This is a genomic window from Candidatus Omnitrophota bacterium, assembly GCA_021735655.1.
Lineage (GTDB): Bacteria > Omnitrophota > Gorgyraeia > Duberdicusellales > 4484-171 > JAHKAJ01.
In genome coordinates, this window is sequence record JAIPGM010000012.1 from 1 (window position 1) to 46,251 (window position 46,251).

Genomic DNA, 46,251 nt, shown 5'->3' on the forward strand with positions numbered 1-46,251 from the left:
GGTATTTGAAGATTTTAGTAATTTTAAATTACAATCTGATAAAAAAGTTTACCATTTATCTCCAGCCTAATGTAGGGCTTGCGATAAATGGCTTGATATTTTGAGAGTAGAATATACTGGACAATTAACATAGGAGGAATTATGTGGAGTTTAATTTCAAAAACTGGTTCTTTGGTCTGGTTGATGGTGCCAATATTTTTGTGTTCTATTTTTTCTTTAGCGATAACATTAGAGCGGTTATTTTTTTATCTGAGCATTAGAATTAATGTTGTAGACATTGTTTCACAAATATTAGAGCTAGTGCGTAAAAATAAAATAACTGAGGCTATAGATATTTGCGAAAAGTCACCTTTTTATGTTACTAATATTTTGAAGTCTGGGCTCACTCATTATGAAGAGGCTAAAGGTGTTATTCGGGAGGCAATGGAGAACGCTTCTCTTTATGAAATACCCAAGTTGGAAAAAGGTTTGAATTTTTTAAGCACAATAGCACACGTTACACCATTGTTAGGCCTTTTGGGTACAGTGGTTGGCTTGGTGCAGTGTTTTTATGTAATTGAACAGAAAACTTCTAGCGTTGGTATGGTTAACCCTTCTGATCTAGCTAACGGAATCTGGATAGCTCTATTAACCACTGTGGCCGGATTATTGGTAGCGATCCCAAGTTATATTATGTATAACTATTTCATTCATAAGGTTAATTCAGCAACTTTGGAATCCGAGCGGGCCGCTACAGAACTTCTTGAAGTTCTTCCTCAAAGCAGGTATAGCGATGAAGTTTAAAAAACGCGCCCGTGTAGAGGCGGGGTTACGTCAAATTGATATAGTTCCCTTGATTGATTGTGTTTTTCTTCTGTTGATATTTTTCATGTTAACATCAAATTTTGTTGTGATTCCTGGAGTTAATGTGAACCTTCCTAAGGTTTTAACTTCCGAATCAGTCGACGGTAGAACTCTAACGATTACCATTTCTAGCGAGGATATTATTTATTTAAAAGATAAGCCCTATAGTCTTCGTGATGTTGAGGATTTCATTAAGGAGGAGAAAATTAGTTCTATTTTTATTAAAGCCGATCGAGACGCAAGTTTTGGGATATTCACAAAGATTTATGATATTTGCAAGAGGCTGAGTATAGTAAAGATTAGCTACGCAACTACCTATGATGACTAGATGATGCCTGCTTTACATCCTCGATTTTAACCTCACTCGGTTTTAAAATAATTACTATGTCAGTAAAAATTATATCTTTTGGGAAAAGACATTTTGTATCGTTGTTCGTATCTATTTCTCTTTTTTTGCATTTTATTTTTGTTTTTTGGTGTTCATTTTATATAGAAACCGCCCCTAGTCCCTCAGTTTATGCCTGGACGAATATTATTGGAAAGAAGGATTTATTTTTTGAGAAAAAGTTAATTCAATTTCCAGAAAAAGCCTTCTCTTCGGTGGATCCATTGCGTAGAGAGTATTTTTCAGCTTCTTTTTTAAACGAAGATTATTTCCAACGCAAACATAAAGAACAGATAGATATTTTGCCTTACGTTAGCAAAGTTTCCTTCGATGATGCTATTTTGAGTCAAAAGCGAAAGCAGTATGTCTACCTTTGGGAGAGGAACGCGGTTTTGTCTTCTTGGGAAGAGGAGGTCATTCCTTATCGAGTTTATGTTTCCAATCATGGACGGGTGATTTTTCTATATCCGGAAAAATTATCAGTTAATTCTTATGAAAATTTGAATTTTCAGGACTATATTCGGGAATCTACTCAATTTCTAGGGGATAAATTTTTCTGGACAAAATTAGAGGCAGTAGTAAAATAAATGAGTATTGGACTTGCGTTTTTTGCCGGGATATTACTTAGCGGCTCAGTGGTTGTAGCTTTTCTTTTGGAGTATTTTAACAACCGCAAGTTTGCTAAAATGCGAAAAAATACTAACCTCAAGCGGCAAAAATGCGAGGTCTGTGCAGAGGTTTATTTTGTTTCAATATTGTCTGAGTTTTGGCGTTGTCCACGTTGTGATAGTATAAATAAAGAAAAATGATTACTGAAATAGGAATTATAGCTGGTGAGATTTGGCATTTTCTAGATAAACATGGAATGGTTAGTCTTCATAAACTAATCGTTGGTATTGAAAAGCCAAAAGAATTAGTTTTAATGAGCTTGGGCTGGTTGGCCCGCGAAGGCCATGTTTTGGTAGAATTTAAAGACCCTGACTACGTAATCTCTTTGCGGGAAGAGAATAAATCCAGCAAAGCGGAGTAGTTTCTAATATTTTAAGTAGTTATCCCGCCATTTTTTACCCATTTATTTTTTAAAAGTAGTTTTGGTGCCAAATCGGTGGGGCCGTAGTTCAGTTGGGAGAACGCCTCGTTCGCAACGAGGAGGTCGGCGGTTCGACTCCGCTCGGCTCCATGGAAATAAACAATAAGTTAGGGAAATATGTCAAAGATAAGAATGTATATTGAGCCTGGTCAAATTGAAGAGTTTATTCAGTTGAAGAATAGGGATGCTGTCCATAAGTTAAAAGATGTCCTGAGGCTTAAAGAATCAGATTGTCTTTGTTTTTTTGACGGCCGCGGGAAGGAGTATGTTTATCATATTGAGGAATTGTCCAAGAAGTCAATCTTGCTGAAACAAGAAAAGTTGTTACGATCGGAGCCTCATCCGACCAAACAAGTAACCTTAGCTTTTCCTCTTGAGCGAGAGGAAAGGGTAGATTTTATTTTGCAGAAGTGTACTGAGCTGGGAGCCTTAAGGTTTATTCCCTTTGTTTGTCAGCGGAGCATCCAGAGAAAGCCATCAGCTAATAAACTGGCTAGATGGAAGAAAATAATTAACGAAGCTACTCGGCAGTCACAACGTTTATGGATTCCGAAGATAGAAGAAACTTTAGATTTTTTGGATCTAGCTAAAGTCAAGTCGGATTTAAAGCTGGTTGGAAATATTTCCGGTAAAACTATAAGTAGAAAGTTTGATAAAAAGATTAAAGATGTTTTAATAGCTATCGGTCCAGTCGGAGATTTTTCAGATCAAGAGTATCAAGAATTTAAGAGTCAAGGTTTTAGTTCGGTTAAACTTTCGGCGAACCTCTTGCGTACCGAAACCGCTGCTATGTTTTCGGTAGGGTTATTAAATAATTTTCTAGATGAAGGTTAAATTTTTTACTCTAGGTTGCAAGGTTAATCAGTATGAAACTCAAGGTTTAAAAGAGAAACTGTTTGAATTTGGATTTAGTGAAACCGACAAAAAAGCGGACCTTTATGTGATTAATACTTGCACGGTTACTCATCGGGCAGATTCAAAATCCCGCCAGGCAATTAAACAGGCCAAAAAAGAAAATCCTTTGGCAAAAATAGCGGTTTGCGGTTGTTTGCCGCAACTTAATCGAGCGGTAATAGAAAAAATAGGTGCTGATTATATCGTTTCTCAAGGCGATAAGCATCTTTTGCCGGAAATTATTAGCGGAGATTTATCTGGCCAGAAGTTAAAAACAGACAGTAATGATATATGGTCATTGAAGATAACTCATTTCAATAATCAACGTGCTTTTGTTAAAATTCAAGATGGTTGTAGTAATTTTTGCAGTTTTTGTAAAATACCTCATTTAAGGGGGCCATCGCGCAGCCGAGCGAAAAATCAAGTTATTGCCGAATGTTTAAGGATTTCCAAATTGCACAAGGAAATCGTTCTTTGCGGGGTTAATCTAAGTCTTTGGGGTCGTGATTTTAATCCAGCCACATCTTTAGCTGATTTGGTTGAAGAAATCTTAACGATTCCATCTTTGGGTAGGCTTCGTTTGAGTTCGCTTGAGTCGAAGTTTATCGATGAAAAGCTAATTTCACTTTTTAATAATCGAAAACTTTGTTCGCATGTGCATTTACCTTTTCAATACGGGGACGATCGAATACTTACTGAAATGAATAAAAAAGAAACCGTGGCCTTATATGAAGATAAAGTTTTTCAGCTAAGAGCGATAAAACCGCAAATTGGCTTAAGTTGCGATATTATAGTTGGCTTCCCGGGGGAAGACCAAGAGAGATTTGAAAATACAGTAGCATTTTTAAAGCGTCTTGAGCCGATGCGAATGCATATATTTAGTTTTTCACCCCGCGAGGGGACTAAATTTTCTAAACTAAGTTTAACCAATCAGAAAGAGACTAAGCTTCGGTTTGACGCCTTAAGAAAACTTGCTGATCAGTTTTCCTTTAAATATGCGCAGAAGTTTTTAGGAGAAGAGCTTGAAGTGGTTATCGAAGAAAAGAGTCGAGGTTTTGCTTGCGGATATACTGAAAATTATATTAAGGTTTATATAAAAGATGAAGTTTCTTTGGGGGATATTATTCGAGTGAGAATAGAGGAAATCAAAAATAATAAGGTTTTTGCCCATGCGTCTTAATCTTTATATTGCTAAATCCGGTATAGCTAGCCGGAGATCTGCCGATCAGTTAGTCTCCTCGGGCAAAGTCACAATAAATGATTGTCGAGTTGATAAACCATTTATTAAAGTCAGAGACAATGATCAAGTCAGGGTTTCTGGTGAGTTAATAAAATTAAAAGAGTATAGTTATCTTCTATTTAACAAACCTAAAGGTGTAACAACGACGCTTAGCGATAGGTTTGCTAACAAGACGGTAGTTGATTTTATTCCTAAAAAGTATCACGGGTTGTATCCAGTCGGCAGATTGGACAAGAATTCTCACGGCTTGCTTATCCTTACCAATGATGGCGATTTTTGCTATAAGCTAACTCATCCGAAATTTTCAGTAGAGAAAGAATATCTTATCAAGTTAAGAGGAGCATTAAAATTCCCTGATCGACAAAAAGCAAAGCAGGGTGTTAGAGACGCAGGCGATCTATTAAAAGTTAAGAAAATAATGATGCTAAGTAGAGATAAGGAAAATACTCTTTGTAAGGTTATAATCTCTGAAGGCAAGAAAAGGCATTTGAGAAGGTTATTTAAACAGTTGGGTTACCGGGTGCTAGATTTAAAGAGAGTAAGAGTGGGTGGCTTAGTTATCGGTAGTTTAAAGACAGGCAAATATAGAATATTGGCCGAAGCTGAGCTAGAAAAGGCATTGGCTGGGTGAGAAATAGCTTGAAAATTAACCTTAAGATGTTAGGATAAGTACCTATGACAGTTCCAATAACAGCAGTAATAATTAGTAAAAATGAGGCTGAGCGAATAAAGGATTGTCTTGAGTCAGTGGCTAGTTGGGCTCAGGAAATAATTTTAGTTGACGATGAAAGTAGTGACCAAACTCGTCAGATCGCCGCAAACTATACCGATAAGATACTGGTTCGTAAAATGGAGGTTGAAGGCAAACATCGTAATTGGGCTTATGCTCAGAGCTCAAATGATTGGGTTTTAAGTTTAGATGCTGACGAGCGTTTAACCCCCGAGCTTAAGGCTGAGATTGAGGTAGTTTTTGATCAGCTTACCGATGAGGTTGCTTTTACTATTCCTAGAAAGAACTTTCTTGGTGATTATTGGTTGCGTTGGGCCGGTCAGTACCCTTCAGCCCAGCTAAAACTTTTTAAAAAGAGTAAGTTTAAATGGGAGGAGGTTGAAGTCCATCCAAGAGCTTTTTTAAAAGGTAAAACTACGCCGCTTAAAGAACCACTTCTGCACTATACTTATCGTGATTTTGGGGATTTTTTAAAAAAATTAAATAACCAAACTACACTTGAGGCAAAAAAATGGTTTGATGTTTATAAAGCTGACCCTAAGAAAGCAAATTACAAAATGAACTTAACCCATGCTTTGTGGCGTTACAACGATCGTTTTTTTCGTGCTTATTTGAGAAAAAAGGGTTGGCGAGATGGTTTTAGGGGATTTATGGTTTCTTTTTTTGCAGCCTTGTATCAGATAATTTCTTATGCTAAATATTGGGAAATAAAGAATCGGTTTAATCAAAATAAATGAAACCAATAGTCTTTATTGATCGCGATGGCGTAATCAATGAATACCCCGGTCATGGAAATTACGTAACCAGCAAGCAGGAGTTTAGATTCATTCCCGGAAGCCTTGAAGCGATTCGTAAGTTTAGCGAAGAAGGATTTAAGCTTTACGTGGTTTCTAATCAAGCCGGAGTTGCTAAAGGTTTGTATGCTCAGAAGGACTTAGATGAAATAAATGCAAAAATACTGCAGTCAGTCGAAAAAATTGGCGGGAATATTTCTGGTATTTATTATTGTACCCATCTTCCTGGCGATGATTGTGATTGCCGGAAACCTAAAACCGGTCTTTTAAAGAAAGCCCAGGAAGATAGCTTTATGATTTGCGATAAGTCAATATTTATTGGCGATTCATTTATGGACATGGAAGCTGCCCGCAATTTTGGAGCAAAATCAGTTTTGGTCCTTTCCGGAAGAGAGAAAATAGCTAATCGTGATAATTGGAAATTTGAACCGGATTATGTATTTGATAATCTTCTTTTGGCCGCACATTATTTAATTTCTCATTATGCCTAAAACTATAGTTATTTATGCCAGCTTTGGACATGGCCATAAAATGGCTGCTCAAGCTTTAGGCAAGGTGCTTGATGCTCCGGTTTGCGATTTATTAAGTTTCTGCTCACCTTTTATTGGCAAGATTTATTCCGGATTGTATAGTTTTATAAGCCATCATTTCCGCCACCTTTGGCAGGTTACCTTTTTTTTAACTAAAACAAAGTTTATTTCTTATCTGGTTAATTTGCTGCATAGGGCTTTATTTGCATCTTTATTTAAGTATTTGCATCGTGAGGCACCGGATGTGATCATTACTACGCATTTTTTCCCGGCCGATTTGGCTGCCTATATCAAGCATGAAATAGAGTTTAAATTGATATCGGTAATTACTGATAGCAGAGTCCATCCGTTATGGGTTAATTCTGATATAGATTATTATTTTGCTACTTTTGAGATAACCAAGAGTGACCTAATTTCTTTAGGTGTTGAGGCAGATAAAATTGTTAGCGGTTTTGTGCCACTACGTGAAGGCTTCAGAAGTAATCTTTCGCACCAGGAGCTTTATAAACAGTTCAATTTAGATCCGCTACCGACGGTTCTTTTTGTTTCGTCTTCAATGGGGGTATTTCCGTTTCTTAAGAAATCGCTAGATATTTTATTAAAAGACTTTAATGTTTTCGTAATTTATGGCAGTAATCAAAAACTGCGTCGTTATCTCGAGGGAGCTAACTCTGAACGGTTACGTTTTTTTCCTTTTTATGAGAAGATATGGGAACTTATATTTTTGAGTTCAGTTATTATCACCAAGCCCGGAGGCATGACTATTTTTGAAAGTGTTCATTGCAGAAAACCCTTTATTTTTACTCACTATATACCTGGTCAAGAAAAAGAAAATATGGATGTGCTGATTGAAGCTGGGGTCGCTAAGTTTGTTAAGAACCGTCGAGATTTCTTGAGTGTTGTTTGTTCACTGAGCAAAAAACATGAACAATTTCAAAATAGTTATCCTTTTGAGCTTAAAGATGTCCAGCCAGTATTAAGCGATTTAATTCAAAATTGCCTCTCTAAAGACAAAATTTAAGTAATGAAAAGCATAGCTAAGGTAGCTCTACCGATCTTCTTAGATAAGGAGTTTGACTATTCCTTTTCGTCTAAGCTTGACCTTAAAAGAGGTGTGCGGGTTTTAGTTGATTTTAGGGGAAGAAAGCGTATAGGCTTAGTTGTCGGGTTAGCTGATGAATCGAGGGTGAAAAAGTTAAAAGACGTAGTTGACCTTTTTGATCGACGCCCCTTATTGAGAGAAGACCACTTTACTTTTGCTGAAAAATTAAGTCAATTTTATCCTTATCCTTTTGAGGAATTTTTGTTCATGATGATCCCGGCTTATTTAAAAAAACCACAAAGAACTGATTTAGATTATTTTCAATCAGCAGCGACAAAAGATGACTCGGTTTCAAAAGTATTTATTAAGTCGGCGAAAATCACAGATCGTTATCAACGTTGGCGAGGTTTGGTGCGGAAGGCATTGGGGCAAGGTTCAGTTATGATTTGTTTTCCGCAAATGACCTATCTTCTCGAAGCAGAGAAATTAATTGCCAAGGATTTTCCTGGTCAGATTAAAGTTTTACATAGCAAAAAAAGTGAAAAAGACTTTTTTAATACTTGGCAAAAAAGTCGGCGTAAAAGTTTGATTTTAGGAACTCGGATGGCTCTCTTTTATTATCCGATTGATTTAAAACTTATTGTTATTGAGGAAGAGGATAGTCGACATTATTTTCAGGAAGAGAAACCTTTTTATGACCTTCGCGAGGCGGCAGATTTACTTTCAGAGAGTTTAGGGGTTAATTTAGTTTTAGCTGGAAGTTACCCGTCTCTGGCAACTTATAAGTCTATTGTTGATGGGAAAACGAAATTGGGTGAGCTAGAAGAGAACCCTAAAGATATATCTGTGGTAGATTTGGGTGGTTTTTCTAGAAAGAAAGTGGTTGGTCCGGTTTTGATTGAATTACTTTCTAAGGTAACTAAAGCCAATAAAAGGTCGGTTGTGCTTTGGAATAAGAAGGGTTTTGGCCAAATTGTAGCTTGCTCAACTTGTGGATACATATATAAATGTATTCATTGTTCAGGTTTTTTACAGTTTTCTTTATCTACTCAAGAGGGAAGGTGTCCTTATTGTCATCGTCAAGTAAGTTTACCTAGTCTATGTAGTCATTGCCAGAAAGGATATTTGAAATCTTCAGGTCTAGGGATTGAAGGTATAGCTTCCTTGCTTAAGCGTGTATTTCCCGAGGTAAAGATAGATAATTGGCAAAAGCACTATCGCGACTCTAAGATTACCCTTTCTACCTCTGAAATTTTAAGTTCTCTCTATAGCTCGGAGGTTTTTGACTCAGGGTTTATGCTGGATACGGATTCTTTGTTGAGTCGGCCGGACTATCGGGCAACTTTTGATACTTTCCTTTATATTAAGAAGCTCAGTAACTTTTTCTGTAAGTCGATGCATGTCTTTACGCGTAATCGACAATACTATTTATTTGATTATCTTAATTATGACTGGAGGCAGTTTTACGATAAAGAGCTAAACTTGCGTAAGAAAATGGGGCTGCCGCCTTTTAAGCTTTTAGCAAAAATTACCCTGCGGGATAAAAATGAGAACTTACTTTTAAAACAGGCTGAAGGCTTGTATAATAGATTTCAGAAAAGCTTTCAGGAAGTCTATGGTCCTTCTAAGGCTCAGCCTTTCAAATTACGTGATAAATTTCGCTATCAGATTATAGTGCGTACAGAGAGGAATCTGAGGAACCGTTGCTTAGTTAAGGAGATAATAGCTCTGCTACCTAGAACTAAGGTGCAGTTGGCGGCTGAACTGTATTAGTTTTTAGTAACAACAGATTTAAACTATGAATTTAATCTATTTTGGGAGTTCGGAATTTTCAAGAGTGGTGTTAGAAGGTCTTTGCCGGATGGGTTTTGCGCCTTCTTTGGTTGTCACTAAGCCGGACAAGCCTAAGGGTAGAGGGTTACAGCTTACGGCTACTGAGGTAAGCGTTTTAGCGGAAAGCAAAAAAATTTCGGTAGTTAAACCGAATTCACTAAAAGAGAAAAGTTTTATTGAAAAGCTCAGAGCCGAATCCGTTGATTTTTTTGTTGTGGTTGATTATGGCAAAATCATTCCTTTAGAAGTACTTTCTTTGCCGAATGAGTTTACTTTAGGATTGCATCCCTCGTTGCTTCCGCGATATCGCGGCCCAGCACCGATTGAGTATGCCTTGCTTAACGGTGACCAAACAACTGGGTTAACTATTTTTAAAGTAAACGAAAAGGTTGATTCCGGAGACATTATTTTGCAGAAGCAAGTCGTAATCGACTCTAATGATGATTACCATTCGCTTAGTCGCAAACTTTCAAACGAAGGTTTTCAATTTATAGTCGAAGGGTTATCTAAAATAAAAGATGGTAGCTATAAGTTAGTTAAACAGGCTGAAGCCAGAGCTTCTTTTACTTTTAAATTTAAAAAGATCGATGGTCAGATTAATTGGCAGAAGCGAGCGGTTGATATAAATAATCTTGTTCGGGCCATCAGCGGCTGGCCTTCGGCTTATACTTACCACAATGGTTTATTGCTTAAAGTCATAAAGTCTGACGTTATTAAGGTAACGGATGAAATTGGTCCGCCGGGTGGGATTGTAAAAATAGAACCGAAAGGAATTTATGTAACTACTGGTGAAGATATTCTAAGAATTTCTCGCATCCAGCCTCAAGGTAAAAAAGTTATGGATGCTTGGTCCTTTGTTTGTGGTCATCACCTTAAGGTGGGAATGAGTTTCTAAGAATGCAAAAGCGCAATCATATATTTTTTTCTGGTATGGTCCAGGGCGTTGGCTTTCGTTTCGGGGCTTTAAGTTTAGCTAAAAAGTACAATATCAAAGGTTGGGTTAAAAACCTTAATGACGGTCGAGTAGAGATAATTGCTGAAGGAAAAAACCGCGATTTAGATTCTTTTGTGAGTGATTTAGGTATTGAGTTTGAAGGAAGAGTCACTAGTTGTGAAATCGTGGTTGAGGAAATCGCTTGTAGTTTTAAAGATTTTAGGATAATATTTTAGAGAGTTTTTGTAAAAAACAAAGTGAGGTTTTTTTATGAGGTATGCAATTTTTGCTGATGTTCATAGCAATATTGAAGCATTCCAGGTAGTCATCGAGGCCTACTATCAAGAGAATGTTGATCGTTATCTTTTTCTCGGTGACATAATAGGTTACGGAGGAGACCCCCGGGAATGTTTAGATGTCCTTAAAGATTTGAAAGCGATAACTGTTGCCGGAAATCATGATTGGGCGGCAGTTGGTAAATTTCCGCTCAATAATTTAAATCTTCATGCACGAACGGCGATTAATTGGACAAAAACCAAACTCACTAAAGCCGATGTAAGTTATTTGAGTGGTTTTCATTTGACCATTGAAGAGAAAGATTTCGTGTGTGTCCATGGAAGTTTGAGGTCGCCCCATGAGTTTAAATACATTCTAGACATAGACGATGCGGTTACGGTTTTCCAGCTTTTTAAAAAGAAAGTGTGTTTCTTGGGTCATTCACACCGTCCGGGAATTTATTGTTTGGATAAAGATAATGTGTCGTATATTGAGCCAGGAGAAGTTACTTTTAAGCCGGATAATCGCTATATAGTTAATGTTGGTAGTGTAGGTCAACCCCGCGACGGAGATCCTAGAGCTTCATTTTGCGTGTACGATGACGAGGATCAAAGAGTAGAAATTTTTCGGGTTGGTTACGATGTAGCTAAGGCAGCCTCTAGCATTGTTAATCAGAATCTCCCATCTAATTTAGCTAATCGACTATATGACGGGAGGTAATATTAATTATATTGAATGAGTAATAATCAGATAAAAAGTCGCATCAAGCAATTGCGGCAATTAATTAGAGAAGCCGACCATCGTTATTATTTGCTTAGCGATCCGGAAATTTCTGATAAGGAGTACGATCAGCTTTTAACCGAGCTTAAAAATTTAGAGGATCAATACCCGCAGCTAGTTACTAAAAATTCTCCCACCCAACGTGTTTCCAGTGATTTAGTTGAAAACTTTCCTACTGTAAAGCATAAGGTTAAGATGTTGTCTTTGGACAATACTTATTCTATCGAGGAGCTAAAGGGGTGGGAAAGCAAAATAAAACGGATACTTAAGCGAGAGGTTGACTTAGGTTATCTGGTTGAGCCTAAGATTGACGGGGTGAGCTGCTCTTTAGTCTATGAAAAGGGAGTTTTGGTCCTTGGTTCCACTCGTGGCAATGGGGAGATGGGGGAAGATGTTACTGCTAATGTCAGAACAATTCATTCGATTCCGCTTACCTTGCGCGATGGATATCCCCAAAGTATTGAAGTTCGCGGCGAGATATATATGGAAAAGACTGATTTTCAAAAGGTTAATAAAGAAAGGGTTGCTCAAAACCAAGCTCTTTTTGCTAACCCTCGTAATGCAACCAGCGGGTCACTTAAGTTGTTAGATCCTGCTGTGGTTTCTAGAAGAAAACTAAAGTGTTTAATTCATTCTTTTGGTTGGGCTAAAGGTGTAAGTTTTAAAACTCATCAGGATTTTTTTGATAAGGTAAATCAATGGGGTTTTCCGGTCGATGATCGAAGCGTTCACTGTGAGAATTTAGAAAAGGTCATAGAGTATTGCTTGAAGCAAGAATCCGAGCGTAATAGTTTTCCTTACGAAATCGATGGAATGGTAATTAAGGTGAATAGTCTTAATTTACAGAAGGAACTAGGAGTAACACTTAAATCGCCGCGTTGGGCTGTAGCTTATAAATTTCCGGCACACCAAGTAACTACTAAGATTGAGGGAATTGAATTTGGAGTCGGCAGGACCGGTACGATTACTCCGGTTGCGATATTAGAACCAGTTAAATGTGGCGGTGTTGTTATTTCTAGGGCCACTCTCCATAACTTTGATGAAATAGAACGGTTGGGCGTCAAAAACGGTGATACGGTTTTGTTGGAACGAGCTGGGGAGGTTATTCCGAAAATAATAAAAGTCATCATTTCTAAACGCAAGGGGGTAGAGAGGAAGATAAATATTCCTTCTCGCTGTCCGGCTTGTAAAGCTAAAGTAGCTAAAGAGAAGGAGAGTGAAGTTTCTTGGTATTGCTTTAATATCGATTGTCCAGCTCAACTGAAACGATCACTTAGACACTTTGCTCATCGCGGGGCAATGGACATTGCGGGGTTCGGCGAAAGTTTGGTAAACGAACTGGTTGATCGTAAGGTTGTAAAAAGTATCGTCGATATCTACAGTTTGAATAGAGAAGATTTAATGAAGCTACCGTTGTTTAAAGAAAAAAAAGTAACCAATATAATTAATGCAATTGCCCTTAGCAAAAAACAAAGTTTTTCGCGGTTTTTGTATGGATTGGGAATTCGTCATGTTGGGGAAAAAGCAGCATCGCTTTTAGCTGGTCAATATAGGAGCATTGATCAGCTTGCCGGAATAAAAAAAGAAGACTTAGAGAAAATACCAGAGATCGGCCCAGTGATGGCTTCTTCGATCGTAGAATTTTTTTCAGCCTCAAAAACAAAAAAGATGCTTGAGGCCTTTAATGCGGCCGGACTTAATTTAAATCAAAAATTGCCGATAGTCAAATCGAGTAAAATCAAAGCAATGACCTTTGTTTTTACTGGAGAGTTGAAAAGTTTAAGTCGCAATCAGGCTAAGGAGCTTCTGGAAACACTTGGAGCTAAATGGTCTTCCTCGGTGAGTAAGGGTACTGATTATTTGGTGGCTGGCAGGAATCCGGGCTCAAAATACGCCAAGGCTAAGGAGATGGGCGTAAGGATTGTTTCAGAAAACGACTTTTTGAAGCTAATTGGCAAATAGATGGGTAACCTTTTTTAGCCAAATTTGGACCCTAAAAACCCACCTGTAAAAAATATCATTTTTTTTCTTGACAAAAATTTCGTTTATAGTATCATCGTTAGGTCTATATTTTTATATATAATTTAATACTTTAAAAACAGGCTGATTTTAAGGCAGTATTCGCCGGCTTAATGCAAACATAACGCCCACGTAGCTCAGTCGGTAGAGCACTTCGTTGGTAACGAAGAGGTCACCGGTTCGATTCTGGTCGTGGGCTTAGTTAAACAATAAGATGATTCAAAAACCACAAAAGTGGGGCGGGAGGTTTTTAGACTTTTCGCTCCTTTATTATTATAACTATTTATGAGAGAGCTAATTGCGTTATCATGTACTGTGTGCAAACGAAAGACTTACTACTTGAGTAAGAACAAACGAAAGCACCCTGAAAAAATGACTCTTAAAAAATATTGTCGTTTCGATCGTAAACATACAGAACATAAAGAGGCTAAGCCATGATAGGCGAGTAGCTCAATTGGCTAGAGCACCGGTCTCCAAAACCGGGGGTTGCAGGTTCAACTCCTGCCTCGCCTGTGTTTAAGATTGTTTGAAGTTAGAAGATGATAAAGAAATTAAAACGGATACCTGTTTTTTTTAAGGAAGTAAAGGAAGAGCTAAAAAAAGTAAACTGGTCGACTCGCCAGGAGCTAGTTGCAGCTGCTTCAATTGTTGTGGTAGTTGCAATTTTGTTAACCGCTTATATCTTTACTATTGACTTAGGATTGTCACATTTAATCCAAATTATATTGAAATGAAGCAGTGGTATATTTTACATACACTTAGTGGAGCCGAAGATCAAGCTAAAGCTAACCTTGAAGCGCGGATTAAGGCCCACAGTTTTAACGAAGCTATTGATCAGGTAATTATTCCGAAGGAACAGATTACTGAAGTTAAGCTTGGTAAGAAACGTGTTCTCGAGCGGAAGTTCTTTCCAGGGTATATTCTTATTCATATGGATATGAATGATGATTCTTGGTTGTTTGTGCGTAAGACCCCGGGTATTACCGCTTTTATCGGTCCTCGTCGAAAACCCTCACCAATATCTCAAGAAGAAGTAGATCGAATTTTTGCAAAGGCTGAAGAAAGTAAGGCTAAACCAGCGCCAAAGGTAACCTTCGAGAAAGGGGAAAGCGTACGGGTAGTTGAAGGGCCATTTATCAATTTTAATGGTGTAGTCGAAGAGGTGCATCCTGATAAGGGAAAATTAAAGGTTAGTGCTTCAATTTTTGGAAGAACTACACCGGTTGAACTTGAATTTTGGCAAGTGGAGAAAATTTAAGATGGCTAAAAAGAAAAAGAAAAAACCAGTTGTCCAGATAAAATTACAAATTCCTGCTGGAGCAGCTACAGCTATGCCACCAGTTGGACCAGCTCTCGGTCAGCACGGTATAAATCCGGGAAAATTTTGCAAAGAATTTAACGATGCGACCAAACAAAAAGAAGGGGTGATTCTCCCAGTAATTATTAGTGTCTACGAAGACAAGTCTTATGATTTCATTACTAAGAGCCCACCGGTTTCTTTTTTGTTAAAGCGGGCGGCAAATCTTGCTAAAGCTAGCCAACAACCGGGGAAAGAAATTATTGGTGAAGTGACCAAAGCGCAAGTTTTGGAAATTGCTAAAGAAAAGATGGAAGATTTAAATACCGCTGACTTAGAAGCTGCTGCTCGAATTGTCGAAGGCACTGCTCGAAGCTGTGGGATAAAAGTGGTTTCTCAAATAAGTAAAAAGCCAGTTAACCCTGATAATTAAAATGAAAAGAAGCAAAAAATACTTGGAAGCAAAAAAGTTAGTTGAGGAAGGAAAGGCTTATTCTGTTGATGCAGCCATAGAGATTTTAAAGTCAATGCCGTCAGTAAAGTTTGATCAGACGGTTGAACTCAGCGGAAAACTTGGTATTGATCCTAAGCAATCTGATCAAATGGTTAGAGGATCGGTAGTTTTGCCTCATGGTACTGGTAAAGAGATAAAAGTTTTAGTATTTTGTGAGCCAGAAAAAGAAAAGGATGCTAAAGATGCCGGTGCTGATTTTATTGGTTCTGAAGATATGATTGATAAAATTTTAAATGATGGCTGGACTGGATTCGATTGTTGCATATCCACTCCTTCAATGATGCGCTCAGTAAGTAAGTTAGGAAGATTTCTTGGTCCGCGTGGTCTTATGCCATCTCCGAAAACCGGCACGGTTACTGATAATGTGTCCTATGCGGTTAGCGAAGCAAAAAGAGGGAAGATTGACTTTCGAGTTGATAAATTAGGTTGTATTCATGTTGGGGTGGGGAAGGTTTCTTTTGACAAGAAGGCCTTGGTGGAGAATATTGATGCTTTTATCAAAGCTTTAGCTGCTTCTCGGCCGCAAAGCTTGAAGGGTGATTTTATAAAAAGTGTGCATGTTTCTGCAACAATGAGTCCTTCTTTGAGACTTACTATACAAGCAAAATTTTTAGGAGTAAGCGATGACTAAGGGAGTTAAAAAAGTAGGTCTAATAACTAGAGAAAGAATCGTTGAAGACTTGAAAGAAAAGATTAACGGATCTTCAGGTTGTTTTTTTATTGGTTTTAACAAGGTCGGAGCTTTTGGTTTTAATAAATTACGTAACGAGTTGGCTAAGGCCGGAGCCAAAATTTTTATAACTAAAAATTCATTATTCAAAAGGGCATTTAAGGATTTAGATTGGAAAGATTCTGATGATATCCTAGATAAAGAAACCGGAGCAGTTCTAGTTTATGATGACGATGTGGTAAAAACTTGTAAAATTATAGTTGATTTTGCTAAAGAAAGTGAAACCCTTCAAGTTAAGGGAGCCACAATACAAGAAAAGAAGATTGGACCGAAGGACGTGCAGGCTATGGCTAAGCTTCCTCCTCGTGAGACGCTTTTGGCTATGGCTGTTTCTGGTTTAGCGGCTCCGATAACCGGTTTTGCTACTTGTCTAAATCAGGTAATTTTAAAGTTTGTATGGGTTGTTGCTGAGATACGAAAAACAAAAGATCAAGCTGATAAAAAGTAGGAGGGCGTTATGGCAAAAGTAGAAGATATTTTGAAGATGGTTGAAGAGATGACAGTTCTCGAGCTTTCTGAGTTAGTTAAGGCTTGCGAAGATAAGTTCGGGGTTAGCGCTTCAGCTCCGGCAGTTGCAGTTGCTGCTGGTCCTGGTGCAGCCGCTGAGGAAGAGGAAGAGAAGACTTCTTTCAGCGTAGTTTTAACTTCAGTTGGTGGAAATAAAATTGCCGTAATTAAAGAAATTCGGGCAATTACTGATTTGGGGTTAAGAGAAGCTAAAGAGCTTGCTGATTCTGCTCCTAAGCCGGTTAAGGAAAACATTTCTAAGGAAGAGGCTGAGGAAGTTAAGAAAAAATTAGAAGCAGCCGGTGGGACGGTAGAGTTAAAATAATTAATTCGACTAAAGATTCTTGAAACCTTAGTTTCGAAATCTAAGTTTCATTGAGGAGGAATAAATTGAAAAAAGCAAAAAAGCTGTCGTTTGCTAAGATTAAGAAGAGTGCTTCGATGCCGCATTTCCTTGAGCATCAGAGGCGTTCTTTTAGTGAGTTCTTGCAATCAGATGTAGTGCTTGAAAAAAGAAAAGCTGTTGGTCTTCAAGAGATTCTTCAGGAAGTCTTTCCAATGGAAAGTCCGGATAAACAATATCGCCTTGAATATGTTTCTTATTCCTTGAGTCGACCACGATATGGCGTTGAAGAATGTAAACGACGCTCACAAACTTATGCTGCTTCATTGAGAGTCCGTTTGAGACTTATTGATCCTTCATCTTCAGTGAAAGAGCAGGAGATTTACTTGGGAGATATTCCATTAATGACCGAGACAGCTTCCTTTATAATTAATGGAGACGAAAGGGCGATCATCAGCCAGTTGCAGCGTTCACCTGGTGTATTTGTTGAGGAGGAGACTCATCCTACTGGAAAACGTATCTATTATTCTCGAGTTATTCCTTACCGTGGATATTGGCTCGAGTTCAGAACCGACATAAACGACACTATAACTGCCATAATTGATCGTCGAAAGACTTTTCCGGCCACTCAAATTTTAAGAATAATGGGGCTATCTTCAAATGATGATATCTATGCTAAATTTTCTGATAAACCTTATCCAGAAATAGTTAATACTGTTAAAAAAGATACAACCAACAATAAAGAAGAAGCTTATCTCGATTTTTATAAAAAGATGCGTCCTACTGAGCCAATAACTTTAGAAGCGGCCAAGGAAGTATTTAGAAGAATGTTTCTTGATGGACGTAGATACGATTTAGGAAAGGTTGGCCGTTACCTAATGAATAAGAAGTTGAAAATGGACATTTCGCTTAGTAAAAGAACTTTAGATTTGCCGACTATAGTTGAGATCATAAAGTCTTTATTGGCAGTTAAAGCTGGTAAAAGAGAAACTGACGACATTGATCATCTTTCAAATCGTCGTGTAAAGTTGATTGGCGAACTTCTTCAGCATCAAGTACGTGTGGGCCTCTTGCGTGTTGAGAGAACTTTTATGGAGCGTTATTCGCTGATAGCTTCTAATGATTTTTCGATCCAGCACCTTATAAACTCTCGTGCTTTTTCTACTCAAATTCAGGATTTCTTTGCTCGTTCACCGCTATCTCAGTTTATGGATCAGACAAATCCCTTAGCAGAAATAACTCACAAAAGGCGTCTTTCGGCAATGGGCCCCGGCGGTCTTTCTCGCGAGCGGGCTGGTTTTGAAGTTCGCGACGTTCACCCTACGCATTATGGAAAAATTTGTCCAATCGAAACGCCAGAAGGAGCAAATATTGGATTGCTTTCTTCCTTAACTACCTATTCACGAATTAATCCTTTAGGGTTTTTGACGACGCCTTATCGAAAAGTTGATGGAGGGGTAGTTAGTGAGAAGATTGATTACCTAATGAGCGATGAAGAAGAAAACAGGGTTATCGCTCAAGTATCAGCGAACATTGGCGATGATGGAAGAATCAAGGATAAAGAGATTTATTCTCGGTATCAAGGAAAATTCCCTAAGTTAAAACCGAGCAAAATTGAATATATGGATATTTCTCCTCAGCAGATTATTTCAGTCTCAGCATCACTGATACCATTCTTAGAACATGATGATGCTAATCGTGCGCTTATGGGTTCTAATATGCAGCGTCAAGCTGTGCCGCTCATGTTTCCTCAGGCACCACTAGTTGGTACTGATATCGAAGAAAAAGTAGCTCGTGATACTGGGGTTATGGTCGTAACTAAAGAGTCAGGAAAAGTTACAGCTGTTGATGCTGCTTCAGTTACCATAGGCGATTATATTTATAAGTTAAAAAAGTTCACTCGTTCCAATGCCGATACTTGCATTAACCAACGGCCTTTAGTTAGTAAGGGTGATGAAATACGTAAGGGCAGGATTTTAGCTGATGGTATGGCTACTCAAGGTGGAGAACTAGCTTTAGGCACCAACTTGTTGGTAGGGTTTTTGCCTTGGCGTGGTTATAACTTTGAGGATGCAATTATTATTAGTGAAAGATTAGTGAAGGATGACATTTTGACTTCTTTGCATATTGAACGTTTTGAAAGCGAAGCTCGAGAAACTAGGCTTGGCAATGAGGATATTACTCGAGATATACCTAATGTTGGCGAAGAAGCTTTAAGCAATCTTGATGAATCTGGGGTTGTAAGGATCGGTGCCGAAGTTATACCTGATGATATTTTAGTTGGCCGGGTTACTCCTAAAACTGAAAAAGAGCTTTCTCCGGAAGAACGTTTGCTTCGAGCTATTTTTGGTGAAAAAGCTGCTGACGTTAAAGACACTTCCTTGCGCGTTCCTCCGGGAATTTATGGGGTAGTTACTGATGTTGAGATATTTCAGCGTAAAGACCGGGGTCGAAAATCAAAAAAAGAAAAAACCGAAGAATTAAAACGGATAAAAGAAATTGAAAAATACTACGAAGAGGAAAAAAACCTTCTTGAACGAGAAAAGAGTCGACGTTTAAGTGCTATTTTAGGAAAAACTGAATCACGAATTGTTGTTTCTGACCTTGAGGATAGCGAGGAGGCCAGGGCTACTACAAGCATATATGATGAGCGGCTTAATGAGCTGGCTATTGAAAGAGAGTTAGAAATGGCTAAGATTAAAAAAGGTGATGAGCTTCCAGCCGGAGTTTTAAAGCGAGTAGTTGTTTTTGTGGCTATGAAGCGAAAAATTTCCGCCGGCGATAAGCTTAGCGGACGACACGGTAATAAGGGGGTAATTTCAAAAATTTTACCTGAAGAAGATATGCCTTTCTTAGAAGATGGAACTCCGCTAGATTTGCTTTTGAATCCTTTAGGGGTGCCTTCAAGAATGAATGTTGGTCAATTGCTCGAAATGCATTTGGGCTGGGCGGCAAAGAAAATGGGTGTGAGGATAGTTTCTCCGGTTTTTGACGGCGCCAAACAGGAAGAAGTTGAAGAGATTCTTAATAAAGCCGGATTGCCAGAGGGAGGTAAGATTACTGTTTATGATGGATATACCGGAAAACCCTTCGGGCAGAAAATTGGCTTAGGTTATATGTATATTATGAAATTAGTACATATGGTTGATGATAAAATTCATGCTCGAGCTATCGGGCCATATTCTCTTATTACTCAGCAACCTTTAGGTGGAAAAGCTCAATTTGGTGGTCAGCGTTTTGGAGAAATGGAAGTTTGGGCACTCGAGGCTTACGGAGCAGCCTTTACTCTTCAGGAGATGCTAACTGTAAAAAGTGATGACGTTGAAGGAAGAACTAGAATTTATGAAGCAATAGTTAGGGGCGAACAAAAGTTTCAACCTTCAGTACCTGAGTCTTTCAATGTTTTAGTGAAAGAATTGCAGGGGTTATGCTTAGACGTAAGAGCCGAGAAGGAAAGGGAGAGTAAATAATATGCTTGAAAACGTTGGTTTTTTCGATCATATAAGTATAAAGTTAGCTTCGCCTCAAGTAATAAAGAGTTGGTCTTCTGGTGAGATAAAGAAGGCAGAAACTCTAAACTATAGAACTTTAAAGCCTGAAAAGGATGGACTTTTCTGTGAAAGAATTTTTGGTCCGGCAAAAGATTGGGAATGTCATTGTGGAAAACTTAAAGGTATAAAATTTAAGGGCGCAAAGTGCGATCGTTGCGGAGTCGAGATTTTACATTCTTCAGTTCGTCGTCAGCGCATGGGAATTATTGATTTAGCTGCACCTTGTACACACATTTGGTTTTTTAAAGTACTTCCTTCAAGAATTGGTGCGCTTTTAGATTTGAGTATAAAGCAGCTCGAAAAGGTCATTTATTACGAAGAATATGTGGTTATTGATCCGGGGACAACTAATTTGAAAAAAATGCAACTTCTTAGCGAAGCTGACTATCGAAAGGCTCTCGATCAATATGGTAAGGAGTTTAAAGTTTCTATCGGTGGTGACGCTGTGAAGGAACTGCTTAAAGATATTGATTTAGCCAAACTTAGCAAAACAATCCGTAAAAGTATTGATAAGGGAAGGGTTGGGATTAATAAAAGGTTACTTAAGCGTCTAAAGATAGTCGAGGATTTACGTCGTTCAGGTAATGAACCGCATTGGTTAGTTTTAGATGTGCTGCCGGTTATCCCACCAGACCTACGTCCTTTGGTGCCTTTGGAAGGTGGTCGTTTTGCTTCTTCAGATCTTAACGATTTATACCGACGGGTAATTAACAGAAATAATCGTCTTAAGAAACTAATGTCTTTAGGCGCTCCTGATATAATTGTTAGAAATGAAAAACGGATGCTTCAGGAGGCTGTGGATGCGGTCATTGAAAATGGTCGTCATGGCCGTCCAGTTATGGGTCCACAAAATCGACCATTAAAGAGTCTTTCTGATATGCTTAAGGGGAAACAAGGTCGGTTTCGGCAGAATCTTTTAGGTAAACGAGTTGATTATTCTGGAAGAAGCGTTATCGTTGTTGGTCCGGAGTTAAAATTACACCAATGCGGTATTCCTAAGCAGATGGCCCTAGAGTTAGTTGAACCATTCATCATAAAAAAGTTACGTGAAAAAGGTTTTGTTCATACAATAAAAGGCGCCCGAAGAATGGTTGAGAGAGCTAGGGTTGAGGTTTGGGATATACTTGAAGGCGTTATTACTGGTCATCCGGTTTTGTTAAATCGCGCACCGACCTTGCATCGTTTAAGTGTCCAGGCTTTTTATCCGGTTTTAGTCGAAGGCAAGGCTATAAAATTGCATCCTTTAGTTTGTGCGGCTTTTAATGCCGACTTTGACGGAGACCAAATGGCAGTTCACTTGCCGCTATCTTTGGAAGCTCAGGCTGAAGCAAAAATTATAATGATTTCGGTTAATAATATTTTTTCTCCTTCCGATGGTCGTCCGGTTATTGCTCCTAGCCAAGATATGATTATTGGTTGTCGCTACCTAACTATGGACAAACTAAAATCTAAAGGAGAAGGGCTTATTTTTTCTGATAGTGAAGAAGTACTTACTGCTTATCAAGATGAAGAATTAGATCTTCATGCGAAGATCAAACTACGAATTAACGAAAATGGAGAGCGAAAACTTATCGAGACAACTACTGGAAGGGTTATCTTTAATCGAATTTTACCAATTGGATTTCGTTTTGTTAATGAACTGCTTAATAAGTTAAAGGTTTCTGAAATTATCAGTGAGTGTTATAAATCTTTTGGCCACAGTTCAGTAATAAAACTTCTTGATGATATAAAAGATTTAGGTTTTAATTATGCAACTTTAGGTGGTATAAGTATCGCCATCAATGATTTAGTGATACCGGAACAAAAACAGGGGTGTATTGACGAAGCGACGGCAGAGTTGGCAAAGGTAGAAGATCAATATCGAAAAGGAATTATTACTGAGCGTGAGCGACATAATAAGATTATTGATGTTTGGACTAGGACTACTGACCGAGTGTCTGAATATGTTTTTAAAAACATGGATGCAGATAATCCAGTTTTTATGATGGCTGATTCTGGAGCCCGTGGTTCAAAACTTCAGGTAAGGCAACTTGCCGGTATGCGTGGACTAATGGCTAAACCATCAGGTGAGATTATCGAAATACCAATTACCTCAAATTTTAAAGAAGGCTTAACTGTTCTAGAGTTTTTTATTTCTACTCACGGTGCACGAAAAGGTCTAGCCGATACAGCTTTAAAAACTGCTGATGCTGGATATTTAACTAGGCGCCTAGTAGATGTTGCTCAGGAAGTTATTATTATCGAAGAAGATTGTAATACTGTAAATGGCATTACAGTTGCTGAAATTGTTGAGGGTGAAGACGTGGTGGTTCCTTTGAGGGAACGAATTATCGGAAGAGTAGCTTCAGATAATATTGTCGATATCATTAGCGATGAGGCTATTGTTAAGGCTAGTGAAGTTATTACTGAGGAAAAAGCGTTAATGATTGAGCGTCTAGGTCTAGAGAAGATTAGAATAAGAAGTGTATTGACTTGTGAATCTGAACGCGGAGTGTGTGTTAAGTGCTATGGGTTAAATTTAGCTGCTCGAAAACCAGTAGAGATTGGTGAGGCAGTGGGAATTATTGCTGCTCAATCGATCGGTGAGCCGGGAACCCAGCTTACGATGAGAACGTTTCATATCGGTGGAACAGCCTCACGAGTTGCTGAACGCGCTTTTATCAAGGCGCGTGAAACGGGAATAGTAAGATACCATAACCTTAAGGTTGTTGCTAAAGGCAAGTACTTTGCCGTCCTTAACAGGAACGGAATGATCAGTATTAATGATGATATGGGTAGAGAGTTGCAACGAAATCCGGTTCCTCAGGGGGCTTCAATTGTTATTGCTGAAAATGGCTCAATAGAGAAAGATAAGATATTCGTGAGATGGGATCCATACTCGTCTCCGGTTTTAGCTGAAGTTGGCGGTAAAGTTAAGTATGAGGATGCAATTGATAAAATTACCATACAGGAAGAGTTAAATGCTACGACTGGAATAAAAGAGCGGGTAGTTGTAGAATTCAAAGGAGACTATCATCCTCAAATTTTAATCCTTTCTGAAAAGGAAGAAGTATTGGGAATATATCCTTTATCGACTGGGGCTCACATAATGATTGAGGAAGGTGGCGTAGTTGAGCCTGGAGATGTTATTGCAAAAACTCCACGTTTAGTTGCTAAAACTAGAGATATTACTGGTGGTTTGCCTAGGGTAGCTGAACTTTTTGAGGCTCGACGGCCTAAAGATCCAGCGGTTATTAGTGAAATTGATGGTTTTATTGAATTTGCTGAGATAGCTGGAGAAAGAAATGTTATTGTTCGCAGCCCTACTGGCATGAAGCGAGAATATGCAATTCCTGCCGGAACGCATCCAATAGTTTATCGTGGGGACCAAGTAGTTGCTGGACAACAGCTAACTGAAGGTCCGATAGTTTTACAGGATATTTTGCGAGTTTGCGGCGATAAGGTTTTGCAGGAACATTTAGTTAATGAGATACAAGAAATTTATCGACTTCAGGGGGTACGGATTAATGATAAGCATATTGAGGTAATTACTCGCGAAATGCTAAAGAAAGTAAGAATAATTGATTCCGGCGATAGTGAATTTTTACCCGGTGAAGCAGTTGACAAATGGGATTTTCGTAAAGAAAATGAGAAGATCATCAAAAAAGATGGTAAGCCGGCTACGGCTGCACCGCTTCTTTTAGGTATCACTAAAGCATCGTTAAGCACTAAGAGTTTTATCTCGGCAGCTAGCTTTCAAGAGACTACACGTATTTTAGCTGATGCAGCTACCGCCGGGAAAATTGATCGACTACAGGGATTAAAAGAGAACGTTATAGTGGGCCACCTTATACCGGCTGGAACCGGTTTAAAGAGGTACCGGGAAATTGGAGTAGAAAAATGCCAACCATAAGTCAGTTAATCAGAAAATCAAGAGTTTTAAAACGTAAAAAAGGTAAATCACCGGCTCTACGAGGGTGTCCTCAGCGACGAGGGGTTTGCGTTCAGGTGAGAACAATGACGCCGAAGAAACCCAATTCAGCCTTACGTAAAATCGCTAGAGTTCGTTTGACCAATGGTGAGGAAGTGACTGCTTATATTCCTGGAGAGGGGCATAATCTGCAGGAGCATTCGATAGCCCTGGTTCGAGGAGGAAGGGTTAAGGATCTTCCCGGGGTGCGCTATCATATAGTAAGAGGAACTCTTGACTGTCAGGGTGTACAAAATAGAAAGAGGTCACGTTCAAAGTACGGGGCTAAAAGACCTAAATGATAATTAGTGGTTCATTAGGAGGTTAAAGTTGAGAAGAAGACGAGCGCCAAAAAGAGACGTAAAAACAGATTCGAAATACAACTCAGAAGTAGTAGGTAGTTTTATAACTATTATTATGCGTGATGGTAAAAAGAGCACTGCTCAAAAAATTATCTACAATGCTTTTGATTTCATTGCTGATAAATTAAAGGAAGACCCTTTAAACATATTTTTTGCTGCCTTAGAAAATGCAAGACCGAGGATGCAAGTTAAACCGCGAAGAGTCGGCGGAGCTACTTATCAAGTTCCTTTAGAGGTACCTAAAGAAAAAGGAACTACTATTGCTCTTCGTTGGATGAAAGATTTTGCTCTTAAGAAAAAAGGGAAGCCGATGGAGATTAAATTGGCGGAAGAGATTATCGCTGCTTATAAGCGCGAGGGGTCAGCGGTAAAAAAGAAGGAAGACACACATAAGATGGCTGAGGCCAATAAAGCTTTCGCTCATTTTAGATATTAAGCTTTAAAAGATAAGGATTTAACTAACTTTGTTAACAACGAGTAAGATTCAAGTGAATAGCACAATAAAACTTATGAAGAAGAAAGGAAATTTGGAAAAAATACGCAATATTGGGTTTATCGCCCATATTGATGCCGGGAAAACTACTACTACCGAGAGGATACTTTACTATACCGGAAAGACTTATAAGCTGGGTGAGGTTCACGATGGCACAACGGTTACCGATTGGATGGACCAGGAACGTGAACGAGGCATTACTATTACTAGTGCGGCTACTTATTGTCAGTGGAAAGACCATCAAATAAATATTATCGATACTCCTGGGCATATTGATTTTACTGTTGAGGTTGAAAGATCGCTAAAGGTTTTAGACGGAGTTGCTGTTATTTTTTGTGGAGTTGGTGGAGTTGAACCGCAGTCAGAGACTGTTTGGCATCAGGCTGATCGTTATCATGTGCCGCGAATTGCTTTTATTAATAAAATGGATAGGGTTGGTGTAGATTTTTTCGGCGTACTTGATGATATGCGTAATAAGCTTCAGATTGCTATGGCTCCGGTTCAAATACCGATTTATAAAAATGATGATTTTACCGGGGTGGTAGATTTAATTCAGGGCAAGGCTGTATACAATCAGGGGGAATTGGGCGAAGAGATAGTCTTAGCTGATATTCCTGAAGAATTTAAAGAGTCTTCGATTAAGTACAGAGATAAGCTTATCGAAAAGCTAGCTGAGCTCGATGATGAATTTATGCATAAAGTAATTAATGGTGAACAAATAGCTCCTGAGTTGATAAAAAGCACTATAAGAAAATATGTAATTATTAATAAATTTGTTCCGATTCTTTGTGGTTCGTCGCTAAAGAATAAGGGAGTTCAGCAACTTTTAGATGCGGTTTGTGAATACTTACCTTCACCGATTGAGGCACCTCAGGTTCGTGGCTTAACTGTTAAGTCTAGCGAGGAGCAAATTATTGAACCAGACAGTTCGGGTCATTTTTGTGGGTTGTGTTTTAAGGTTTTTACCGATCCTTTTGTTGGTAAGCTGTTTTATGTCAGGATTTATTCCGGAAAGATAACGGCTTCAAGCATTATTTACAATGCGATTAAAGATGAGAAAGAAAAAATTTCTAAAATTATTCGGATGCACGCTAATAAACAGGAAGCAATTAATGAGGCTATGGCCGGCGATATCGTTTGTCTAACCGGTTTAAAAAACACTACTACCGGAGATACTCTTTGTGAAATTAGACATTCAGTTATTTTAGAGGCAATAAAGTTTCCTGAGCCAGTAGTTTCTTTAGCAATAGAACCTAAGACTAAGGCTGATCAAGAGAAGCTTTTTTCAGGTTTACAGAAATTGTCAGCCGAAGATCCGTCGTTTAAGGTTAGTTATAACCGAGAAACTGGACAGAATATAATTTCCGGAATGGGCCAGTTGCACTTAGAGATTATGGTCGATAGGTTAATTCGCGAGTTTAATGTAGTGGCTAAGATCGGTAAACCGCAGGTTGCTTATAAAGAAACGATTACTCGCAAGGTTGAAGCTGTTGGTAAGTTTATCCAACAGACCGGAGGACGTGGACAATACGGTCATGTAGTTATAATGTTAGAGCCGTTAGACAAAGGTAAGGGTATTATTTTCGAAACTAAGATAAAGTCCGGCGTAGTTCCCAAGGAGTATATTCCCTCGGTTAAAAAAGGTATTGAGGAGGCAACTGAGAGTGGAATATTGGGAGGTTACCCGGTGGTTGATGCAAAAATAACTTTAATTGATGGTTCTTATCATGATGTTGATTCATCAGAATTAGCTTTTAAGGTAGCTGGCGAGATTGCTCTTAAAGAGGCTTTAAGAAAGGCGCACCCAGTAATTTTAGAACCGGTAATGGATTTAGAGGTGATAGTCTCCGCTGAATATTCTAGCCAGGTTATTGGAGACTTGAATTCACGTCGGGCGAAGATTTCGGCCATCAAAGAGAAAAAGAATCTAAGAATGATCAGCGCTGATGTGCCGCTCTCAGAAGTTTTTAATTATGCTGATTCACTTCGCAGCTTGACACAAGGCAGAGCCTCTTATACAATAGAGCCTTCGTATTACGAGAAAGTTCCCGAGGAAGTATTGGTAAAAATATTAGGAGTATGATAGTTATATATAAGGAGGTGCAATATGGGTAAGGAAAAATTTGTAAGGACCAAGCCCCATCTCAACATTGGTACCATTGGTCACGTTGATCATGGAAAGACTACTCTCACAGCTGCGATAACTAGGGTTTTGTCAGCTAAGGGAAATGCTAAGGCGCTTAAGTTTGAAGACATTGATAAGGCGCCGGAAGAGAAAGAGCGCGGTGTAACGATTAACATTGCTCACGTTGAGTATGAAACTGAAAATCGTCACTATGCTCATATCGACTGTCCGGGTCACGCTGACTATATTAAGAATATGATTACTGGTGCAGCGCAGATGGATGGTGCAATTCTTGTAGTTGCTGCCACTGATGGACCGATGCCTCAAACTAGAGAGCATATACTTTTAGCGCGTCAGGTTAACGTGCCATCGCTAGTTGTGTTTATCAACAAAGTTGACGCTATGGAAGATCAGGAATTAGTTGATTTGGTAGAAGAAGAAGTAAGAGATTTACTTACTAAATATGAATTTCCTGGTAAAGATATCCCAGTAGTTCGTGGTTCTGCCTTAAAGGCATTGGAATGTGGTTGCGGCAAGGCCGATTGCACAGCTTGCAAACCAATTGAGGATTTAATGACAGCAGTTGATGCACATATCCCAGCACCAAAGCGCGATATTGATAAACCGTTCCTTATGGCCGTTGAAGACGTTTTCTCGATTTCCGGTCGAGGAACAGTAGTTACCGGAAGAATTGAGCGTGGAAAGGTTAAAGTTGGTGAAGAAGTTGAAATGGTTGGAATCCATGAAGAAATAAAGAAAACAGTAGTTACCGGCGTTGAAATGTTCAGAAAACTTCTTGATGAAGGTCAAGCTGGCGATAACGTAGGTCTACTTCTAAGAGGAGTTGATAAAGAAGGTGTAGAGCGAGGAATGGTTATGGCTAAAATTGGCTCAATCACTCCACATAAAAAGTTTATGACTAAAGTTTATGCCTTGAAAAAAGAAGAAGGTGGTAGACATACACCATTTTTCGCAGGTTACAGACCACAGTTCTATTTCCGTACCACTGATGTGACTGGAACTTGTAAATTGCCACAAGGCGTAGAAATGGTTATGCCTGGTGATAATGTAGAGTTGGAAGTAACTTTGATTCAGCCAGTGGCCGCAGAGAAAGAATTAAGATTTGCTATTCGTGAAGGTGGAAGAACGGTGGGTGCAGGAGTAATCACCGAAATTGTAGAGTAATTGTTGACTATAGGTAGAGGTTAAAACTATGCTTAAATTACGAATAAAGCTAAAGGCGTTCGATCATCGGATTCTAGATCAATCAGCACAGGACATTACCGAGGTGGCCTTGCGCACCGGAGCAAAGGTTAATGGACCGATACCTATCCCAACAAAGAAGAAAATTTACACTGTTAATCGTTCGACAAATACTGATAAAAAGTCGCGCGAACAATTTATGCTGGCGATTCATAAAAGGATTATTGACTTAGACAATCCAACCGCCAAGACCATAGATGCTCTACGAAAGTTAAACCTGCCTGCAGGGGTAAATGTAGAGATTAAGCAAGAAGTGTAATAGAGGCGCAATTCAGGAAGTATAGCTTTCCTAAATTGTATGTCTGAATTATACCTTAGAATATTATATCTGAGGTATGTAATTTGGTTAAGTTTATGATTAAAGAAATTTACGGTAAAAAAATTGGAATGACCCAAACTTTTGATACTGAAGGGAACTTGTCGGCAGTAACTCTTTTGGAAGTGGAGCCAGTTTGTCTTCTTGATGAGATAAACTACCCTACAAAAAACAGAGTTCGAATAGGTTGTTTTAAGCTGAATGGCAAGAAAGCATCTAAAGTAAAGAAGCCTGTAGCTGGCTATTTTAATAAAGTTGGAGCCGAAGCATATAAGTTGATAAGAGAAGTTGCTCCACAGGTTGGTGCTGATTTTTCTTTTCTTTCGGAGAAATCTGAAAATAAACAGCTTAATCAAGAGTCGGTAGTTAGCGTTGAACCTACTGAGGCTAAGTCAGAAGAATTGCCTAAGGAGTCGGTTGAATCAACAGAATCTAGCGAGCCTCAGGTTCAAGAAGTGTCTCAAGAAGCACCAAAAGATAAACGTCAGCTTGGGGTTGATTTATTCAAAGAGGGCGATATCGTTGATGTGCAGGCAAAAACTAAAGGAAAGGGGTTTTCCGGAGGAATGAAGCGCTGGGGATGGCGTGGCCAGCCACGAACTCACGGTTCAACTACGCATAGACGTGTTGGTTCGGTTGGAGCTTCAGCTTACCCTTCGCGAATAATAAAAGGTATACATATGCCTGGACACTTAGGTAATAAATTTAGGACAACAAAGAACCTAAAGGTTCTTAAAGTAGATAAGGATAAGAATATTATTTTTGTTTCTGGTTGTGTCCCTGGGGCTAGAGGCGCAGTAGTTCGTGTAAGGAAAATAGGATAATTTTATGAGTGCTAAAGCAACTCCTAAACCAAGAAAGAAGTCATTGAAGTCAGCTAAAAAGACTGTATCTAAGGAGACTAGAGAGTTAAATTTAGCAGTTTTAAATACTCAAGGTAAAAAGGTTGAGGAAGTCGATATTGATGCCACAGTTTTTGACGGCATTATTAATATGTCATTAATGCATCAAGCTGTAGTAATTTACTTGTCTAATCAAAGGAAAGGATTAGCGTGCACAAAAACTCGGGGCGATGTAAGAGGCGGTGGTAAAAAACCTTGGCGCCAAAAAGGAACTGGCCGGGCAAGGTTCGGTTCAAGTCGTAACCCAGTTTGGCGGGGCGGTGGAGTAGCCTTCGGACCAAAGCCACATTCGTATTATAAAGATTTACCTAAAAAAATGAAGACTTTAGCTTTTAAAAGTGCGCTCAATGCTAAATTAAGAGACAAAGAGTTAATATTGTTGGATGAGTTAAAACTCGAATCGCATAAGGCAAAAAAGTTTGCTGGGATAGTTGGTAAGCTTAAGCTAGACAAGGAAAAGGTATGTTTTGTAGTGAAAAATTTAGAGAATAATTTAAAGCTGGCAACTCGTAATATCGAAAAGGTTGAAATTGCTTCAGCTGCTAGTGTTCATACAATAGAAATTCTTGATTGTAGCAAGCTTGTTTTAACTAAGAGCGCCTTACGAACAATTGAAGAGAGGATTAAGAAATGCCTGGCTTAAAGGGAAGTTACTCAGTCATTAAGTCGCCGTTAATTACGGAAAAATCAAGCCGTGAGGTAGCCCTTAGGAAATATTGTTTTTGGGTTGATAAGAATGCCAACAAAATAGAGATAAAAAGAGCGGTAGAGCTAGTTTACAAAGTAAAGGTTGAAAAGGTCACATCAATGATAGTTAAGGGAAAAACGAAGAAGGTTAGGCATAATCAGCCAGGTAAGACTTCTTCTTGGAAAAAAGCTATAGTTACCTTGAGCCAAGGTTCGGAAATAAAGTTAACTTAAACTGTTATGGGAGTAAAAAAGTTTAGACCAGTAACCCCTTCTTTAAGATTTAAGGCTATTTCTAATTTTTCAGAAATAACCCGTAGTTCTTCGGAGAAGTCTCTAACTGTCAGTCTTAAAAAGACTGGCGGTCGTAACAATCGTGGGAGAATAACCTCTCGGCGGCGCGGTGGTGGCAGTAAGCGGAAATATCGACTGATTGACTATAAGCGTAATAAATTTAATGATTTCGGAGAAGTGATAAGTATTGAATATGATCCTAACCGTAGTGCCCGCATAGCTTTAATTGAATATTCTGACAAAGAACGTCGTTATATTATTTGGCCGGATAAACTAAAAGTTGGTGATAAAATTATGAGCTCTTTAGACGCCCAGGTAGACATTAAACCGGGCAATAGCATGAAATTAATTCATATTCCTATGGGGACCTTATTACATAATTTAGAGTTAACACCGGGTAAAGGTGGAGTATTAGTAAGAAGTGCCGGTAACTGGGCTCAGCTTATGGCTAAAGAGAAGGGGATGTCGCAGTTACGTATGCCTTCAGGAGAAATACGTTTTTTAAAAAGTGAATGTCGGGCTACAGTTGGCCAGGTTGGGTTAATTGAGCATTCTTCTTTCGTCCACGGAAAGGCTGGAAGAGTGCGCTGGCTGGGTCGACGTCCTAAAGTGCGTGGTGTAGCGATGAACCCAGTAGATCATCCACATGGAGGTGGAGAAGGAAAAGCTGGTCAAGGAAACCCGCATCCGGTTACTCCTTGGGGTAAACCGACTAAGGGCTATAAAACCAGGAACAAACGTAAATCAAGCAATAAGTATATTGTAAAACGTAGAGTAAATAAGAGGGTTAAATAATGAGTCGTTCATTAAAAAAAGGTCCTTACATTGAGCCAAAATTATTAAAAAAGGCGCATAACGTAAAGAAGTCTGGCGATCGAAAAGCGATAAAGACTTGGTCGCGCAGCTCAATGATTGTTCCGGAATTTGTCGGACTAACTTTTGCTGTTCATGATGGTCGAAAACATGTTCCGGTTTTCGTTACCGAGTCAATGGTTGGCCATCGTTTGGGTGAGTTTGCTCCTACCAGGACTTTTCGTTCTCATGGTGGGATAAAGGCTAAGAAGGCAATACAAAAGAAGTAAAAATGATAGCTAGAGCAGAAGCAAAGTATATACGTATTTCACCGACCAAAGTAAGACCGGTTAGCGTTCTTTTTAAAGGGAAGAATGCAAAGCTTGCTTTAGCCCAGCTTGAGCTGATCAATAAAAAGGCTGCTTTTCATCTAAAGAAAGTTTTGCATTCGGCAGTAGCTAATGCAAAAAATAAAGGTTATGCCGAAGATCAACTGTTTATATCAAAGGTTATTGCTAACTCTGGTCCGGCCTTAAAGCGTTATCGTGCGGCTTCATTCGGCAGAGCAACTTTAATTCGAAAACGCACATCGCATATTTTAGTTGAACTTGACAGTTTGGAAAAATTGATTAATAAAGTTGCGACCAAAACCAAAGCTAAGGCTAAGGCGAAGCCAAAAACAAAAGTAAAGAAAAGGGTAAAATAAGGTAAATTATGGGACAAAAAGTACATCCGTATATTTTAAGAATTGGTTTTGGGAAAGATTGGCTTTCTCGCTGGTTTTCTTTTAAAAAGAGTGAATATGCTGATTTTCTAGAAGAGGACCTTATAGTCCGTCGGAAAATCAAAGATGCCTATCCAGGCGGTTCAGTCTCTACTATTGTTATTGAAAGAGTTTCTCAGAGTGTAATTCGAATCAGGATAAAAACTTCTCGTCCCGGAGTAATTATTGGTCGACGTGGTCAGGATATCGAACGTCTTAAGAGAGATTTAAATCGACTTACCAAGAGAGAAATCATAATTGACGTTGAAGAGGTTAGAGAACCAGCTACCGAAGCACAGTTAATTGCTGAAGTAATTGGTTTCCAGCTTTTAAAAAGAGTAAATTTCCGTCGGGCAATGAAACGAGCAATACAGCAGGCAACTTCGCTTGGCGCTGAAGGGATAAAGATTCGTTGCTCAGGAAGGCTGGGTGGTGTAGAAATTGCGCGTAAAGAATCATATAAATATGGTAAAGTCCCGCTTCAAACTTTCAGGGCCGACATTGACTATGGATTTTATGTTGCTAGAACTACCTATGGAACAATTGGGATTAAGGTTTGGGTCTATAAGGGTGAGAAAAAACTGGGAAGCTACATGATTAAAGAGCCGGATCAAAGGGAAAATTAAGTTATGTTAATTCCAAAAAGAGTTAAATATCGGAAAACCCAGAGGGGAAGACGAAAAGGCATAGCAGTCGCTGGTTCGACAGTTGCTTTTGGCGAGTATGGAATAAAAACTCTTGAGTCAGTATGGCTTAAGAATACTCAGATAGAGACTGTTAGAATTATTCTTACTAGAAGATTACGTCGCGGCGGTAAGCTGTGGATAAGAGTATTTCCAGATCGACCGGTGACTAAAAAACCCGCTGAATCACGGCAAGGTAAAGGAAAAGGCGAGGTTGAGGGCTGGGTTGCATCAATACGTCGGGGGGCAGTAGTTTTTGAGTTAGGCGGTATCCCTGAAGACTACGCTCGGGAATCTTTCAAATTGGTAGCTTACAAGTTACCTTTTAAAACAATGTTTGTTACAAGGAAAAGATGAAGATAAAAGATTTACAGGGCCTATCAAACGAAGAACTTAAGGATAAGTTGAATGACTTAGATAAACAGCTTATGGAGCTACAGTTTAAACGTCGTAGCGGGGTAGAAAAGCCTCATCAGTTTAAACAGCTTAAAAAAGATATTGCCCGTATCCATACAATTGTTAATCAAAAAGGGAGGAAGTAGCTTTGAGTAAAGGTAAGGTTCTAGAGGGAGTGGTTACAGCTGATAAGAGCGATAAGACTATAACCGTAATGGTTAAAATTAAAGTTGCTCATAAAATGTATAAACGCGCTAAACTTTCGCGCAAAAAATATAAAGTTCACGACGAAAACAATCAAGCAAAGATTGGAAATCGGGTTAAAATCATTGAATCCCGACCAGTCTCTAAGCATAAACGATTTCGTCTTTTGGAGATTACTCAATGATTTACATGCGTAGCAAATTAGATGTGGCTGATAATAGTGGCGCTAAAAAGGTTGCCTTTATTAGCGTTATTGGTAAGAAAAATAAAGATCATGGCGACATTGGGGATGTAATTACTGCCAGCGTAAAGGAAGCGACCCCTAACGCGGCTATAAAAAAGGGCGAAGTGGTCCGAGCAGTAATAGTCAGAACGCATTTTCCGATTAAGCGAAAGGATGGTTTGGCTATTAAGTTTGATAAGAATGCTTGCGTAATTATTGATAAGCAAATGAATCCCCGAGCAACTAGGGTTTTTGGTCCAGTAGCTCGAGAGTTGAGGGGTAGGTTTAGTAAGATACTATCCTTGGCGCCGGAGGTAATATAAGTGAATTTAAAGATAAAAAAAGGCGATAAAGTAATAGTAATAGCCGGAAAAGATAAGGGTAAAACTGGTAAAGTGTTGAAGACTATCGCCATGAAGAATCGAGTTGTAGTTGAGGGTGTGAATATAATGAAAAAACACGCTAAGCGTCGATCAGAAAGCGATCAGGGTGGCTTACGCGATATTTCGGTACCGATAAATGCTTCGAACGTGTCGCTTGTTTGTTCGAGTTGTAACGTTGGCGTTCGCTTTTCGATGAAGAAATCAGACGACAAGACTAAGGTAAGAATTTGCAAGAAGTGCCAGAAACCAATTTAGGAAATAAGATGGAAGAAAATAAAGAAAAATACATACCGCGTTTCCTCAATAACTATCGTAATGAGATTATTGACCAAATGCGTCAAAAGTATAACTATAAAAATGTTTTAGCCGTACCTCGGTTGATTAAAATTGTAGTTAATATGGGGGTGGGGCAGGCAACTCAGGACGCTAAAATTATTGAGAAGTGTGCTGAGGAGCTAGGGGTAATTACCGGCCAGAAGCCTAAAATTTGCCGATCACGTAAGCCAATTTCTAATTTTAAACTGAAAGAGAATGTTCCGATTGGTTGCTGTGTAACTTTAAGACGAGCAATGATGTATGAATTTTTAGACCGTTTTATTACTGTAGCATCTCCGCGTATACGTGATTTTAGAGGATTTTCGGCGAACTCTTTCGACGGAAATGGTAACTACACTTTTGGTCTTACAGAACAGAATATTTTTCCGGAGATTAATCTTGATAAGATATCCAGGACTCAAGGCATGAATATCACAATACACACAAGTGCTTTGACTGATGACGAAGCAAGGGATCTGCTTAAATTATTTGGATTTCCTTTTAGGAGGTAATGTGGCTAGTTTATCTAAAATTGAAAAGTGGAAAAGAGAAAGAACAAAAGTAAAGTTTTCTACCCGTAGACATAATCGTTGTCGTCGCTGTGGGAGACCGCGTGGCTATTTGCGGGATTTTGAACTTTGCCGAATTTGTTTCAGGGAGTTAGCTTGGCAAGGTTTAATCCCAGGAGTAAAGAAGGCAAGTTGGTAAGTATAAAAAACGGAGCGAAGCAATGAGTAGAACCGATGTAATTAGTGATGCTTTTACAATAATTAGGAACGCTTCTCGAGCTAGGATGGAGGAAACTCATATCCCTTATTCAAATTCTTTAGCTAAGATTTGCGCAATTTTAAAAAATGAAGGCTATTTAGAAAACTTTAAAGAAGTTGACTTAGAAGGTTTTAAAAAGATTAAAGTCTATCTTAAATATCAAAATAAAAAAGGGATTATCGACCAGATCAAAAAAGTGTCTAAGCCGGGAAGAAGAATCTATGTGAAACAACAAGATATTCCTAGGGCTTTGGGCGGTTATGGAGTAACTATAGTTTCAACATCTAGTGGCATGCTTAGTGGTAAAGAGGCAAGAGAAAAAGGCCTTGGCGGAGAAGTTATCGGGATGGTCTGGTAGAATATTTTTTTGACGGAGTAAATTATGTCGAGAATAGGAAAAAATCCAATAGCAATACCAAAAGAAGTAAAAATTACTGTTAAGGATGGCCGTTGCTTAGTCGAAGCCGCAAAACATAAGTTAGAATTGAGTATACCTTTTGGGATTACTGTTGAGGTAAATGAAGGTTTTACTACAATTAAGCGAGTTAACGATTCAAAGCAGGTTAGGAGTTTGCATGGTACGATTCGAATGCTAGTTAGTAATATGGTTGATGGCGTGACCAAAGGCTTTAAGAAGGAGTTGGATATCGTCGGTGTTGGCTACAAGGCCCAGATAAAGGGTAAACAACTCGTTTTAAATGTCGGATTTTCTCATTCAGTCGATATGGAGATACCTGAAGGTTTGAAAGTATCTTGTGCTGGAAATAATAAGATTATTGTCGAAGGTATCGATAAGCAAAGGGTTGGAGAATTCACGGCTAAGGTGCGTAAGATTTACCCACCGGAACCTTACAAGGGGAAGGGAATTCGCTATAGCGGTGAAAAAGTAAGAAAGAAGTTAGGAAAAGCATTAGCTAAATAAACAGATGAAAAAAATAGGTAGAACTCACAGACATAAACGGATTACTAAAAAAATTAAAGGGGTTGAAGATAAGCCTCGTTTAGTAGTTTTTCGTAGCAAGAAGCATATCTATGCTCAAATTATTAACGATGAACAGCAAAGAGTGATTGCTGGATGTTCTACTTTGAGCAAGGCGTTTAAAGATAAAGGTGCTAAAACTAGTGATAAAGATGCAGCAAAAGAGATCGGCAAGTTGATAGCGGCTAAGGCTTTAGAGTCAGGGGTTAAAACTGTATCTTATGACCGTGGTGGCTATAAATATCATGGCAGAATAAAAAGCTTAGCTCAGGGAGCTCGAGAAGGAGGTTTGAAGTTTTGAACCAAAATTCGAATAATAAAGATCGGTCTACACCTGCCAAAAAATTTGGGTCTAGTTATCAGAAAAAGAAAGAACAACGTCCAAATAGGCAGCAAAAAGATCCTCGGGATACAGAAAATGCTTTTATTGAAAAAGTTCTTTTTATCAACAGGACCACTAAGGTTACTAAGGGTGGTAAAAACTTAGGATTTGCTGCCTTGGTGGTTGTAGGCGATGGAGTTAACTCGGCTGGTTTTGCCTTAGGTAAGGCTAATGAAGTTGCCGATGCTATACGTAAAGGTATTAGTCGAGCAAAAAAACTGGTTAGGCCGATTAAAAAACGGGGAACAACTATACCGCATCAAATTATTGGAAAGTTTGGTTCAATCCGAATTCTGTTAAAGCCAGCTACTGAAGGAACTGGGGTTATTGCTTCTTCTCCGGTGCGGGCAATTTGTGAATGTGCGGGGATAAAGAACATTTTAACTAAAAACTTAGGTAATTCAACTAATCAAATAAATGTAGTTAAGGCAACCTTCCAAGGGTTGGAAAGTTTAAAGGGTGAATATGAATCTATCAAATCTGAAACCAAAGACAAAGAAAAAGAAGCCTAGAAGGGTCGGTCGTGGTACCGGTTCAGGTTTAGGGAAAACTTCTGGCCGTGGACATAAGGGTGCCGGACAACGTAAAGGCAAAAAACTGCCTTACGCCGGTTTTTGTGGAGGTAATCTACCGATAGCACGTACTTTGCCTAAGCGAGGCTTTACTTCGGTCAGACCGAAGATTTATCAACTAGTTTCGTTAGGCGATATTCAGAATAAGATTAGTATTAAGGATGAAATTACACCGGAAATCTTTAAAAAATTTAATTTGATTAAGGATAAAGATAAGCCAGTCAAAGTATTGGCTAATTTAGACGGCGAATTTAAGAAAAAAGTAGTGGTTAAGGCTGATGCTTTCTCAGCTAAAGCTAAAGAAATTATTGAGTCTCAAGGAGGAACTGCTGAGTGTTTAAGTCGGTAGGTAATATATTTAGGATCGAAGAGCTGAGAAAAAAGATTTTTATTACTCTATCTTTGTTAATTGTTTATCGGGCCGGTTGTTTTATTCCTACTGCTGGGGTAAATACTGCAGCATTAAGCCAGTTCTTTGAAATGATTGCGAAAACTCAGGGTCAAACAATTCTAGGCATGGTCAACCTTTTCACCGGTGGCGCCTTAACTCGTTTGAGCATTTTCGCTTTAGGTATTATGCCTTACATTTCAGCTTCGATTATTATGCAGCTTTTAGTTAATATTGTTCCGGCTTTAGAGCGATTTGCCAAGGAAGGTAAAGCTGGCTATGAAAAGATAAATCAATACACGCGATATTTAACGTTTGTTCTTTGCGGTGTTCAAGGTTTGTTTCTGTCACTTTGGTTATCAAATCCAAATAATTTTAAGGGCATTCAAATCGTTCCGCATCCGGGAGTAATGTTTACTTTAACGACAATTATTACCCTTACTGCTGGGACAGTTTTTATCATGTGGTTGGGAGAACAAATTCAGGAACGAGGCATTGGCAACGGAATATCAATAATTATTACTGCTAGCATTATTTCACGTATTCCTTCTTCTTTGCGTCAACTTTGGATTCTTTATTCACCTTTTGATATCGCCAAGCGTCAAATTTCAACCCCAGTTATCATAGCTTTAATTGTTGTTTGGTTTTTAACAATTGCTGCAGTAGTCCTTTTTACCCAAGCTCAGCGGAGGATTCCGATTCAGTATGGGAAACGAATTGTTGGCCGCAAGGTCTATGGAGGAACTACACAGTATTTGCCGATCAAGGTAGACATGAGCGGAGTTATTGCTATCATTTTCGCCAGTAGCGTTTTAGCTTTTCCAGCTACAGTAAGTATGTTTTTGCCTAAGTCGATAAGATTTTTTGCTATTTTGCAAAGTATTTTTCAGCAGCGTGGTTTTTGGTATAATTTTATTTTTGTCGGTTTAATTATGTTTTTTATGTATTTTTATACTGCGATGGTGTTTAATCCTTTAGAGATATCTAACAATTTAAAACGTTACGGTGGCTTTATTCCTGGAATTAGACCGGGTACGCCGACTGCGCGGCACATTGACTTTGTAACAACTAGGATTATTTTTATCGGTGCTTTATATATTGCAACTATAGCTATATTTCCTAATATTATTATGTATGCCTTTAGGGTGCCGTCTTACGGATTAGCTTCTCTTTTTGGCGGAACTACCCTTTTGATTATGGTCGGAGTAGTGTTGGATACTATGAAACAGATAGAAGGTCAGTTGCTTATTCGTCACTATGATGGTTTTATTAAGGGTGGAAGCCTGAAGGGGAGAAAATGAATATAATTTTATTTGGTGCCCCTGGGTCAGGTAAAGGAACTCAAGCGATCGTAATGAGTGAGCAGTTGGGCTTAAGAAGAATATCTCTTGGTGATATTTTACGTAAAGAAGTTAAAGAGGATACGGATATTGGTCAAGAAGTTAAAAGCTATATGAATCAAGGGCAGTTAGTGCCTGATGAGTTGGTAGCCAGGGTTATTGAGAATCATATTGATTCTAAGGGGTTCATTCTTGATGGTTACCCGCGCAATGTAGCCCAGGCTAAGAAGTTAGAGGATATTTTAAAGAATCAAGGCTTAGCTATTGACCTTTTTGTTTATATGGACGTTAGTCGTGAAACTGTGGTTGATCGTCTTACCAAAAGAATAGTTTGCAAATCTTGTGGCGCAAATTATCATTTAAAAAATATGCCACCGAAAAAAGAAGGAATTTGTGATTCTTGTTCGAATGAGTTAGTTCAACGTAAGGATGACACTCCTGAAGTTATTTTGAAGCGTTGGGAAGTTTTCTTAAAAGAAAGTTCTAAATTAGTTAATTTTTATAAAAGTCGCGGCAATCTTTTTAAGGTTGATGCGAATTTTGATAAAGATTTGGTCTTTGAAAAGATAAAAGCCGAAGTTAAATGAGTGAGCTTTTGACTCCTGAAGAGTTTGCCTTAATGCGAAAGGCAGGCAAGGTGGCCTCAAGGGTGCTAAGGCGTTTGAAGCGTTTTATCAAAGATGGGATTACAACAAAAAGCATTGAAGAGTTCTTTGAGAAAGAGCTAGATAAGTATCCTGGTATGGAGCCCGCATTTAAGGGGTTTATGGGTTATCCGGCTTCGTTGTGCGTTTCGGTTAACGAGGAGATAATTCATGGTATCCCTTCGAAACGCCAGATTAAAGATGGTGACCTGGTTAGCGTAGATTTAGGGATAAAGTATCAGGGTTTGTTCGTTGATACGGCTTATACTTATATGGTTGGCAGAGTTTCACCTCAAGCTAAGAAGCTGGTGAGAGTAACCTTGAAGTCGCTTTACGCTGGAATAGGTTCGATAAGCTTAAGCGGTCGGCTTGGTGATGTAAGCTCAGCAGTACAGACTGAAGTCGAGCGAAATGGGTTTTCGGTGGTACGTAGATTTGTCGGACACGGAATAGGTAAATCTTTACATCTTCCGCCGGAAGTACCAAACTTTGGAAATAGAGGCGATGGGCCAAAATTAGTAGTTGGTTCAGCGATTGCAATCGAGCCGATGGTTTCAGCCGGATCTTATAAGGCGGACATCTTAGGCGATGGTTGGACTGCCAGAACAAGCGATGGATCAATGTCAGCTCATTTTGAACATACAGTGGCGATAACTAGTAAAGGACCTAGGGTGATTACCCGGTAAATATCTGTTAGCAGGCAGAAAATAATATGGCAAAAGAAGATTTAATTGAGGTTGAGGGAGAAATAGTCGAAACGTTACCTAACGCTATGTTTAGGGTTAAGATCGATAATGGACATGTTGCGTTGGCTCATGTTTCTGGTAAGATGCGAATGCATTTTATCCGAATTCTTCCTGGCGATCGCGTTAAGCTAGAGCTTTCTCCGTACGATTTGTCGCGGGGAAGAATAACTTATCGACATAAGTAGCGGTAAGAATAAGTATCGTTTTAATTATTAATTCGGAGAGTATATGAAAGTACGAGCGTCAGTAAAAAAAATTTGTGATAAGTGTAAGATAATAATGCGGAAAAGGGTGGTAAGGGTTATTTGTGAAAACCCTAAACACAAGCAAAGACAAGGTTAGGAGGAATAATGCCAAGAATTTTCGGTGTCGATATCCCAAAAAATAAAAAAATTAGAGTTTCTTTGTGCTATGTTTACGGTATTGGTCCGGTAAGAGCTTTAGAAATTCTGAACAATCTAAAAATAGATCCTGAAAGAAAGGCTTTAAGCTTAAGCGATGAAGAGATTTCGCAAATAGCTACTCACGTTCAAAATAATTATCGAATCGAGGGTGAACTTCGTCGGGAAATTTCTCAAAATATACGCAGATTAATTGATATTGGTTCTTATCGAGGTTCGCGTCACAAAAAAGGCTTGCCAGTGCGCGGGCAACGAACAAAATGTAATGCCCGTACTCGCAAAGGTCCTAGGCCACGAGTAGGTGGAATTAAAGGTAAGTGAGGATAATCTATGGCAAAAAAACGACGTAAAGAAAAGAAAAAACGACAACCGTTAACTTCAAGCATCGGAATAGCTCATATCATGGCAACTTTTAATAATACGATAGTTTCAATTACTGACATGAAAGGTAATGTTTTGGCTTGGTGTTCAGCCGGAAAGGTTGGGTTTAAGGGGGCAAAAAAATCTACACCTTATGCGGCCCAAATGGCTTCGTTGCAGGTTGCTCGTGAGGCAAGAGACATGGGGTTGAGAGAATTGGAAGTTTTAGTAAAGGGTCCTGGTCCAGGAAGGGAATCGGCCATACGGTCTTTGCAGGCGGCTGGCCTAAGTGTAAAAAGAATAAAGGATATTACTCCGACGCCACATAATGGTTGTCGGCCAAAGAAAAAACGAAGAGTTTAATAAAGAGAGGGAGATATGGGAAGATATTTAGAAGCAAAGTGTAAATTGTGCCGCAGGGCAGATATGAAATTATTTTTAAAGGGGACACGTTGCATTACCGAAAAATGTGCTTTCGCAAAGCGGCCAACGCCTCCGGGAGCTAGTCAAAATAGACGTCGTTCAAAACCTAGCTATTATGCTTTGCAGTTACGCGAAAAACAGAAGGTAAAACGGATGTATGGTATGCTTGAGAAGCAGTTTAAACGTTTTTTTTCCATAGCTAATAAATCTCGCGGAGCTACTGGCCGGGTTTTAATCCAGCTTCTTGAGCGACGGATAGATAATGTGATATACCGTTCGTTGTTTGCTTTTTCTCGTAATCAGGCGCGTCAGATAGTTAGGCATGGTTTTGTCTTTAGTGGTGGAAAACGAGTGGATATACCTTCTTATATAGTGAAAGAGGGTGAGCAGATAGAGATTAGAGCTAAGGACAGCATTAAGCAAGGTCTAGCTGAAAATTATGAACTTAATTCAAAGGATCGCAGTGTTGCTTCATGGATTGAAGTAAATAAAGACAATTATTCTATAAAAATTGTACGATTTCCTGAAAAGGAAGATTTGATTCTTTCAGTTGACGAGCAGTTAATCGTAGAGCTTTATTCTAAGTAAGATATAATTCGACTAAAAGGCTTTTAAAATTAAAGTTTCATTAAAGGGGGTAAAAAGATGGGGATAACCTGGCGGGATTTTCAGTTTCCTAAGCGTGTAACAGTTGAACAAGAAGATTATAGCTCGAATTATGGAAAGATTATCGCCGAACCTCTTGAAAGAGGCTATGGGGTGACCTTAGGTAATGTTTTACGTAGGGTTCTTCTTTCTTCAATAGAGGGTACTGCAGTGACTTCAGTAAAAATAGATGGGGTTTCGCATGAATTTTCAGCTGTTGAGGGGGTTCTCGAAGATATTCCGGAGATGATTCTTAATATTAAGAATTTAGTTTTACGGTCGTATTCCCGAGCACCTAAGAAAATATATATAAAGGCTGAAGGCGAGCAGATAATAACGGCTAAAGATGTGGTAACTAACGAGACTATTGAGGTTATTAACCCTGATTTACATATTGCTACGCTTACTTCTAAAAAGTCTAAGCTCAATATAGAGATGGAAGTTGGACGCGGCCGTGGTTTTGTTCCGGCTGAGATCAATAAACGTGAAGGAATGGCTATAGGGGTTATCCCGATTGATTCAATTTTCACCCCGGTTAAACGGGTTGCTTTTAAAGTTGAGAATACCCGTGTTGGCAAACGAACTGATTACGACAAACTTGTGCTAGAAATTTTTACTAATGCAAGTATTGAGCCTAAGGAAGCTTTGATCTATGCAGCCAAGGTTATGAGTAAACATCTTGAGTTGTTTTTTACTCTTGGTGAGCTTCCGGAGGATGATTTCGAAGAACTTACTCCTGAGGAATCTGCTCTTTATGAAAAACTTAAGATTCCGGTTTCTGAGCTTGAACTGAGCGTCCGTAGCGCCAATTGTCTTCGCGAAGCCAATATAAAGACTTTGTCAGAATTGGTTGAGAAGACAGAGCCAGAGATACTTTCTTATCGTAATTTCGGAAAGAAATCGCTTAATGAAGTCGGAGCATTGCTTAAAACAATGGGGATATCTTTTGGGATGAAAATTGATAAAGATAAATTAAATAATTCAAAATGAGGCATAGAAAGAAAAGCGAAAAACTATCTCGTTCTCGGGCTCAGAAAAAAGCTTTAGTCAAATCTCTTGTGAGGGCTGTGCTTATTGACGAAAGGATCAAGACGACTACTTCCCGAGCAAAATATTTACGTGGTGAAGTCGATAGGCTAATTACTAAAGGCAAAAACGACACCTTGTCTTCGCGGCGTTTAGTTTATCGAAAGCTTGGCGACCATAAATTAGTTAAGCGGCTTTTTGAAGTCATAGCTCCACGTTTTAAATCAATTAATGGAGGATACACTCGAACCGCCCATCTCATTTCGCGCAAAGGTGATGGGGCTAGCATGTCATTGTTGGAGTTGACCAAGCGCGAGGTTAAAAAGAAAGTTTTGAAAGGAAAGAAAGCTAAAGATAATGCTATTGACGTTGATAATCAAGAAGAGGCCTTAGCTTTAAAAAAACCGGAGAAGAAAAAAGGTATTATTTCCGGAGTGAAAAAGATTTTTAAAAAAGAGCGCGATCTATTAAAATAATCTTGCGGAGTCATTATTTAATATGATTAATCCTCATGTAACCGCATTAAATAAATCAGCCACCCTAAAAATAACCGCTTTAACTAAGAAACTGATCCGAGAAGGCAAAGATGTTGTGAATTTTGCCGCCGGAGAACCTGATTTTGACACTCCCGAATTCATTAAGGCCGCCGCCAAAAAAGCAATTGATGAAGGTTTTACCAAATATACTCCTTCTTGTGGTTTGCCGGCGCTCCGTGAAGCAATTGCAACTAAGTTATCGCAAGAGAACCAGATACCCACTAAGGCCGAGAATGTTATTGTAACTTCAGGCGCTAAGTATGCGCTGTATGTGGCCTTGACTACTCTTTTAACTAAGGATGACGAAGTCATTATCCCTTCACCGCATTGGGTTAGTTATCCGGAGATGGTTGAGCTTGCTGGAGCAACGACTAAATATTTACTTACTAATGAGGCCGATAATTTTAAAATCAATCCCGTTGATTTAGCCCGAAGCATTGGACCAAAAACAAAAGTTTTAATTCTTAACTACCCTAGTAATCCGACTGGTGCTACTTATACTCAAGGGGAACTGGAAGAAATTTATAAGGTTATTGAGGGTAATAACATTTTTGTCATTAGCGATGAGATATATGAGGTTTTGACCTATGATTCCCAAAAGCATAGTAGCTTTGCAGCTTGCTCTTCAGCTGCTAGTCGGACGATAACCGTTAATGGGTTTTCAAAGACTTTTTCAATGACTGGATGGCGTTTGGGTTATTTGGCCGGTCCAGTTGAAATAATTAATCAAGCTTCAAAAATAATTGATCACACCACTTCTTGTGCTTGCGCTATATCACAGAGGGCAGCCTTGGCAGCCCTCGGGAATAAAGAATGGCTGAAAGAGGTTAAGAAAATATTTCAGGAACGTAGGGATATTTTCTTGCATGGTCTTGAGCAGTTGCCTAAACTTAAACCAATTAAACCCGAGGGAACTTTTTATCTTTTTTGTGATATCCGTCCATCAGGTTTAGATTCCTTTGATTTTGCAACTCAACTTCTTGAGAAACATTTAGTTTCTTGCATTCCAGCCGATCCTTTTGGCAAACCCGGATTTTTGCGAATGAGCTTTGCAACTAGCAAAGAACAGATTAATAAGGGTCTTGAAAGAATTAAGAAGTTTTTATCAGAAATTTAGAAATTAATCATGACTAAGACAATAATTGAGAAAATTCTTTCTCAACATGCTGGGAAAAGCCTTCAGGCTCAAGATGTGGCTATTTGCAAGGTTGATTTTTGCTTTTCTCAGGACGGAACAACTTCCTTGGTCGTCGACAGCCTTAAAGCTTCTAAAGGAAAACTTTGCAATTCTAAAAAATATGCAATGTTTATTGATCACTCGAGTCCATCTCCTAGCTTAGGTGTGTCTCGAGTACATTCAGGTATGCGTAATTTTAGCAGACAAAATAACAATTTATTTTTTGATGTTGGTTGTGGAATTTCACATCAGCTAGTTATTGAAAAGGGGTTTGCTTATCCAGGAGCACTCATCCTAGGGGCTGATTCTCATACCTCAACTGCTGGAGCATTGGGTGCGGCTGCTTTTGGAGTTGGTTCTACTGATTTGGCAGTTGCCCTGACAACCGGGAAAAATTGGTTTAAAGTTCCTGAAACGATAAAGATAATTATTAAAGGAAAAATTCCCCAAGGAGTCTATGCTAAAGATATTATTCTGCATATTATTCATAAGCTAGGCGCTAATGGAGCAACTTATAAAGCTATTGAGTTTTCCGGTGAAGTTATCGATAAACTTTCAGTGGATGCGCGTTGTACAATCACCAATATGACTATTGAGTTCGGGGCAAAGTGTGGAATTATCGCTCCCGATAAAAAAACTAGTAAATATCTTGATGGCTTAGGTGTAAAAAAATATCCGGAAATTTATGCCGACAAAAAATGTCGGTATCAGAAAATAATTGAGTTTGATGTTTCAAAATTGTCTCCCTGTCTTGCGAAGCCGCATAGTGTTGATAATGGTGTGAGGGTGGAAGAATTAGAAGGTTTGAAGATTAACCAGGCTTTTCTGGGGACTTGTACTAATGGTCGATTGGAGGATTTAGAAATTGCTGCAGCGATTATTAAAGGCCACAAGGTCCACCGTGATCTAAAGTTTCTTGTAGCTCCAGCGTCACAAAAAGTATTTCTAAAGGCTTTAAAAAAGGGTATACTGAGAGTATTCATTGAGGCGGGAGCGATTATACTGCCTGTGGGGTGTGGCCCTTGCGTTGGTACACATCAGGGTGTTCCGGCTGACAATGAAGTTGTTGTTTCAACGGCTAATCGTAATTTTAAAGGACGAATGGGCAACCCAAAGAGTTTTATCTATTTAGCTTCTCCGGCGACAGTTGTTGCTTCGGCAATTTTGGGAAAAATTGCCGACCCAAGAAAATTTTTATAGTTTGAGTAAGCCCAGGTATTTTAGGTATCAGGGTAGTGTTATCAAAGGAGATGATACGATAATTGTTCAATGATAGTTGGTGAAAACTCTGGATTATCAGTAGAATAAATAGATAGTCACAGAGTAGATAGGTTATAGGTTGTATTGTTTTTCTGGGGCTTAATTGACCCCGTAAAGGAGAT

The 46,251-nt window shown here is 38.9% G+C and carries 61 protein-coding genes and 3 tRNA genes; all 64 read left to right on the top strand.

The annotated features are described in order from the left end of the window. The first annotated feature begins 141 nt into the window (after nucleotides 1-141). A complete protein-coding gene (locus K9L86_07835; protein ID MCF7908762.1) occupies nucleotides 142-783 on the top strand; it encodes a MotA/TolQ/ExbB proton channel family protein in 642 nt (213 codons plus the stop codon). After that, the gene (locus K9L86_07840) at nucleotides 773-1,171 is read left to right on the top strand and encodes a biopolymer transporter ExbD (GenBank protein MCF7908763.1); all 399 of its coding nucleotides are present in this window, start codon (nucleotides 773-775) and stop codon (nucleotides 1,169-1,171) included. Before K9L86_07835 ends, K9L86_07840 begins: the two co-directional genes overlap by 11 nt. A 56-nt stretch (nucleotides 1,172-1,227) precedes the next feature. Beyond that, nucleotides 1,228-1,815 (top strand): hypothetical protein, encoded by a 588-nt coding sequence (locus tag K9L86_07845; GenBank protein MCF7908764.1) that lies wholly within the window; start codon nucleotides 1,228-1,230, stop codon nucleotides 1,813-1,815. Next, nucleotides 1,816-2,037: a hypothetical protein gene (locus K9L86_07850; GenBank protein MCF7908765.1), complete on the top strand. Its 222-nt coding sequence runs from the start codon at nucleotides 1,816-1,818 to the stop codon at nucleotides 2,035-2,037. Beyond that, a complete protein-coding gene (locus K9L86_07855; GenBank protein ID MCF7908766.1) occupies nucleotides 2,034-2,258 on the top strand; it encodes a winged helix-turn-helix domain-containing protein in 225 nt (74 codons plus the stop codon). Before K9L86_07850 ends, K9L86_07855 begins: the two co-directional genes overlap by 4 nt. Before the next feature lie 77 nt (nucleotides 2,259-2,335). Next, a tRNA-Ala gene (locus tag K9L86_07860) sits at nucleotides 2,336-2,408 on the top strand. A 27-nt stretch (nucleotides 2,409-2,435) separates the two neighbouring features. Continuing rightward, the gene (locus tag K9L86_07865) at nucleotides 2,436-3,152 is read left to right on the top strand and encodes a 16S rRNA (uracil(1498)-N(3))-methyltransferase (protein ID MCF7908767.1); all 717 of its coding nucleotides are present in this window, start codon (nucleotides 2,436-2,438) and stop codon (nucleotides 3,150-3,152) included. Further along, nucleotides 3,142-4,392: a tRNA (N(6)-L-threonylcarbamoyladenosine(37)-C(2))-methylthiotransferase MtaB gene (gene mtaB, locus K9L86_07870; protein ID MCF7908768.1), complete on the top strand. Its 1,251-nt coding sequence runs from the start codon at nucleotides 3,142-3,144 to the stop codon at nucleotides 4,390-4,392. The genes K9L86_07865 and mtaB overlap by 11 nt, the downstream gene beginning before the upstream one ends. Further along, complete coding sequence (locus K9L86_07875; GenBank protein ID MCF7908769.1) at nucleotides 4,382-5,083, top strand: rRNA pseudouridine synthase; 702 nt, start codon at nucleotides 4,382-4,384, stop codon at nucleotides 5,081-5,083. The genes mtaB and K9L86_07875 overlap by 11 nt, the downstream gene beginning before the upstream one ends. Before the next feature lie 44 nt (nucleotides 5,084-5,127). Next, a complete protein-coding gene (locus K9L86_07880) occupies nucleotides 5,128-5,919 on the top strand; it encodes a glycosyltransferase family 2 protein (protein MCF7908770.1) in 792 nt (263 codons plus the stop codon). Further along, entirely contained in the window at nucleotides 5,916-6,467 is a 552-nt protein-coding gene (locus K9L86_07885; GenBank protein MCF7908771.1) for an HAD-IIIA family hydrolase, read from the top strand. The genes K9L86_07880 and K9L86_07885 overlap by 4 nt, the downstream gene beginning before the upstream one ends. Next, nucleotides 6,460-7,527: a hypothetical protein gene (locus K9L86_07890; protein MCF7908772.1), complete on the top strand. Its 1,068-nt coding sequence runs from the start codon at nucleotides 6,460-6,462 to the stop codon at nucleotides 7,525-7,527. Before K9L86_07885 ends, K9L86_07890 begins: the two co-directional genes overlap by 8 nt. 3 nt (nucleotides 7,528-7,530) lie before the next feature. Continuing rightward, nucleotides 7,531-9,321 carry a hypothetical protein gene (locus K9L86_07895; GenBank protein ID MCF7908773.1) on the top strand — a complete coding sequence of 597 codons (1,791 nt, stop codon included), beginning with the start codon at nucleotides 7,531-7,533 and terminating at the stop codon, nucleotides 9,319-9,321. Between the two features lie 25 nt (nucleotides 9,322-9,346). Further along, nucleotides 9,347-10,276 carry a methionyl-tRNA formyltransferase gene (gene fmt / locus K9L86_07900; GenBank protein MCF7908774.1) on the top strand — a complete coding sequence of 310 codons (930 nt, stop codon included), beginning with the start codon at nucleotides 9,347-9,349 and terminating at the stop codon, nucleotides 10,274-10,276. 2 nt (nucleotides 10,277-10,278) lie between these two features. Next, the gene (locus K9L86_07905; GenBank protein ID MCF7908775.1) at nucleotides 10,279-10,551 is read left to right on the top strand and encodes an acylphosphatase; all 273 of its coding nucleotides are present in this window, start codon (nucleotides 10,279-10,281) and stop codon (nucleotides 10,549-10,551) included. Nucleotides 10,552-10,585: 34 nt separating this feature from the next. Next, on the top strand, nucleotides 10,586-11,311 hold the full coding sequence (locus K9L86_07910; protein ID MCF7908776.1) for a metallophosphatase family protein: 726 nt from the start codon (nucleotides 10,586-10,588) through the stop codon (nucleotides 11,309-11,311). A gap of 15 nt (nucleotides 11,312-11,326) precedes the next feature. Then, nucleotides 11,327-13,333 (top strand): NAD-dependent DNA ligase LigA, encoded by a 2,007-nt coding sequence (gene ligA / locus K9L86_07915; GenBank protein MCF7908777.1) that lies wholly within the window; start codon nucleotides 11,327-11,329, stop codon nucleotides 13,331-13,333. 183 nt (nucleotides 13,334-13,516) lie between these two features. Continuing rightward, nucleotides 13,517-13,589: transfer RNA gene (locus tag K9L86_07920), tRNA-Thr, on the top strand. 86 nt (nucleotides 13,590-13,675) lie between these two features. Further along, a complete protein-coding gene (rpmG, locus tag K9L86_07925) occupies nucleotides 13,676-13,828 on the top strand; it encodes a 50S ribosomal protein L33 (GenBank protein ID MCF7908778.1) in 153 nt (50 codons plus the stop codon). A gap of 1 nt (nucleotide 13,829) precedes the next feature. Continuing rightward, nucleotides 13,830-13,903: transfer RNA gene (locus K9L86_07930), tRNA-Trp, on the top strand. A 26-nt stretch (nucleotides 13,904-13,929) separates the two neighbouring features. After that, nucleotides 13,930-14,124, top strand: coding sequence for a preprotein translocase subunit SecE (secE, locus tag K9L86_07935; GenBank protein ID MCF7908779.1), 195 nt, complete (start codon nucleotides 13,930-13,932; stop codon nucleotides 14,122-14,124). Then, nucleotides 14,121-14,648 (top strand): transcription termination/antitermination protein NusG, encoded by a 528-nt coding sequence (nusG, locus tag K9L86_07940; GenBank protein ID MCF7908780.1) that lies wholly within the window; start codon nucleotides 14,121-14,123, stop codon nucleotides 14,646-14,648. The genes secE and nusG overlap by 4 nt, the downstream gene beginning before the upstream one ends. Nucleotide 14,649: 1 nt before the next feature. Further along, complete coding sequence (gene rplK, locus K9L86_07945; GenBank protein MCF7908781.1) at nucleotides 14,650-15,120, top strand: 50S ribosomal protein L11; 471 nt, start codon at nucleotides 14,650-14,652, stop codon at nucleotides 15,118-15,120. Between the two features lies 1 nt (nucleotide 15,121). Next, nucleotides 15,122-15,832: a 50S ribosomal protein L1 gene (gene rplA / locus K9L86_07950; GenBank protein ID MCF7908782.1), complete on the top strand. Its 711-nt coding sequence runs from the start codon at nucleotides 15,122-15,124 to the stop codon at nucleotides 15,830-15,832. Further along, on the top strand, nucleotides 15,825-16,379 hold the full coding sequence (rplJ, locus tag K9L86_07955) for a 50S ribosomal protein L10 (protein MCF7908783.1): 555 nt from the start codon (nucleotides 15,825-15,827) through the stop codon (nucleotides 16,377-16,379). The genes rplA and rplJ overlap by 8 nt, the downstream gene beginning before the upstream one ends. 9 nt (nucleotides 16,380-16,388) lie before the next feature. Beyond that, nucleotides 16,389-16,763: a 50S ribosomal protein L7/L12 gene (gene rplL, locus K9L86_07960; GenBank protein MCF7908784.1), complete on the top strand. Its 375-nt coding sequence runs from the start codon at nucleotides 16,389-16,391 to the stop codon at nucleotides 16,761-16,763. A gap of 116 nt (nucleotides 16,764-16,879) precedes the next feature. Continuing rightward, nucleotides 16,880-20,251: a DNA-directed RNA polymerase subunit beta gene (gene rpoB / locus K9L86_07965; protein MCF7908785.1), complete on the top strand. Its 3,372-nt coding sequence runs from the start codon at nucleotides 16,880-16,882 to the stop codon at nucleotides 20,249-20,251. A gap of 1 nt (nucleotide 20,252) precedes the next feature. Continuing rightward, on the top strand, nucleotides 20,253-24,224 hold the full coding sequence (rpoC, locus tag K9L86_07970) for a DNA-directed RNA polymerase subunit beta' (protein ID MCF7908786.1): 3,972 nt from the start codon (nucleotides 20,253-20,255) through the stop codon (nucleotides 24,222-24,224). Then, on the top strand, nucleotides 24,212-24,583 hold the full coding sequence (gene rpsL, locus K9L86_07975; protein ID MCF7908787.1) for a 30S ribosomal protein S12: 372 nt from the start codon (nucleotides 24,212-24,214) through the stop codon (nucleotides 24,581-24,583). The genes rpoC and rpsL overlap by 13 nt, the downstream gene beginning before the upstream one ends. A 28-nt stretch (nucleotides 24,584-24,611) precedes the next feature. Then, entirely contained in the window at nucleotides 24,612-25,079 is a 468-nt protein-coding gene (gene rpsG / locus K9L86_07980; GenBank protein ID MCF7908788.1) for a 30S ribosomal protein S7, read from the top strand. Nucleotides 25,080-25,152: 73 nt separating this feature from the next. Further along, nucleotides 25,153-27,219, top strand: coding sequence for an elongation factor G (gene fusA / locus K9L86_07985; protein MCF7908789.1), 2,067 nt, complete (start codon nucleotides 25,153-25,155; stop codon nucleotides 27,217-27,219). A gap of 24 nt (nucleotides 27,220-27,243) precedes the next feature. Then, entirely contained in the window at nucleotides 27,244-28,446 is a 1,203-nt protein-coding gene (tuf, locus tag K9L86_07990) for an elongation factor Tu (GenBank protein ID MCF7908790.1), read from the top strand. A gap of 28 nt (nucleotides 28,447-28,474) precedes the next feature. Beyond that, entirely contained in the window at nucleotides 28,475-28,783 is a 309-nt protein-coding gene (gene rpsJ, locus K9L86_07995) for a 30S ribosomal protein S10 (GenBank protein MCF7908791.1), read from the top strand. Nucleotides 28,784-28,878: 95 nt separating this feature from the next. Beyond that, a complete protein-coding gene (gene rplC / locus K9L86_08000; GenBank protein MCF7908792.1) occupies nucleotides 28,879-29,664 on the top strand; it encodes a 50S ribosomal protein L3 in 786 nt (261 codons plus the stop codon). A gap of 4 nt (nucleotides 29,665-29,668) precedes the next feature. Then, nucleotides 29,669-30,385, top strand: a complete 717-nt coding sequence (rplD, locus tag K9L86_08005; protein MCF7908793.1) for a 50S ribosomal protein L4 — start codon at nucleotides 29,669-29,671, stop codon at nucleotides 30,383-30,385. After that, nucleotides 30,373-30,663: a 50S ribosomal protein L23 gene (rplW, locus tag K9L86_08010; GenBank protein MCF7908794.1), complete on the top strand. Its 291-nt coding sequence runs from the start codon at nucleotides 30,373-30,375 to the stop codon at nucleotides 30,661-30,663. Before rplD ends, rplW begins: the two co-directional genes overlap by 13 nt. A gap of 6 nt (nucleotides 30,664-30,669) precedes the next feature. After that, nucleotides 30,670-31,518, top strand: a complete 849-nt coding sequence (gene rplB, locus K9L86_08015; protein MCF7908795.1) for a 50S ribosomal protein L2 — start codon at nucleotides 30,670-30,672, stop codon at nucleotides 31,516-31,518. Beyond that, nucleotides 31,518-31,805 (top strand): 30S ribosomal protein S19, encoded by a 288-nt coding sequence (rpsS, locus tag K9L86_08020; GenBank protein ID MCF7908796.1) that lies wholly within the window; start codon nucleotides 31,518-31,520, stop codon nucleotides 31,803-31,805. Before rplB ends, rpsS begins: the two co-directional genes overlap by 1 nt. A gap of 2 nt (nucleotides 31,806-31,807) precedes the next feature. Continuing rightward, nucleotides 31,808-32,221, top strand: coding sequence for a 50S ribosomal protein L22 (rplV, locus tag K9L86_08025; GenBank protein MCF7908797.1), 414 nt, complete (start codon nucleotides 31,808-31,810; stop codon nucleotides 32,219-32,221). Between the two features lie 8 nt (nucleotides 32,222-32,229). After that, nucleotides 32,230-32,904, top strand: coding sequence for a 30S ribosomal protein S3 (gene rpsC / locus K9L86_08030; protein MCF7908798.1), 675 nt, complete (start codon nucleotides 32,230-32,232; stop codon nucleotides 32,902-32,904). 3 nt (nucleotides 32,905-32,907) lie between these two features. Next, nucleotides 32,908-33,318, top strand: coding sequence for a 50S ribosomal protein L16 (rplP, locus tag K9L86_08035; GenBank protein MCF7908799.1), 411 nt, complete (start codon nucleotides 32,908-32,910; stop codon nucleotides 33,316-33,318). Then, nucleotides 33,315-33,503: a 50S ribosomal protein L29 gene (gene rpmC, locus K9L86_08040; GenBank protein ID MCF7908800.1), complete on the top strand. Its 189-nt coding sequence runs from the start codon at nucleotides 33,315-33,317 to the stop codon at nucleotides 33,501-33,503. Before rplP ends, rpmC begins: the two co-directional genes overlap by 4 nt. Before the next feature lie 2 nt (nucleotides 33,504-33,505). Continuing rightward, nucleotides 33,506-33,745, top strand: coding sequence for a 30S ribosomal protein S17 (gene rpsQ / locus K9L86_08045; GenBank protein MCF7908801.1), 240 nt, complete (start codon nucleotides 33,506-33,508; stop codon nucleotides 33,743-33,745). Continuing rightward, nucleotides 33,742-34,107 (top strand): 50S ribosomal protein L14, encoded by a 366-nt coding sequence (gene rplN / locus K9L86_08050; GenBank protein MCF7908802.1) that lies wholly within the window; start codon nucleotides 33,742-33,744, stop codon nucleotides 34,105-34,107. The genes rpsQ and rplN overlap by 4 nt, the downstream gene beginning before the upstream one ends. Beyond that, nucleotides 34,108-34,422 (top strand): 50S ribosomal protein L24, encoded by a 315-nt coding sequence (gene rplX / locus K9L86_08055; protein MCF7908803.1) that lies wholly within the window; start codon nucleotides 34,108-34,110, stop codon nucleotides 34,420-34,422. Between the two features lie 8 nt (nucleotides 34,423-34,430). Beyond that, nucleotides 34,431-34,994 (top strand): 50S ribosomal protein L5, encoded by a 564-nt coding sequence (rplE, locus tag K9L86_08060; GenBank protein MCF7908804.1) that lies wholly within the window; start codon nucleotides 34,431-34,433, stop codon nucleotides 34,992-34,994. Continuing rightward, the gene (locus K9L86_08065) at nucleotides 34,942-35,190 is read left to right on the top strand and encodes a type Z 30S ribosomal protein S14 (protein MCF7908805.1); all 249 of its coding nucleotides are present in this window, start codon (nucleotides 34,942-34,944) and stop codon (nucleotides 35,188-35,190) included. Before rplE ends, K9L86_08065 begins: the two co-directional genes overlap by 53 nt. A gap of 22 nt (nucleotides 35,191-35,212) precedes the next feature. Then, nucleotides 35,213-35,608 carry a 30S ribosomal protein S8 gene (gene rpsH, locus K9L86_08070; GenBank protein MCF7908806.1) on the top strand — a complete coding sequence of 132 codons (396 nt, stop codon included), beginning with the start codon at nucleotides 35,213-35,215 and terminating at the stop codon, nucleotides 35,606-35,608. A gap of 24 nt (nucleotides 35,609-35,632) precedes the next feature. Then, on the top strand, nucleotides 35,633-36,172 hold the full coding sequence (gene rplF, locus K9L86_08075; GenBank protein MCF7908807.1) for a 50S ribosomal protein L6: 540 nt from the start codon (nucleotides 35,633-35,635) through the stop codon (nucleotides 36,170-36,172). 4 nt (nucleotides 36,173-36,176) lie between these two features. Beyond that, a complete protein-coding gene (gene rplR, locus K9L86_08080) occupies nucleotides 36,177-36,530 on the top strand; it encodes a 50S ribosomal protein L18 (protein ID MCF7908808.1) in 354 nt (117 codons plus the stop codon). Nucleotides 36,531-36,655: 125 nt separating this feature from the next. Beyond that, a complete protein-coding gene (rpsE, locus tag K9L86_08085) occupies nucleotides 36,656-37,123 on the top strand; it encodes a 30S ribosomal protein S5 (GenBank protein ID MCF7908809.1) in 468 nt (155 codons plus the stop codon). Then, nucleotides 37,077-37,532, top strand: coding sequence for a 50S ribosomal protein L15 (gene rplO, locus K9L86_08090; GenBank protein MCF7908810.1), 456 nt, complete (start codon nucleotides 37,077-37,079; stop codon nucleotides 37,530-37,532). Before rpsE ends, rplO begins: the two co-directional genes overlap by 47 nt. Further along, nucleotides 37,517-38,872 carry a preprotein translocase subunit SecY gene (gene secY / locus K9L86_08095; protein MCF7908811.1) on the top strand — a complete coding sequence of 452 codons (1,356 nt, stop codon included), beginning with the start codon at nucleotides 37,517-37,519 and terminating at the stop codon, nucleotides 38,870-38,872. Before rplO ends, secY begins: the two co-directional genes overlap by 16 nt. Next, a complete protein-coding gene (locus K9L86_08100; protein MCF7908812.1) occupies nucleotides 38,869-39,498 on the top strand; it encodes an adenylate kinase in 630 nt (209 codons plus the stop codon). Before secY ends, K9L86_08100 begins: the two co-directional genes overlap by 4 nt. Beyond that, a complete protein-coding gene (gene map / locus K9L86_08105; protein ID MCF7908813.1) occupies nucleotides 39,495-40,241 on the top strand; it encodes a type I methionyl aminopeptidase in 747 nt (248 codons plus the stop codon). Before K9L86_08100 ends, map begins: the two co-directional genes overlap by 4 nt. A 26-nt stretch (nucleotides 40,242-40,267) precedes the next feature. Next, entirely contained in the window at nucleotides 40,268-40,486 is a 219-nt protein-coding gene (gene infA, locus K9L86_08110) for a translation initiation factor IF-1 (GenBank protein MCF7908814.1), read from the top strand. Between the two features lie 43 nt (nucleotides 40,487-40,529). Then, a complete protein-coding gene (gene rpmJ, locus K9L86_08115) occupies nucleotides 40,530-40,643 on the top strand; it encodes a 50S ribosomal protein L36 (GenBank protein MCF7908815.1) in 114 nt (37 codons plus the stop codon). 8 nt (nucleotides 40,644-40,651) lie between these two features. After that, nucleotides 40,652-41,023 (top strand): 30S ribosomal protein S13, encoded by a 372-nt coding sequence (gene rpsM / locus K9L86_08120; protein MCF7908816.1) that lies wholly within the window; start codon nucleotides 40,652-40,654, stop codon nucleotides 41,021-41,023. Between the two features lie 9 nt (nucleotides 41,024-41,032). Then, entirely contained in the window at nucleotides 41,033-41,425 is a 393-nt protein-coding gene (gene rpsK, locus K9L86_08125; GenBank protein MCF7908817.1) for a 30S ribosomal protein S11, read from the top strand. 15 nt (nucleotides 41,426-41,440) lie between these two features. Continuing rightward, entirely contained in the window at nucleotides 41,441-42,073 is a 633-nt protein-coding gene (rpsD, locus tag K9L86_08130; GenBank protein ID MCF7908818.1) for a 30S ribosomal protein S4, read from the top strand. A 57-nt stretch (nucleotides 42,074-42,130) separates the two neighbouring features. Further along, a complete protein-coding gene (locus K9L86_08135) occupies nucleotides 42,131-43,120 on the top strand; it encodes a DNA-directed RNA polymerase subunit alpha (protein MCF7908819.1) in 990 nt (329 codons plus the stop codon). Beyond that, nucleotides 43,117-43,632 carry a 50S ribosomal protein L17 gene (gene rplQ / locus K9L86_08140; GenBank protein MCF7908820.1) on the top strand — a complete coding sequence of 172 codons (516 nt, stop codon included), beginning with the start codon at nucleotides 43,117-43,119 and terminating at the stop codon, nucleotides 43,630-43,632. Before K9L86_08135 ends, rplQ begins: the two co-directional genes overlap by 4 nt. 22 nt (nucleotides 43,633-43,654) lie before the next feature. Continuing rightward, nucleotides 43,655-44,809 carry a pyridoxal phosphate-dependent aminotransferase gene (locus K9L86_08145; GenBank protein MCF7908821.1) on the top strand — a complete coding sequence of 385 codons (1,155 nt, stop codon included), beginning with the start codon at nucleotides 43,655-43,657 and terminating at the stop codon, nucleotides 44,807-44,809. Nucleotides 44,810-44,818: 9 nt separating this feature from the next. Then, the gene (locus K9L86_08150; protein MCF7908822.1) at nucleotides 44,819-46,069 is read left to right on the top strand and encodes a 3-isopropylmalate dehydratase large subunit; all 1,251 of its coding nucleotides are present in this window, start codon (nucleotides 44,819-44,821) and stop codon (nucleotides 46,067-46,069) included. Nucleotides 46,070-46,251 lie beyond the last annotated feature (182 nt).

Bases quoted from the DNA above. Each gene is read 5' to 3' on its own strand.
- K9L86_07835 (MCF7908762.1), top strand. From the start codon at position 142: ATGTGGAGTTTAATTTCAAAAACTGGTTCTTTGGTCTGGTTGATGGTG.
- K9L86_07840 (MCF7908763.1), top strand. From the start codon at position 773: ATGAAGTTTAAAAAACGCGCCCGTGTAGAGGCGGGGTTACGTCAAATT.
- K9L86_07845 (MCF7908764.1), top strand. From the start codon at position 1,228: ATGTCAGTAAAAATTATATCTTTTGGGAAAAGACATTTTGTATCGTTG.
- K9L86_07850 (MCF7908765.1), top strand. From the start codon at position 1,816: ATGAGTATTGGACTTGCGTTTTTTGCCGGGATATTACTTAGCGGCTCA.
- K9L86_07855 (MCF7908766.1), top strand. From the start codon at position 2,034: ATGATTACTGAAATAGGAATTATAGCTGGTGAGATTTGGCATTTTCTA.
- K9L86_07865 (MCF7908767.1), top strand. From the start codon at position 2,436: ATGTCAAAGATAAGAATGTATATTGAGCCTGGTCAAATTGAAGAGTTT.
- mtaB (MCF7908768.1), top strand. From the start codon at position 3,142: ATGAAGGTTAAATTTTTTACTCTAGGTTGCAAGGTTAATCAGTATGAA.
- K9L86_07875 (MCF7908769.1), top strand. From the start codon at position 4,382: ATGCGTCTTAATCTTTATATTGCTAAATCCGGTATAGCTAGCCGGAGA.
- K9L86_07880 (MCF7908770.1), top strand. From the start codon at position 5,128: ATGACAGTTCCAATAACAGCAGTAATAATTAGTAAAAATGAGGCTGAG.
- K9L86_07885 (MCF7908771.1), top strand. From the start codon at position 5,916: ATGAAACCAATAGTCTTTATTGATCGCGATGGCGTAATCAATGAATAC.
- K9L86_07890 (MCF7908772.1), top strand. From the start codon at position 6,460: ATGCCTAAAACTATAGTTATTTATGCCAGCTTTGGACATGGCCATAAA.
- K9L86_07895 (MCF7908773.1), top strand. From the start codon at position 7,531: ATGAAAAGCATAGCTAAGGTAGCTCTACCGATCTTCTTAGATAAGGAG.
- fmt (MCF7908774.1), top strand. From the start codon at position 9,347: ATGAATTTAATCTATTTTGGGAGTTCGGAATTTTCAAGAGTGGTGTTA.
- K9L86_07905 (MCF7908775.1), top strand. From the start codon at position 10,279: ATGCAAAAGCGCAATCATATATTTTTTTCTGGTATGGTCCAGGGCGTT.
- K9L86_07910 (MCF7908776.1), top strand. From the start codon at position 10,586: ATGAGGTATGCAATTTTTGCTGATGTTCATAGCAATATTGAAGCATTC.
- ligA (MCF7908777.1), top strand. From the start codon at position 11,327: ATGAGTAATAATCAGATAAAAAGTCGCATCAAGCAATTGCGGCAATTA.
- rpmG (MCF7908778.1), top strand. From the start codon at position 13,676: ATGAGAGAGCTAATTGCGTTATCATGTACTGTGTGCAAACGAAAGACT.
- secE (MCF7908779.1), top strand. From the start codon at position 13,930: ATGATAAAGAAATTAAAACGGATACCTGTTTTTTTTAAGGAAGTAAAG.
- nusG (MCF7908780.1), top strand. From the start codon at position 14,121: ATGAAGCAGTGGTATATTTTACATACACTTAGTGGAGCCGAAGATCAA.
- rplK (MCF7908781.1), top strand. From the start codon at position 14,650: ATGGCTAAAAAGAAAAAGAAAAAACCAGTTGTCCAGATAAAATTACAA.
- rplA (MCF7908782.1), top strand. From the start codon at position 15,122: ATGAAAAGAAGCAAAAAATACTTGGAAGCAAAAAAGTTAGTTGAGGAA.
- rplJ (MCF7908783.1), top strand. From the start codon at position 15,825: ATGACTAAGGGAGTTAAAAAAGTAGGTCTAATAACTAGAGAAAGAATC.
- rplL (MCF7908784.1), top strand. From the start codon at position 16,389: ATGGCAAAAGTAGAAGATATTTTGAAGATGGTTGAAGAGATGACAGTT.
- rpoB (MCF7908785.1), top strand. From the start codon at position 16,880: ATGCCGCATTTCCTTGAGCATCAGAGGCGTTCTTTTAGTGAGTTCTTG.
- rpoC (MCF7908786.1), top strand. From the start codon at position 20,253: ATGCTTGAAAACGTTGGTTTTTTCGATCATATAAGTATAAAGTTAGCT.
- rpsL (MCF7908787.1), top strand. From the start codon at position 24,212: ATGCCAACCATAAGTCAGTTAATCAGAAAATCAAGAGTTTTAAAACGT.
- fusA (MCF7908789.1), top strand. From the start codon at position 25,153: ATGAAGAAGAAAGGAAATTTGGAAAAAATACGCAATATTGGGTTTATC.
- tuf (MCF7908790.1), top strand. From the start codon at position 27,244: ATGGGTAAGGAAAAATTTGTAAGGACCAAGCCCCATCTCAACATTGGT.
- rpsJ (MCF7908791.1), top strand. From the start codon at position 28,475: ATGCTTAAATTACGAATAAAGCTAAAGGCGTTCGATCATCGGATTCTA.
- rplC (MCF7908792.1), top strand. From the start codon at position 28,879: ATGATTAAAGAAATTTACGGTAAAAAAATTGGAATGACCCAAACTTTT.
- rplD (MCF7908793.1), top strand. From the start codon at position 29,669: ATGAGTGCTAAAGCAACTCCTAAACCAAGAAAGAAGTCATTGAAGTCA.
- rplW (MCF7908794.1), top strand. From the start codon at position 30,373: ATGCCTGGCTTAAAGGGAAGTTACTCAGTCATTAAGTCGCCGTTAATT.
- rplB (MCF7908795.1), top strand. From the start codon at position 30,670: ATGGGAGTAAAAAAGTTTAGACCAGTAACCCCTTCTTTAAGATTTAAG.
- rpsS (MCF7908796.1), top strand. From the start codon at position 31,518: ATGAGTCGTTCATTAAAAAAAGGTCCTTACATTGAGCCAAAATTATTA.
- rplV (MCF7908797.1), top strand. From the start codon at position 31,808: ATGATAGCTAGAGCAGAAGCAAAGTATATACGTATTTCACCGACCAAA.
- rpsC (MCF7908798.1), top strand. From the start codon at position 32,230: ATGGGACAAAAAGTACATCCGTATATTTTAAGAATTGGTTTTGGGAAA.
- rplP (MCF7908799.1), top strand. From the start codon at position 32,908: ATGTTAATTCCAAAAAGAGTTAAATATCGGAAAACCCAGAGGGGAAGA.
- rpmC (MCF7908800.1), top strand. From the start codon at position 33,315: ATGAAGATAAAAGATTTACAGGGCCTATCAAACGAAGAACTTAAGGAT.
- rplN (MCF7908802.1), top strand. From the start codon at position 33,742: ATGATTTACATGCGTAGCAAATTAGATGTGGCTGATAATAGTGGCGCT.
- rplE (MCF7908804.1), top strand. From the start codon at position 34,431: ATGGAAGAAAATAAAGAAAAATACATACCGCGTTTCCTCAATAACTAT.
- K9L86_08065 (MCF7908805.1), top strand. From the start codon at position 34,942: ATGACGAAGCAAGGGATCTGCTTAAATTATTTGGATTTCCTTTTAGGA.
- rpsH (MCF7908806.1), top strand. From the start codon at position 35,213: ATGAGTAGAACCGATGTAATTAGTGATGCTTTTACAATAATTAGGAAC.
- rplF (MCF7908807.1), top strand. From the start codon at position 35,633: ATGTCGAGAATAGGAAAAAATCCAATAGCAATACCAAAAGAAGTAAAA.
- rplR (MCF7908808.1), top strand. From the start codon at position 36,177: ATGAAAAAAATAGGTAGAACTCACAGACATAAACGGATTACTAAAAAA.
- rplO (MCF7908810.1), top strand. From the start codon at position 37,077: ATGAATCTATCAAATCTGAAACCAAAGACAAAGAAAAAGAAGCCTAGA.
- K9L86_08100 (MCF7908812.1), top strand. From the start codon at position 38,869: ATGAATATAATTTTATTTGGTGCCCCTGGGTCAGGTAAAGGAACTCAA.
- map (MCF7908813.1), top strand. From the start codon at position 39,495: ATGAGTGAGCTTTTGACTCCTGAAGAGTTTGCCTTAATGCGAAAGGCA.
- infA (MCF7908814.1), top strand. From the start codon at position 40,268: ATGGCAAAAGAAGATTTAATTGAGGTTGAGGGAGAAATAGTCGAAACG.
- rpmJ (MCF7908815.1), top strand. From the start codon at position 40,530: ATGAAAGTACGAGCGTCAGTAAAAAAAATTTGTGATAAGTGTAAGATA.
- rpsM (MCF7908816.1), top strand. From the start codon at position 40,652: ATGCCAAGAATTTTCGGTGTCGATATCCCAAAAAATAAAAAAATTAGA.
- rpsK (MCF7908817.1), top strand. From the start codon at position 41,033: ATGGCAAAAAAACGACGTAAAGAAAAGAAAAAACGACAACCGTTAACT.
- rpsD (MCF7908818.1), top strand. From the start codon at position 41,441: ATGGGAAGATATTTAGAAGCAAAGTGTAAATTGTGCCGCAGGGCAGAT.
- K9L86_08135 (MCF7908819.1), top strand. From the start codon at position 42,131: ATGGGGATAACCTGGCGGGATTTTCAGTTTCCTAAGCGTGTAACAGTT.
- rplQ (MCF7908820.1), top strand. From the start codon at position 43,117: ATGAGGCATAGAAAGAAAAGCGAAAAACTATCTCGTTCTCGGGCTCAG.
- K9L86_08145 (MCF7908821.1), top strand. From the start codon at position 43,655: ATGATTAATCCTCATGTAACCGCATTAAATAAATCAGCCACCCTAAAA.
- K9L86_08150 (MCF7908822.1), top strand. From the start codon at position 44,819: ATGACTAAGACAATAATTGAGAAAATTCTTTCTCAACATGCTGGGAAA.